Annotated in this window: 54 protein-coding genes, 1 riboswitch and 2 other annotated features (1 of these 57 running past the window's edge); of the genes, 15 read left to right on the top strand and 39 right to left on the bottom strand. The window is 29.3% G+C overall.

Annotated elements, in window-relative coordinates; all coding sequences use genetic code 11:
* The 5 genes from dltA to B2694_RS06375 form a co-directional block, all read right to left on the bottom strand.
* Nucleotides 1-331, bottom strand: the start of a protein-coding gene (gene dltA / locus B2694_RS06395) for a D-alanine--poly(phosphoribitol) ligase subunit DltA (protein WP_346885041.1). The gene continues 1,187 nt to the left of window position 1, outside the view; the window shows 331 of its 1,518 coding nt (coding positions 1-331); the start codon lies at nt 329-331; the stop codon falls past the left edge of the window.
* 44 nt (nt 332-375) lie between these two features.
* Nucleotides 376-1,566, bottom strand: a complete 1,191-nt coding sequence (dltD, locus tag B2694_RS06390; RefSeq protein WP_346885040.1) for a D-alanyl-lipoteichoic acid biosynthesis protein DltD — start codon at nt 1,564-1,566, stop codon at nt 376-378.
* Nucleotides 1,567-1,578: 12 nt separating this feature from the next.
* Nucleotides 1,579-1,722: a hypothetical protein gene (locus tag B2694_RS06385; protein ID WP_346885039.1), complete on the bottom strand. Its 144-nt coding sequence runs from the start codon at nt 1,720-1,722 to the stop codon at nt 1,579-1,581.
* A gap of 228 nt (nt 1,723-1,950) precedes the next feature.
* Nucleotides 1,951-3,504, bottom strand: a complete 1,554-nt coding sequence (locus tag B2694_RS06380) for a cell wall-binding repeat-containing protein (protein WP_346885038.1) — start codon at nt 3,502-3,504, stop codon at nt 1,951-1,953.
* A gap of 145 nt (nt 3,505-3,649) precedes the next feature.
* Nucleotides 3,650-3,976, bottom strand: a complete 327-nt coding sequence (locus tag B2694_RS06375; protein ID WP_346878028.1) for a hypothetical protein — start codon at nt 3,974-3,976, stop codon at nt 3,650-3,652.
* 367 nt (nt 3,977-4,343) lie between these two features.
* On the opposite strand from B2694_RS06375, the gene B2694_RS06370 reads away from it, so the two are divergent.
* Nucleotides 4,344-5,834 (top strand): 4Fe-4S dicluster domain-containing protein, encoded by a 1,491-nt coding sequence (locus B2694_RS06370; protein WP_346885037.1) that lies wholly within the window; start codon nt 4,344-4,346, stop codon nt 5,832-5,834.
* A gap of 67 nt (nt 5,835-5,901) precedes the next feature.
* On the opposite strand, the gene B2694_RS06365 is transcribed toward B2694_RS06370, so the two are convergent.
* Together B2694_RS06365 and ileS are read right to left on the bottom strand one after the other, a co-directional pair.
* Nucleotides 5,902-6,897: a LacI family DNA-binding transcriptional regulator gene (locus tag B2694_RS06365; RefSeq protein WP_346885036.1), complete on the bottom strand. Its 996-nt coding sequence runs from the start codon at nt 6,895-6,897 to the stop codon at nt 5,902-5,904.
* Nucleotides 6,898-7,053: 156 nt separating this feature from the next.
* On the bottom strand, nt 7,054-10,155 hold the full coding sequence (gene ileS / locus B2694_RS06360; RefSeq protein WP_346885035.1) for an isoleucine--tRNA ligase: 3,102 nt from the start codon (nt 10,153-10,155) through the stop codon (nt 7,054-7,056).
* 178 nt (nt 10,156-10,333) lie between these two features.
* Nucleotides 10,334-10,548, bottom strand: a binding site (T-box leader).
* A gap of 246 nt (nt 10,549-10,794) precedes the next feature.
* Here ileS and B2694_RS06355 point away from each other — a divergent pair.
* The 4 genes from B2694_RS06355 to thiT all read left to right on the top strand — a co-directional run bounded on the left by B2694_RS06355 (nt 10,795) and on the right by thiT (nt 14,684).
* Nucleotides 10,795-11,427 carry an MBL fold metallo-hydrolase gene (locus B2694_RS06355; protein ID WP_346885034.1) on the top strand — a complete coding sequence of 211 codons (633 nt, stop codon included), beginning with the start codon at nt 10,795-10,797 and terminating at the stop codon, nt 11,425-11,427.
* Between the two features lie 152 nt (nt 11,428-11,579).
* Entirely contained in the window at nt 11,580-13,295 is a 1,716-nt protein-coding gene (locus B2694_RS06350; RefSeq protein ID WP_346885033.1) for an SH3 domain-containing protein, read from the top strand.
* A gap of 200 nt (nt 13,296-13,495) precedes the next feature.
* On the top strand, nt 13,496-13,696 hold the full coding sequence (locus B2694_RS06345) for a cold-shock protein (RefSeq protein ID WP_343825141.1): 201 nt from the start codon (nt 13,496-13,498) through the stop codon (nt 13,694-13,696).
* A 139-nt stretch (nt 13,697-13,835) separates the two neighbouring features.
* Nucleotides 13,836-13,931: riboswitch (TPP riboswitch) on the top strand.
* 111 nt (nt 13,932-14,042) lie between these two features.
* Entirely contained in the window at nt 14,043-14,684 is a 642-nt protein-coding gene (gene thiT, locus B2694_RS06340; protein ID WP_346885032.1) for an energy-coupled thiamine transporter ThiT, read from the top strand.
* A gap of 79 nt (nt 14,685-14,763) precedes the next feature.
* On the opposite strand, the gene B2694_RS06335 is transcribed toward thiT, so the two are convergent.
* From B2694_RS06335 to B2694_RS06305, 7 genes are all read right to left on the bottom strand, one after another.
* On the bottom strand, nt 14,764-15,570 hold the full coding sequence (locus tag B2694_RS06335; protein ID WP_346846952.1) for a hypothetical protein: 807 nt from the start codon (nt 15,568-15,570) through the stop codon (nt 14,764-14,766).
* Nucleotides 15,571-15,663: 93 nt separating this feature from the next.
* Nucleotides 15,664-16,248, bottom strand: coding sequence for a hypothetical protein (locus tag B2694_RS06330; protein WP_346885031.1), 585 nt, complete (start codon nt 16,246-16,248; stop codon nt 15,664-15,666).
* A gap of 94 nt (nt 16,249-16,342) precedes the next feature.
* On the bottom strand, nt 16,343-17,959 hold the full coding sequence (locus tag B2694_RS06325; protein ID WP_346885030.1) for a hypothetical protein: 1,617 nt from the start codon (nt 17,957-17,959) through the stop codon (nt 16,343-16,345).
* Nucleotides 17,960-18,060: 101 nt separating this feature from the next.
* A complete protein-coding gene (gene rsmA, locus B2694_RS06320) occupies nt 18,061-18,903 on the bottom strand; it encodes a 16S rRNA (adenine(1518)-N(6)/adenine(1519)-N(6))-dimethyltransferase RsmA (protein WP_346885029.1) in 843 nt (280 codons plus the stop codon).
* Between the two features lies 1 nt (nt 18,904).
* The gene (rnmV, locus tag B2694_RS06315; RefSeq protein WP_035130849.1) at nt 18,905-19,447 is read right to left on the bottom strand and encodes a ribonuclease M5; all 543 of its coding nucleotides are present in this window, start codon (nt 19,445-19,447) and stop codon (nt 18,905-18,907) included.
* 265 nt (nt 19,448-19,712) lie between these two features.
* A complete protein-coding gene (locus B2694_RS06310; RefSeq protein ID WP_346846948.1) occupies nt 19,713-20,738 on the bottom strand; it encodes a 3D domain-containing protein in 1,026 nt (341 codons plus the stop codon).
* A 319-nt stretch (nt 20,739-21,057) separates the two neighbouring features.
* The gene (locus B2694_RS06305; RefSeq protein ID WP_346885028.1) at nt 21,058-21,822 is read right to left on the bottom strand and encodes a TatD family hydrolase; all 765 of its coding nucleotides are present in this window, start codon (nt 21,820-21,822) and stop codon (nt 21,058-21,060) included.
* 223 nt (nt 21,823-22,045) lie between these two features.
* On the opposite strand from B2694_RS06305, the gene B2694_RS06300 reads away from it, so the two are divergent.
* Entirely contained in the window at nt 22,046-22,813 is a 768-nt protein-coding gene (locus B2694_RS06300; protein WP_346885027.1) for a histidinol phosphate phosphatase, read from the top strand.
* A gap of 21 nt (nt 22,814-22,834) precedes the next feature.
* On the opposite strand, the gene B2694_RS06295 is transcribed toward B2694_RS06300, so the two are convergent.
* Entirely contained in the window at nt 22,835-23,083 is a 249-nt protein-coding gene (locus B2694_RS06295; RefSeq protein WP_346846945.1) for a TIGR04076 family protein, read from the bottom strand.
* A gap of 31 nt (nt 23,084-23,114) precedes the next feature.
* Complete coding sequence (gene metG, locus B2694_RS06290) at nt 23,115-25,049, bottom strand: methionine--tRNA ligase (protein WP_346885026.1); 1,935 nt, start codon at nt 25,047-25,049, stop codon at nt 23,115-23,117.
* Nucleotides 25,050-25,133: 84 nt separating this feature from the next.
* Nucleotides 25,134-25,382 (bottom strand) — a binding site (T-box leader).
* A 427-nt stretch (nt 25,383-25,809) separates the two neighbouring features.
* On the opposite strand from metG, the gene B2694_RS06285 reads away from it, so the two are divergent.
* A complete protein-coding gene (locus tag B2694_RS06285) occupies nt 25,810-27,195 on the top strand; it encodes an MATE family efflux transporter (protein WP_346885025.1) in 1,386 nt (461 codons plus the stop codon).
* 320 nt (nt 27,196-27,515) lie between these two features.
* Here B2694_RS06285 and B2694_RS06280 read toward each other — a convergent pair whose 3' ends face one another.
* Both B2694_RS06280 and B2694_RS06275 read right to left on the bottom strand, forming a co-directional pair.
* Nucleotides 27,516-28,049, bottom strand: coding sequence for a spore maturation protein (locus B2694_RS06280; RefSeq protein ID WP_346885024.1), 534 nt, complete (start codon nt 28,047-28,049; stop codon nt 27,516-27,518).
* Between the two features lie 14 nt (nt 28,050-28,063).
* The gene (locus B2694_RS06275; RefSeq protein ID WP_035130843.1) at nt 28,064-28,639 is read right to left on the bottom strand and encodes a nucleoside recognition domain-containing protein; all 576 of its coding nucleotides are present in this window, start codon (nt 28,637-28,639) and stop codon (nt 28,064-28,066) included.
* 179 nt (nt 28,640-28,818) lie between these two features.
* Here B2694_RS06275 and B2694_RS06270 point away from each other — a divergent pair, with 179 nt between their 5' ends.
* Entirely contained in the window at nt 28,819-29,022 is a 204-nt protein-coding gene (locus B2694_RS06270; RefSeq protein ID WP_346885023.1) for a hypothetical protein, read from the top strand.
* Between the two features lie 78 nt (nt 29,023-29,100).
* Nucleotides 29,101-29,286, top strand: a complete 186-nt coding sequence (locus B2694_RS06265) for a hypothetical protein (RefSeq protein ID WP_035130839.1) — start codon at nt 29,101-29,103, stop codon at nt 29,284-29,286.
* Nucleotides 29,287-29,384: 98 nt separating this feature from the next.
* On the opposite strand, the gene B2694_RS06260 is transcribed toward B2694_RS06265, so the two are convergent.
* Together B2694_RS06260 and B2694_RS06255 are read right to left on the bottom strand one after the other, a co-directional pair.
* Nucleotides 29,385-30,878, bottom strand: a complete 1,494-nt coding sequence (locus B2694_RS06260) for a leucyl aminopeptidase (RefSeq protein ID WP_346885022.1) — start codon at nt 30,876-30,878, stop codon at nt 29,385-29,387.
* 86 nt (nt 30,879-30,964) lie between these two features.
* Complete coding sequence (locus B2694_RS06255) at nt 30,965-31,840, bottom strand: YitT family protein (RefSeq protein WP_346885021.1); 876 nt, start codon at nt 31,838-31,840, stop codon at nt 30,965-30,967.
* A 200-nt stretch (nt 31,841-32,040) separates the two neighbouring features.
* On the opposite strand from B2694_RS06255, the gene cls reads away from it, so the two are divergent.
* Nucleotides 32,041-33,495: a cardiolipin synthase gene (cls, locus tag B2694_RS06250; RefSeq protein WP_346885020.1), complete on the top strand. Its 1,455-nt coding sequence runs from the start codon at nt 32,041-32,043 to the stop codon at nt 33,493-33,495.
* Nucleotides 33,496-33,593: 98 nt separating this feature from the next.
* On the opposite strand, the gene B2694_RS06245 is transcribed toward cls, so the two are convergent.
* Together B2694_RS06245 and B2694_RS06240 are read right to left on the bottom strand one after the other, a co-directional pair.
* Nucleotides 33,594-35,159 carry a hypothetical protein gene (locus B2694_RS06245; RefSeq protein ID WP_346885019.1) on the bottom strand — a complete coding sequence of 522 codons (1,566 nt, stop codon included), beginning with the start codon at nt 35,157-35,159 and terminating at the stop codon, nt 33,594-33,596.
* A 118-nt stretch (nt 35,160-35,277) separates the two neighbouring features.
* Entirely contained in the window at nt 35,278-36,837 is a 1,560-nt protein-coding gene (locus tag B2694_RS06240; RefSeq protein WP_346885018.1) for a hypothetical protein, read from the bottom strand.
* Between the two features lie 230 nt (nt 36,838-37,067).
* On the opposite strand from B2694_RS06240, the gene B2694_RS06235 reads away from it, so the two are divergent.
* Nucleotides 37,068-37,640 (top strand): hypothetical protein, encoded by a 573-nt coding sequence (locus B2694_RS06235; protein WP_346885017.1) that lies wholly within the window; start codon nt 37,068-37,070, stop codon nt 37,638-37,640.
* Nucleotides 37,641-37,703: 63 nt separating this feature from the next.
* Here the strand turns inward: B2694_RS06235 and B2694_RS06230 are convergent, their stop codons facing one another.
* Complete coding sequence (locus tag B2694_RS06230) at nt 37,704-38,879, bottom strand: N-acetylglucosaminidase (protein WP_346885016.1); 1,176 nt, start codon at nt 38,877-38,879, stop codon at nt 37,704-37,706.
* Between the two features lie 169 nt (nt 38,880-39,048).
* On the opposite strand from B2694_RS06230, the gene rluF reads away from it, so the two are divergent.
* Entirely contained in the window at nt 39,049-39,774 is a 726-nt protein-coding gene (rluF, locus tag B2694_RS06225; RefSeq protein WP_346885015.1) for a 23S rRNA pseudouridine(2604) synthase RluF, read from the top strand.
* 81 nt (nt 39,775-39,855) lie between these two features.
* Here the strand turns inward: rluF and B2694_RS06220 are convergent, their stop codons facing one another.
* Nucleotides 39,856-40,401, bottom strand: coding sequence for a hypothetical protein (locus B2694_RS06220; RefSeq protein WP_346885014.1), 546 nt, complete (start codon nt 40,399-40,401; stop codon nt 39,856-39,858).
* A gap of 576 nt (nt 40,402-40,977) precedes the next feature.
* On the opposite strand from B2694_RS06220, the gene ispF reads away from it, so the two are divergent.
* Entirely contained in the window at nt 40,978-41,451 is a 474-nt protein-coding gene (ispF, locus tag B2694_RS06215) for a 2-C-methyl-D-erythritol 2,4-cyclodiphosphate synthase (RefSeq protein ID WP_346885013.1), read from the top strand.
* 62 nt (nt 41,452-41,513) lie between these two features.
* Here the strand turns inward: ispF and B2694_RS06210 are convergent, their stop codons facing one another.
* From B2694_RS06210 to B2694_RS06155, 12 genes are all read right to left on the bottom strand, one after another.
* Nucleotides 41,514-42,002 (bottom strand): YhcN/YlaJ family sporulation lipoprotein, encoded by a 489-nt coding sequence (locus tag B2694_RS06210; RefSeq protein WP_346885012.1) that lies wholly within the window; start codon nt 42,000-42,002, stop codon nt 41,514-41,516.
* 128 nt (nt 42,003-42,130) lie between these two features.
* Nucleotides 42,131-42,352 (bottom strand): hypothetical protein, encoded by a 222-nt coding sequence (locus B2694_RS06205; RefSeq protein WP_346885011.1) that lies wholly within the window; start codon nt 42,350-42,352, stop codon nt 42,131-42,133.
* A gap of 186 nt (nt 42,353-42,538) precedes the next feature.
* A complete protein-coding gene (gene pyrE / locus B2694_RS06200; protein WP_346885010.1) occupies nt 42,539-43,111 on the bottom strand; it encodes an orotate phosphoribosyltransferase in 573 nt (190 codons plus the stop codon).
* A 12-nt stretch (nt 43,112-43,123) separates the two neighbouring features.
* A complete protein-coding gene (locus B2694_RS06195) occupies nt 43,124-44,020 on the bottom strand; it encodes a dihydroorotate dehydrogenase (RefSeq protein ID WP_346885009.1) in 897 nt (298 codons plus the stop codon).
* A gap of 10 nt (nt 44,021-44,030) precedes the next feature.
* Nucleotides 44,031-44,774 carry a dihydroorotate dehydrogenase electron transfer subunit gene (locus B2694_RS06190; protein WP_346885008.1) on the bottom strand — a complete coding sequence of 248 codons (744 nt, stop codon included), beginning with the start codon at nt 44,772-44,774 and terminating at the stop codon, nt 44,031-44,033.
* Between the two features lie 72 nt (nt 44,775-44,846).
* Complete coding sequence (gene pyrF / locus B2694_RS06185) at nt 44,847-45,722, bottom strand: orotidine-5'-phosphate decarboxylase (RefSeq protein WP_346885007.1); 876 nt, start codon at nt 45,720-45,722, stop codon at nt 44,847-44,849.
* A gap of 19 nt (nt 45,723-45,741) precedes the next feature.
* Complete coding sequence (locus B2694_RS06180) at nt 45,742-46,929, bottom strand: dihydroorotase (protein ID WP_346885006.1); 1,188 nt, start codon at nt 46,927-46,929, stop codon at nt 45,742-45,744.
* 22 nt (nt 46,930-46,951) lie between these two features.
* Nucleotides 46,952-47,386 (bottom strand): aspartate carbamoyltransferase regulatory subunit, encoded by a 435-nt coding sequence (locus tag B2694_RS06175; protein ID WP_150846193.1) that lies wholly within the window; start codon nt 47,384-47,386, stop codon nt 46,952-46,954.
* A gap of 21 nt (nt 47,387-47,407) precedes the next feature.
* On the bottom strand, nt 47,408-48,331 hold the full coding sequence (gene pyrB / locus B2694_RS06170; RefSeq protein WP_346885005.1) for an aspartate carbamoyltransferase: 924 nt from the start codon (nt 48,329-48,331) through the stop codon (nt 47,408-47,410).
* An 878-nt stretch (nt 48,332-49,209) separates the two neighbouring features.
* A complete protein-coding gene (locus tag B2694_RS06165; protein WP_346885004.1) occupies nt 49,210-50,700 on the bottom strand; it encodes a methyl-accepting chemotaxis protein in 1,491 nt (496 codons plus the stop codon).
* A 117-nt stretch (nt 50,701-50,817) separates the two neighbouring features.
* Complete coding sequence (locus B2694_RS06160; RefSeq protein WP_346885003.1) at nt 50,818-51,714, bottom strand: HD domain-containing protein; 897 nt, start codon at nt 51,712-51,714, stop codon at nt 50,818-50,820.
* Nucleotides 51,715-51,793: 79 nt separating this feature from the next.
* Nucleotides 51,794-52,357 (bottom strand): DUF1836 domain-containing protein, encoded by a 564-nt coding sequence (locus B2694_RS06155; protein WP_414632299.1) that lies wholly within the window; start codon nt 52,355-52,357, stop codon nt 51,794-51,796.
* Nucleotides 52,358-53,145: 788 nt separating this feature from the next.
* On the opposite strand from B2694_RS06155, the gene B2694_RS06150 reads away from it, so the two are divergent.
* Nucleotides 53,146-53,391 (top strand): AbrB/MazE/SpoVT family DNA-binding domain-containing protein, encoded by a 246-nt coding sequence (locus B2694_RS06150; protein WP_035130802.1) that lies wholly within the window; start codon nt 53,146-53,148, stop codon nt 53,389-53,391.
* 122 nt (nt 53,392-53,513) lie between these two features.
* Here B2694_RS06150 and B2694_RS06145 read toward each other — a convergent pair whose 3' ends face one another.
* From B2694_RS06145 to B2694_RS06135, 3 genes are all read right to left on the bottom strand, one after another.
* On the bottom strand, nt 53,514-54,641 hold the full coding sequence (locus tag B2694_RS06145) for a C40 family peptidase (protein ID WP_346885001.1): 1,128 nt from the start codon (nt 54,639-54,641) through the stop codon (nt 53,514-53,516).
* A 184-nt stretch (nt 54,642-54,825) separates the two neighbouring features.
* A complete protein-coding gene (rsmI, locus tag B2694_RS06140) occupies nt 54,826-55,668 on the bottom strand; it encodes a 16S rRNA (cytidine(1402)-2'-O)-methyltransferase (protein WP_346885000.1) in 843 nt (280 codons plus the stop codon).
* A 30-nt stretch (nt 55,669-55,698) separates the two neighbouring features.
* Nucleotides 55,699-56,445, bottom strand: a complete 747-nt coding sequence (locus tag B2694_RS06135) for a tRNA1(Val) (adenine(37)-N6)-methyltransferase (RefSeq protein ID WP_346884999.1) — start codon at nt 56,443-56,445, stop codon at nt 55,699-55,701.
* Between the two features lie 546 nt (nt 56,446-56,991).
* Here B2694_RS06135 and B2694_RS06130 point away from each other — a divergent pair.
* A complete protein-coding gene (locus tag B2694_RS06130) occupies nt 56,992-57,651 on the top strand; it encodes a type II toxin-antitoxin system VapC family toxin (RefSeq protein ID WP_346884998.1) in 660 nt (219 codons plus the stop codon).
* Nucleotides 57,652-57,671 lie beyond the last annotated feature (20 nt).

Below are 57,671 nucleotides of genomic sequence, written 5' to 3'. Positions count from 1 at the left end.
TAATGCCTACATTCTCTGTAGTACAATTGATAATTACCTTTGGATTTACTTCTTGTAGAATTTTATTTATCCTATCTTCTGGAAATGTTATATCTATTGGAATATATGCTCGTCCTGATTTTAGAGCTGCTATCATAGCTATTAGAATATCATTTTCCTTATTTCCATATATAACTATAGGTGTTCTATCCTCTTTATATTTATCTAACATATAGTTAGCTAGACTATTGGATTTAGTTTCCAATTCTTCATATGTTAAAATCTGATCTTCCACAATCGCGGCAACTTTATCTTCTTTAGAATACCCTTTTATATTTTTTAAAATATCCATAATTTCCTCCTAATCAGTCTATAAACATAGTAACTTTACTAAATTTATTTATCGCCGAAATATTTGTATATTCCCTCTGTTACGCTTATCCACCCCTTCCATCCTAGATGCATAACATCACTTAAATAATACTTTTCGTATTCATACTCACTTAAATTCAATACATCAAAATTTTTTTCTAATGCTATATTTTCTAGTTTATTATAAAACTCATTTCTTTCCTTTTCTGTTATGCCAGTGTAATCATAATACCATCCATTTACACCTACTAAAATGACATAAGGCCTTATATTTAAGTCATCACACAAACTTAAAAAGAAATTAAAATCATTATATTCTACAGAATTTATAAGATTTATTTTCCCATATATTCCATCCAATTCATTGACTTTTTCTTTTAAGTATTTATCATAGTAACTATCATCTACATAAAATTTATTATTTGTCACAGAATCTCTACCTTGTTTTTCTGCAAGAGCATATTGTTCTTCAAAATCTAAATTATTAATCTTATCTTCATCATTTTCGTTAGGTAATTTCTTAAGTTCTCTAATCAAATCTAAATTATACCTAGTGTCTAATAAATTCTCTTTAAATCTAAAATATGGCAACGACATACAATATAACATTTTATCAATATTATTTTCTTGTAAAAATAGCTGTGCATATAATTTTTCTTCTTTAAATATATCTGAATCTCCAAGTAATTCAGTAACTCTTTTAGCAAGATATCTCTTATTTTCTTTTGAAATCTTAGGATTATTTAAAAATTTATAAAATTGAATATCAGAGAATCCTGATAAAAATTTCTCACTTTCTATCCCACCTTCTTGCATAAACCATTGTAAAGATACTAAAATTGCTAGTTTAGAATCTTTAGGATATTCTTCAATGCTTCCTAATCCTGTAGCATGTTGAAAACTTTGTATGTATGCTACTCCATATGTACTGACATCATAATTAGCTCCACTAAACGGGAATAAATTTCTAGGATTTTGTGGAACCTTACTACTAAGTTCTGATGATCCTAATAACATTAAATCATCATTTTCTATTGATATATCCCTAAATTTAGTTCCATTCTTTTTAATGCTTCCCCCATATGCATGTTTGATTCCTGATAAATCTTTATCATTCTTTAGTTGATCAATTTCACTATTGATTACTAAATTAAATATGGAAATAAATATTGCAGTTAATATTATTGGTATAACTATAATAAATGATTTTTTCATAACTTCCTCCCACTAAAATTGATTGTAAATAAACGGTATTTCCTTAGCTTCTTGAATTACATAAAGTAAATACGCGCTAATTAAGAATAAAGTTAATATAACTATTGTTATAGCCTCATTTTTTTTAAATTTATACTTAATAAAAAATTTCTTCATATTATCTATCACCTAATTTCCTATTTTATATCAAGAATTATATGTAATATGTTTATCTAATTCTTTAAAATAATTTCAAATAATTTTACATACTTAGTATTTTACTACAATATATACAATATAATAAATTAATTGTGTTATTTTATAATTTATTAACAAAAATATTTATTAACTTTATTAATAATGTAAAAATCGGCCTAAGACTAACTATCTTAAGCCAATTCTTAACTATATCCCAGATTCATGAAGATATGACGGTACTTTTGGATTAGATGTTAATCTTATAAATAATTTACTTACCGATTTATAACCTATCCCTTCTCTTATCATATCTTTATTATCTAATTTATACTCACTACATGCATTAAGAACTTTTTTCTTTTCTTCATTATTATCTGCAACACTTTCTATTAATTGATGTCTTGAAATTCCTGAGATTTTATCCTCTCTAGCTAAAAATCTACAATCTTTTATAAGTCCATTTACATACAAACTGTTAACTGTATTTCCTGTAGCTATGTGTTGCAGATGGGTTTCATATTTATAACTATGGGTAATATGTGTTACATTTTTAAATGTATTTTCAAAATACAATACAGTATCTTTTAAAAGTTCGTTATTTATTTTATCTTCTGGTTGATTTAGAAATACTACATTTTCTAATTTTACCCCTAATCTACCTATTGCTGCTTTAAATTCATTGTCTCTTAAATTTACCTTCTGCTCATGTGTAAGACCCTTGTATCTTTCATAATTAAATACGTTAGATCCACTTCCATCTGTAACTAGAACCATATAAACATTGTTACTTCCTACAGACTTTATAGCATCTATTACAGTGCTTCCCCCAAAAATAGTTTCATCATCTTGATGTTGCATATAGAATACCACTTTATCTCCGTATAAATAACTCTTAGCACGACTTATAGCAACATCACTTATATTTCCTAAAACAGTAGCACTGTTAGCACCTGCAATTATACTCTTATCCGAATCATCCGAAACTAAAACTACAGGTTCCTTTAATACTGAAGCTGTTAATGCATCAACTAATACATGGGACTTGCTTAAATTAACATGACTTTTATCGTGGAAAAATTGATTAATAACATTCCTATTAGTATCAAATCTATCTATTCCATCAACTCTAGTAGAAAAACTATTAAAATTAGCGCTCATAACTCCAGTACCACCTATAGAGTAAGCTTGTACATTTTTTCTATACTTGGTTGAATTACCATCTGTTAAGATTACAGGATTTCCTTTCCTTGCTGCTACTGGTGCTATACTCATAGCATCAGCTTCTCCATTAATTCCATTTACATAATATATTTCTTCTATATCATTTATTTCTTCAATTTTATTTGCTATTAAAATAGATGTATCATATCTATCTTTTCCACCAATCCTTATAGCCTTTTTACCCATCTCGGTTATCTTTGACTCTATATTGGAGGAAATTACGCCGTTTCCACCTACAATGTATACAGTACTTGCTTTTTTCAGCCTGTTAAGCGTTACTTCTGGTAGGCTATTGGATTGAGTCAGTAAGATTGGAGAGTTTACTGCACCACTTAAGCCACTAGCAGAAAGTCCATCTGCTAATGAATTTCCATTAACTAAAATAACAGAAGAATATTGCATTTTAGATGCAATAATAGATGCTGTTTCATACCTATCTATACCACAAATATAGTCCATATCTATTCCATATGCACTCATTATATTGAATGTTAATAATATAAATAAACAACCTAATATCTTTGTCCAACATTTTATCATATCAACTTCCTCCAAATATCGATAAATTATCAGTATAATACTATTATTATATCATATATTTACAAGTTACATCATAATTTTCCTATATTGACTTGTTTCATTTAAACAAAGAGCAAAACATAATAAATATATTTTGCTCTTTCCTTTATGCTATTTCTTCATTACTATCTTTATTATTCTCTTCAAATCTGAATTGCCCATAAGCAAATCCTTTAAACATATCAAAAGTTAAATCATTAACTTTCTGATCTTCTTCAATCCAATTAGTAAATAATTTAAATGGTTCTTCACTAAAATATTTTGAATTTACTCTTGGGAATCCTTCTAATAGATTGAATCCTTCTTCCATAGCCCTTTTCACTTCTTCTAGATTATATCTAAAGTAGTATCTATGGTCACTATTTAAAATCTCCCCTATTACAAAACTATTGTTCTCTTCACTTTTCCATATAAGATTAATTTTATTACTCATTATAATCTCCTCCTTCTCTCAGTCTTCTTATAGTTAAAATATTTTCTTCATCATAAAATTTTATTATAATCCTTTTAATACCACGTTAAAATATCTTCTTTATTAATTCTATGTTTTTATTATTATATTTATTTCTATTTTAAATAAAATAAATTTCATGGGTATAAATACTTAATTTTTTAACCAATAATTAAACCTTTATTAGTATATAACTATGTGACCCTAATTTCAAATATATTTATCATCACTATTATATTTTTACCAAATTTTATTTTTCAATGCTTAACCTATTGCATAAAAATTAAATGATGCTATAATTAGTTTTGGTTAAAAAATTAACAATGTTATGAAATTAGGAGGGATTTTAATGTTTACTTTTGATACATCGTTAAAAAAGATTAAGCATGAGGTTCTAAAACAAATTGTCCTTTTATCTATTAATGATAATCTAAATACCAAAGAAATATTCAATATTCATAAATTTATAGTTGATAAAGATACTCCTGCATATAGATGCTGTATTTTCAAAGAGCGTGCCATAGTAAATCAAAGAGCTAAACTGGCTGCTGGATATATGCCTATAGGGGATGAATATAGTGATCTTATTGATATTAAAAATAACGAGCAAATTATGTACGTCATAGAAGCTGCTTGTGATAGATGTCCCATAGATAAATATACCGTTACAGAGGCTTGTAGAGGTTGTATTACTCATAAATGTAAGGAAGTATGTCCTGCTAATGCCATGATGACTGTAGGTGGTAAATCATATATAAATCAGGAATTATGTAAAGAATGTGGACTTTGTAAGAAGATTTGTCCTTATAATGCTATATCCGAAGTTCGTCGTCCTTGTAAAACTTCATGCCCAACTGGAGCTCTCAAGGTAGATGAAATCACTAGACGTGCTATTATTAATGAAGAAGATTGTATTCAATGTGGAGCTTGTATGACAGCTTGTCCTTTTGGTGCTATATCTGATAAAAGTCTTGTAGCTCCTGTATCTAAAAAATTATATCAGAAAAAGCACAACATGATTGCAATTGTTGCACCATCAATTTCTGGTCAAATGGGCAATAATGTTTCAATAGGTCAAATTAAATCTTCATTAAAGGCAATCGGATTTTCTGATGTGTTTGAAGCATCTTGTGGTGCAGATATGGTAACAATGCACGAAGCTAAGGAATTTGTAGAGAGAATGGAAAGTGGACAAAATTATATGACTAATTCTTGTTGTCCAGGCTTCTTTAGCTACATTGAGAAAAAGTTTCCTACTGAGGTTTCTCACATCTCCAATACGGTATCTCCAATGATTGCAATGGGACGTGCCATAAAAAATGAAACTCCTGATGCTAAAATAGTATTTATCGGTCCATGTACAGCTAAGAAAGCTGAAGCTAAAAGACCGGATGTAGCTGGAGTTATTGACTATGTGCTAACCTTTGAAGAGCTTTGTGCTATATTAGATGCTTTCAATACCAATCCTGAAAACTGCAGTGAAGAGACCCTTGAAGATGGCTCAACTTTAGGTAGGGGCTTTGGTATGGCTGGTGGACTTACTGCTGCTATAGAAAATTATGTTAGCACAGAAAATATTAATATAGAATTTAAACCAGTAAAAGTTTCAGGTTCTACAGAAATAAAAAAAGCTTTAAACATGGCAAAAATAAATAAACTACAAGGTAATTTTATTGAAGGAATGATGTGTAATGGTGGATGTATAAATGGTGCTGGAGTCTTTTCAGATCCTATGACCACTAAGGGAACCTTTATTAAAGAAGGTAAAAGTTCATCTATAAAAAATGTATCTGATAATAAGACTAATAAACTTATGGGAAAAGTATCCTTAGATAGATAAACAATAAAAAAAGTGGATTTTAAAATCCACTTTTTTATTGTTTAAATTATTTTATATTTAATTCTATTTATTTCTTACAAGAATCTCTTTCAACTATGTTATATGGTAATCTGTAATAAGTCTCTTCAACTGGAATTTTATTTACAAGCTTTATAAGAAGTCTCATTCCCACAGAGCCCATATCGTATAGGGGACGAGAAACTGTAGTAAGCTTAGGATAAAATACTCCTGATAATGCTATATTATCAAAGCCTATAACATTTATATCTTCTGGTACCCTGATTCCTTTTTCTCTTAAAGCATTTATAACTCCAAGAGCTGATTGATCGCTTCCACATAAAACTGCATCAACCTTATTATCTTTTATAATATGAGTGATTCCTTCAAAGCCGTCCTCATATTTTAAACTTCCAAGATAAACTAGTTTTTCATTGAAACAATTCTCTTCATCCATGGCGTCTTTATAGCCATGATACATCTTTTTATATTCAGTAGCATTTTCTTTAATGTATCCTATATATGCTATGTTTTTATTATTTTTTGAGAATAGATAATTTACAGCATCGTATGCAGCAGTATAACTATCTATACCTACACTAGGAACATCTCCTTCATCATCCATAGCACCTATTGATACTACAGGAGTGCCAACAGATTTTATAGCTGCCTTTATCTCTTTATCTAGACGGTCTCCCATATATATTATACCGTCTACCATCTTCTCTCTTAATATATTAAAACTTTCTTTTTCTCTACTCTTGTCTAGATCAGTATTACATAACATTATATTATAATTATAAATACTTGCTAAGTCCTCTGCCCCTCTTACAATCTCAGGGAAAAGGGAATTTGATATATCTGGTATTATTATACCAATTGTGCTTGACCTTTGAGTCTTTAAGCTTCTTGCTAAAATATTTGGTCTATAATCTAACTTGTCTATTGCATCTAGAACTCTTTGCTTTGTCTCTTGATTGACTACATCTATATCATTTAGTACTCTTGAAACTGTGGCAATAGAAACATTTGCTTCTTTTGCTACATCTTTAATTGACGCTGCCACTATATATCACCTCTCTTATTATTCTGCATATTTTTAATACATATATACCTTATTTATACTATAAAGTAAAGTATAATTATAAAGTTTAGATGGAGCAATCTATTATCATATTAACTCCATCTAAACTACTTAATATTTTAATTTAAGATATTATTACTAAACTCTTTCTACATGTAATAATAATTTTTCACCATTAATTTTAACTTCATTTATAGCCTTATCACTATTATAGGCTACAGTTAATGCTAATGTATCTTTCTTTATTTGATTTTCAAACTTTCTTATTACATTCTCTAAGACTTCATTTCCCGCAAAGTATAAGTTTATCTTGTCTGAAACTTCAAATCCTGTTTCTTTTCTCATGTTTTGTATTTTGCTTAGAACTTCTCTTATGTGACCTTCTTCTCTAAGTTCTTCTGAAATATTTGTATCTAATACTACACCTATTTCACCTTCTCCAGCAAAAGCAAATCCTTCTAAGCCCTGCATTGTTACAAGTAGATTTTCTTTATTTAACTCTATTTCAGTTCCATCTACATTTATTGTAACCACATCACCATTATTTACTCTTTGTGCAAGATCCATTTGATTCATTGAGGCTATACCTTTTCTGATTCCTGGAATCATTTTTCCGTAAGCCTTTCCTAGTACTGGAAGATTAGGTTTTATTTCAAAGTTAACATATTTAGAAAGGTCTGCTCCTAGTTCTACTTGTTTAATATTAAGCTCATCCTTAACTATGTCTCCATAATATTCTGGAAGTGAGTCTACAGATACAAGCATTTTTCCAAGTGGCTGTCTATTTTTAATATTAGCCCCATTTCTTGCACTTCTTCCAAGCTTAACTATCTTATATGCCTTATCCATTTCATCTTCTAATACCGCGTCTACATCAGCTTTAACGTATTCTGGCCATTTACATAGGTGAACACTCTCTTCTGCATCCTTATCAAAAGCAACAACAAGATTTTGATATAACTCTTCTGTTATAAATGGTATAAATGGTGCAGCTATTTTAGAGAATGATACAAGCACTCTATATAAAGTCATGTAAGCACCTATCTTATCCTCCGTAAGCTCTTCACCCCAGAATCTTGCTCTGTTTCTTCTAACATACCAGTTAGATAATTCATCTACAAACTCTTCTAGCTCTTTAGCTCCTTGAGTTATTCTGTAGTTTTCTAAATGCTCATCTATATTTTTAACTAATGTATTCAGTTTAGACATCATCCATTTATCCATTACATTTTCTGATTTAAAATCTTTATAGTCTATTGGATTAAAATTGTCTAATTCTGCATATAGAACATAGAAGGAATACACATTCCATAGAGTTCCTATAAATTTTCTTTGAGCTTCTATAACAGCCTCTTCATAGAATCTTGATGGAAGCCATGGTGCACTACCAGTATAGAAATACCATCTTAAAGCATCTGCTCCTTCATTTTCAAGTACTGTAAATGGACTAAGTACATTTCCTTTATGTTTAGACATCTTAAGTCCATCTTTGTCTAAAACGTGTCCTAGTACTATACAATTTTCAAAAGGATTATTCTCAAACACAGTTGTAGAAATAGCAAGAAGTGTATAGAACCATCCTCTTGTTTGGTCTACAGCTTCAGAAATAAACTGTGCTGGGAAGTTTGCTTCAAATAGTTCTTTATTTTCAAAAGGATAGTGATATTGAGCAAATGGCATTGAACCTGAGTCAAACCAACAGTCTATAACTTCTTCAACCCTTGTCATTTCTTTTTGACAGTGTGGACAAGTAACCTTAACCCTATCAATATATGGCTTATGGAGCTCTATACCATCTGGTACACTTACACCTTTTTCCTTAAGTTCTTCAACACTTCCTATTAGCTCTCTGTGGCCACATTCACATTCCCAAATTGGAAGTGGAGTACCCCAATATCTATTTCTAGAAATTCCCCAGTCAATTACATTCTCAAGGAATTTACCCATTCTACCTGTTTTTACATTGTCAGGCATCCAATTTATTTTATTATTATTTTCAATAAGTTGATCCCTTACTGAAGACATTCTTACAAACCAACTTTCTCTTGGATAATAAAGAAGTGGCGTATCGCATCTCCAGCAATGTGGATATGAGTGTGTAAACTTCTCACTTTTATAAAGAATATTATTTTCTTTTAAATAAGCTAAAATCTTCTCATCTGCTTTTTTTACAAATATTCCAGCCCAAGGAGTTACTGCTGGAACAAAGTTACCTTCCCCATCTACTAGATTAATCATAGGAAGACCATATTTCTTTCCTAATTGATTATCGTCATCTCCATAAGCAGGTGCTATATGAACTATTCCAGTACCATCTGTTAATGTTACAAAGTCTCCATGAACTATATAAAATGCTTTTTCTTCAGGCGCTTCGAACTTAAACATTTGCTCATATTCTTTTCCAAGCAATGTTTCTCCTTTAAATTCAGATACTACTTCATACTCGCCTTGAAGTTTGTTTAAAAGAGTTCTTGAAAGAATTAGATATTCACCTTCATGTAAAACTTCTACATAATCATAAGATTTATTAACAGCAAGAGCAACGTTACTTGGTAATGTCCAAGGAGTTGTTGTCCATACTAATACATATTTGTCTTCATCTTTTAGTTTAAATTTTACATAAGCTGAGCTATCCTTTACATCTTTATATCCCTGTGCTACTTCGTGAGATGATAAGGTAGTTCCACACCTTGGGCAATAAGGCATTACTTTGTGTCCTTTATATAATAAATCCTTATTCCACATTTGCTTTAAAGCCCACCATACTGATTCTATATAATCATTGTGATAAGTTACATATGGATTTTCCATGTCAACCCAGTAACCAAGCCTTTCAGACATTTCTCTCCACATTTCAACGTAAGAGAATACACTATCTTTGCATTGAGTAACAAATTCTTCTACTCCATACTTTTCAATCTCAGGTTTTCCTGAAATTCCAAGTTTCTTTTCAATTTCAAGTTCTACTGGAAGACCATGAGTATCCCATCCAGCTTTTCTTAAAACCTTATAACCTTTCATAACCTTATATCTTGGGATTATATCTTTCATAACTCTTGTTATAACGTGACCTATGTGTGGCTTACCATTAGCTGTTGGTGGACCATCATAGAACGTAAAATATTCACCTTCATCATTTAAGTCGAAGTTCTTTTGTATTACGTCTTTTTCTTCCCAAAGCTTTAACATATCTTTCTCAATGTCCATAAAAGACTTTGAGTTATCAATTTTCTTATACATATATTTTTCCTCCTTACATAGTTTATCTGTACCATTTCTGGTTAATCTCATGGAATCATTTAAATATTGTTAAGTAATTATAAGGTAAAATTAATTTAATAGTATGTACTCTTAATTTTATCCATAGCATTCATTAATTAATCTCATATATCATGGATAAAAATTAAAACTCCGCCCTACTAAGGACGAAGTTACTTCGCTATACCACCTACAGTGTTAATAATTTCGGATACTAACATATCCTATTCCTTAACGCAGAAATACGGAAAAACTTACTAAATTTCAGTTCTCAGCTCCTAGGTGATCTTCCTCTAATTATTCACTATGGGTTTTCACCTACCCCCACTCTCTTTAAGCTACCTTTTAGAGTACTGTCCTAATCTTAGCTTTTATATCTACTATGTTGTAAATTAATTTTACATCTATTATATTATATAAAAATTTTAATGTAAAGGGCTTTATTTCTAATAACATACTAAAATATTATTTAATCTACTACAATTTTCTCTAATCTTATTATTGTAGTCATCTTTTTAAATTAAAATGTTCTTTTTACATACCAAAGCATAAATTAAGCAAAGCTGTTAATAATTAAAATAGACTAAATAGTTAACTTTACTTAATTAGGAGGTACTAACTATGGTAATTACTTGGTTTGGACATTCTTGCTTTCTACTTGAAAATTCTCATGGAGAAAAGATACTTATGGATCCTTTTAATAAATGTTTAGGTGGAACCCCCTATAAAGGTTCTGTAGATATAGTTACCATCAGTCATGACCATTTTGATCATAACTATACGGATTTAATAAACCCTGGTGCAATTATTATAAACACACCTTGCTCATATGAAAGCTCTTCTATTAAAATTCAAGGCTTTCCATCTTATCATGACAATATAAAAGGAGCTAAACGCGGTGATAATATAATTTACTTAATAGAAACGGATAACTTAAAACTATGTCATTTAGGCGATCTTGGACATATGCTAACAGCTGAAGAATTAGATTTATTAGGTACTGTAGATATACTCTTCATCCCAGTCGGGAGTAATTTTACCATTGCTCCTGAAATTGCTGCCACTCTTTGCAATAAAATCCAAAGTAAATTAGTAATTCCAATGCATTATAAAGTTCCACATATAGATTTTCCTGTTCATGGAATAGAAAATTTCATATCTTTTATGAAAAATGCTGTAAACCTAAAATCTCATACATTAACTATAAACCCACCTTTAGAAGGTGTAAATTTAGTTAAAATTTTTGAACTCTAATCTTAAAACTAGATTAGAGTTCTATTCAATTAAAAAAATATAAATGTATTTGATGTTATTTGTTGTTATATATCATTTTTTACCTTATAATTTAAGTAATAATATGAAATATATTCTATGGGAAAATATTATTGAGAAAGGACTGTTAATTAATGAATGATAAAGCATTGAAAGTTTTATGTACACTTGCAACGGGTACAGCCATTGCTACTTCTATGCAAGTTATAGCTATAGCTGATCCAGCTCAAACTTCGAATTCTTCATACAACTCTACAGTGACAGGAACTATAACTGCAGATGTATTAAATATAAGATCAAATCATAATACTAGTAGTAACATTATTGGTAAAATAAATTATAATACTAAAGTATCAATTCTAGAGATAGCAAATGGATGGTATAAAATTAAATATAATAACACTACTGGTTGGATTTCTGGAGAATATGTAAAGCTAGATAGTAATTCTAATACAGTACAAGCATCTAAAACTGGAATTGTTACTGCTACTGCCTTAAATGTTCGTTCTGCAGGTAATACTAGCAGTAGAATTATTGGATCTCTTTCTAAAAATGCCAAAGTGCAAATAATATCTACTAGCAATAGTTGGCATAAAATTAAATATAATAATACTACTGGTTTTGTTAGTGCTGAGTACATTAATACTTCTTCAAGTAATTCAACCTCAGGTAATAGTAATACTAATAATAACAATAGTAACTCTTCTGATAGTACCGTTAAATCTAATGGTATCGTTAATGCAGATGCTCTGAATGTTCGTTCTGGAGCAAGCACTAGTAATAAAATTATTGGTTCCCTTCGTAAAAATGCTACAGTACAAATAATATCTACTAGTAATGGTTGGCACAAAATTAAGTATAATAATGCTATTGGCTTTGTCAGCGCTGAATATATTACCATTTCTTCAAATAATTCTGGTAATAATAACTCAAGTAGTGGAAACAATAATTCCTCTAACAACAATACCGTTATATCTACAGGCATTGTTAAAGCAGATGCTTTAAATGTTCGTTCTGGTGCAAATACTAGCTCTAAGATAGTTGGTACTCTATATAAAAATTCTAAAGTTGAAATACTATCTACTAGTAACGGTTGGTGCAAAATTAAATTTAAAAGTGGTACGGCCTTTGTAAGTTCAGAATTTATATCAAACAATAATAATACTGAAACTACTCCTGGTACCGTTACCCCACCTGAGACAACTCCACCTTCTCACACTGTGGAAGGTAAAGTTGCAATTGTTAATGCTGATGCTTTAAATGTTCGTTCTGGTGCTAGTACTAGTTATAGTATAGTTACTACAGTAAGATATGGTAGTAAGCTACCTATAATTTCTTATACTAATGGTTGGTATAATGTTAAGGTAGGTAATACTAATGGATATATTAGCGGTGACTATGTAACTATAGCTGATGAAAATCAATCATCAAATCCTATTGTAAAGGAGACTCCTCTTATACAAAGTAACTGTACTGGTGAAGATATAGTTTTAAAAGCTGAAGAATACCTTGGAGTACCATACCTTTGGGGTGGATTTACCCCTGTAGGTTTTGACTGTTCTGGACTTGCTCAATATGTGTACAAGCAACTAGGAATCTCCTTAGAAAGATCTACATACTATCAAGTGCATCAAGGTGTTATTGTTGATCGTAAGGATTTAAAACCTGGAGATTTAATCTTCTTTACTACTAATGATGATGATCCTAATGATATATCTCACGTAGGAATCTATAAAGGTAATGATTTATTTATACAAGCTCCTAAACCAGGTGACTGCGTAAGAGTTTCTAACTTAAATTCCGCTTATTATAGTAATAGATATTATATTGCTAAACGTATAATAAAATAGTATAAAAAATTTTAAATTGAGAACACTATAATTAATATCTAAGAAATTAGATATGGTCAAATATTTTGAAAGGAGATTCCGTGCTTATCTTAATAATATTAAGATTCGATACCCTTGAGTACACGACCAACAGGAGTAGCACCGCAAAACTGAGTATGTTGAAAAGGGTGCAACTATTAAAGTTGCTTAACGGAGATTATATGGAAGTAGGAACAGTAAAATGGTTTAATAGTGAAAAAGGGTTTGGCTTTATATCTATGGAAGGTCATGAAGATGTATTTGTACATTTCTCTGCTGTAATGGGAGATGGCTATAAGGTTCTTGATGAAGGACAAAAGGTTCAATTTGAGATAGTTAGTGGGGATAGAGGCCCTCAAGCAGCAAATGTTACAAAAATATAGATATATATTTTAAAGAAATATGTATTATTCATCATTTTAGAGACACGATTTAAATTCGTGGTCTCTATTTTTATTCGGTTTATATAGGGCTCTATTGAACTATAAAACTATGTATGCTATTATGAAAATATAAAATAATATATTGTGCTAGGGGTGCTCCGGCTGAGAAATGATTTTTCATTACCCTTTACCTGACCTAGATAATGCTAGCGTAGGGAAGCGATTAATAAGCTTAAGTTAATGCTTAGTTATTTAGCCGTGTTCTTACGAACATGGCTTTTTTTCAGAGTATAACTTCTGCTTTAACATTAGTCCTTAGCACTACTTAATTTAAGGAGGACTCTTTATGAATATCTTAGAAAATATGAAAAATATTCTAGCTAGTTGGACAACTCTTGCCACCTTACTTGGTGTCCTAATTCTATTATGTGTGTTTATAAAAGTTAAACATATCAAGTTTACTTCTAGGTTAACAACTCATATAGCTTTAGCAGTTGCCATGTCGGTAATTCTTCAATTTTTCAAATTCTTTGAATTTCCTTTAGGTGGAAGTGCAACTCTTGCTAGTATGCTACCTATAATTATAATATCTTTAATTTATGGACCTACTATAGGAATGTTCACTGGCTTTGTGTATGGTATCTTAAACTTCGTTATAGGACCTACATATATTCTTCACCCCATTCAAGTTCTTTTTGACTATACTCTGCCTTTTATGGCAATTGGACTTTCAGGATTTTTTAAGAAAAATAAATATTTAGCTATAATAGTTGCTTTCTTTGCACGATTTACATTCCACTACATAGCAGGAATAATTTTCTGGGGAAGTTATGCTGCTAAATATAACTTAACTCCAGCAGTATATTCACTAGTATATAATGGTACTTATATTCTTATAGATTGTATAATTTGCATAGCTGTATGCTCAGTTATAAATTTAAATAATCTTACAAAAAGATTAGCTCCTTATACTAATAATTCTATATAAGATAATTTAAAAAGGATATAGCATGACGATCATTCAATCATCATGCTATATCCTTTTAATTACTATATTTATTTTACTTTTAGAAATCTTCCGGTTTTTCATCACTTATGCTAAACTTCCATTCTCCACGATCATAAACGTTACTTATATAATAGCTAGTAGAGGAAGCATTTTTAGTCTTTTCAAAGGTAACAATACCTTTGTATTTCTTAGATGTATATCCTTCTGTTTTTATATTCATAACTACATTAAAATCATCTCTGGTAACAGAGGTATCCATGAATGTTACTGATTTAAGTTTATTTACTTTCTTCTTAAATTCCTCAATCTCTGTGGATATTTGAAAACGTGCAGCCATATTATCACTAGATACATTAACTCCAACATTACCTGCATCTTTATTAGCGGATACGTACTTATCTATACAACTTAAAATAGAAGTATAATATACATACTCAAAGTCGATAGGTTTTCTTATATTTGCAAAGTTTTTTATGATATCATTATCAAGCCTCTTAGAAACAATATACTTATTATCATCATTATACAGATTTGCCCCATCCTTTTTGTCAAGTCCAGCTACATAATTAAAGGTCTTAAATTCTGTTGGGCTCTCATATATCTCCAGAGTATAGTCTGGGTCTAAGGTTGACTTTTCTTCAACAACACTTGCACTAGAAAGTATACTATATATATCATTTATTACATCTTTGTCAGTAACAGTAAACTTATAACTTTTATCTCTAGTACTCTGAATTGTAACCTTCATAATGTTCCTTTCTTGCATATAGTTAAAATCACTATTTCCCCTTATACCACAAGCGGAAATTAGTAATGATGATATTATTAATAATATAACTATGAAATTACTCTTTACTCTTCTCACCTTTGCCCTCCACTTGAAAAATTCTTAGAATTTTTCATTCTTTATCATATGTTTTATTATAATAGTTGTTATACATTAAATCAAATAACTCTTTTACTTTTCAAATGAAAAAGTTTTAACTATATTTTCAAATACCACTTGTGTATTCTCTCTAGCTTTTTTATCACTAATTATAAATGTTATTCTAGCCACATAATCATCGTATGGAACATAATATTCATAGGTTCTTTTTACATTTTCTTTACTACTTTTTAAATCATACTTAATATAATCTAATTCTATATTATCTATCTTCACTTTTTCTTTTTTATAGTCTTTTATTCCCATACCCTCTACATCTGCTATGCACTTATCTATTGTTGCTTTAACACCTTCACTGCTACTTATAAGCTCTATAGAACCATAAGTATTAGCATCATCTGAAACAAACTCATTTAAGTATACAATTTTATCATCTTTATTCTCTTTTATTGTAGTTAACCAGCTACTAGGTAACTTATATTTTATTTTACCATCTAGAATATCATATTGCTTAAATTCAACCATACTATTCTGAGTTAATGTAGCTGTTCTTAGACTTTCTTCAAAATATTTTCCAACTCCTAATATAACTATCATAAGCCCTGCTAGTATTATTGCTAATCCTAATTTTCTCATATTATCATCTACTAATTTCATATGTTACCCTCCCTTTATTAATATACTATGTACCTTTTTCAAAAAATAGAATAAACTCCGAATAAAATTCGGAGTTTTAAATTCATATATTATCTTACCTCTTAACTGGTACAACCACAGTATTGCCTTTTATATCATAATACATTAACCAATGACCTGTTTTATCATTATCTTCATCTGGCATGAAAGTTACGAAACCAGTCTTTCCTTCATATGGTTGGTCTGCCAAATCTCTTGTGCCTGGTATTGCATATATAATATATTTTAAATTACCTTCATCATCACATTTATATCCAACCATGAAATTTCCATGTCGTGATATATAAGGATAATAGCAAATCATAGGGTAGAACACCACAGAATATTTATTGTAATCATAAACACAATACATATCCTCTAATTTTTTTACATGAGCTTTGTACCAAAAACAATTTTTAATATTCTCATTACTACCAATCTTTTCTAAGCCATAGATAACTTCTTTAAAAAATTTACCCATAGTTCCCATTGGATAATCCTTATCATTCCATTCACTTTTTTTATGTTTCTCTGGTTTGCAATCTTCATATTTTTTATCCATATCGTCATGATCATATGGTTTTTTCACCTTACAATCATCATATTTATTCTTCTTTTTAGAGTGTTTTTTTCTATAATCTTTTAACCTTTCTATTTCTTTTTCATATTCTTCAAATATTCTATTCTCATCATCAATATAGTCTTCATCATTATTTTCTAATTGTTCATTTATTAGATCATTCTTTACCAAAGGTTCAATTTCTTCAACATCAATAATATCTACTTCATCACTTATATAATTTTCATCGCTCCTTGTATTAGACATTGGAGTAGGGGTGATTCCAGGTATATTGATATTAGGGATAGGAGTAGGAGCGATTCCAGGTATATTAGTATTAGTGGTAGGATTAGAAGTACTTCCTGGTGCACTTATATTTGGCATAGGAATAGAAGTACTTCCTGGTATATTAGGAATAATTCCACCATATGGAGGATTAGTAATGTTTGTATTATCAGTTCCTACATTTTGCGGCATTCCTGTTTGTTGCTGTGTATTATCAGTTCCTGTATTTTGTGATACTCCTGTCTGTTGCTGTGTATTATTGGTGTTGTTTTGCATAGTTCCAGTATTACTTTCTTGCTGCCCTAAATTTGTATTTTGAATTTGAGGCACTACTTTATTCATATTTCCATTATCTGATTTTGGAGTTTCTTTTACTGGTGTAGTTGTACTATTATTTTCTTTTACAGTATTACTATCACTCTTAGCTAGAGGATAGTTCTGCCAGTTTTTAAGCTCTTCCCCTCCAATAAACCCTACCATTACAGGCATAACTTTATCTGCACTTATCTTACCAATAGCTGCTCCTTGTACCTTGTCCATACCTATGTTTGTATTTACTAAATTATTGGCATCAAACTCATTGCTAACATCAGCTTTTCCGCCATCATCTATATTGATTCGACCAAGATTTATTAGTTCATTACCATTGTTTCCTTGAACTATTAAAATCATAAAGTATGGGCCCTTTTGCTTTTTAAGATTTTGAGCATAAAATGAGGCTTTTGCTTTATCATTTCTTACCTCTAACTTAGCGTAGCCTGAAGGTGTTTTATTGGAATCTAGTCCATATCCTTTTTGATCTTCTTGTAATATTATAAAAAATCTATTATAGCTTTTTCTAGACGGCATACTCTCTACCTCCATTTTTATTTATACATTATAATATATGACTATTATGTATAAAAAATGAAGGATATTCTTTATTTATTTTTATAAGAAAAAAGATTCGTCTATTTAAGGCGAATCTCGTATATCTTATTTGCTAAAGTAGCAAACTCTTCTATTGTTAGAGTTTCACCTCTTCTAGTTGGATTAATACTCGCATCTTCAAAAGCCTTTTCTTGCAGTTCCTTAGATAATCCTATAGCCTTCATACTATTCCATAGAGTTTTTCTTCTCATATTAAAAGACTGCCTTATTATATTAAAGAAAAGTTTTTCATCCTTCACTTCAACTCTAGGTTTATCTAATTTATCTAATCTAATAACTATAGAATCTACTTTAGGAGATGGGATAAAACAACTTGGAGGTACATTCCTTATAATTTTTGTATCACAATAATACTTTGCAAGTAGAGTAAATGCTCCATATTCTTTAGTACTTGGTTCTCCATTAATTCGTTCTGCAACTTCCTTTTGAATCATAATAGTTATAGATTTTATATCTAATTTATCATTTAAAAGATTTGCTATTATAGGCGTAGTTACATAATATGGTAAATTAGCTACTACCTTTACACTTTTTTCTTCACCTATTAGTTCTCTATAATTTACCTTTAAAGCATCTTTATTTATTAAACTAAAATTCTCATAACTAGATAACTCTGATTCCAAAATAGGTATTAATCTAGAATCTAACTCTATACTAGTAACTCTTTTAGCCCTTTTAAGTAACTCCTTAGTTAAAGTTCCAACACCTGGACCTATCTCTATTACGTAGTCATTCTCAGTTATATTTGCACCCTCTACAATATCCTCAAGCACTGTGTAATCAGTTAAAAAATTTTGTCCTAAACTTTTAGTAAACTTAAAATTATATTTTTCAACTAGTTCTTTTGTATTTAATTTATCCATACTAAATCTCCTTATCTACCTTCTTCATAGCTTCTACAAACTCATCCTTAGATATACCATAATTATTTAATCTAGTTAATAGCTGATTTGTATTACTATACCCTATTCCTAATTCTCTTCCAATAGCATCTCTTCTTTTTTTAGCATCTTTATCTGCTGTTAATCTAAAATAGTGCATATCTTGTATAGTAAACTCATGTCTAGGCTCTTTTAATTCACACTTTGCTCCATTTAAAGCCTTAATAATAGTTTCTGGTGAAGCATTTTCAACTCCTATATTATCACCTTTTCTTCCTTCACTTTGAGTTATATAAGCATGCTTAATATTAGGGACTCTTTTAGCTATAATTCTTCTTATTTTTTCTCCAGCAAAATCAGGGTCTGTTAAAACTATTACCCCTTGTCTCTTATTAGCCTCTTTTATTCTTTCAATAACTTTACTATTTATACCAAACCCACTAACTGATATTACTTCAGCATCAACAGCTCTTTTTACAGCTGTCACATCATCTCGTCCCTCTACCACTATTACTTCCTTAATCATAAAAGCCTCCGTCCTGCATTATGCTATATAAAATATTATGTAACTTTTATATAAAAATTATCCGATGACTACCTGCTCTAATACCCCCACCTTCTTCAAAGTGGGAGTAAAGAGCAGCTACGTCCCTGGATAACGATTTCTAAGCTTCGAAGAAGCTAAGAACTCTGTTTATCTATTTCTTTGTATTTTAAAATTTCTCAATGTAATTATATCATAGCATATTTAATTTTAGGCATCTTAAATAAAAAAATAGGAGCCTATGCTCCTATTTTAAAATATAAACGTTAACCTGTCTTCTTCCCCAGTTAACAGCTTCATCATAGCTATTAACATACACATCAACCTTATTACCTACTATGGCTCCCCCTGTATCTTCTGCAATGGCAAGTCCATATCCTTCGATATAAAGTTTTGTTCCTAATGGAATTACTCTTGGATCTACAGCTACAGTGCTGTATCCATTTGGATTACGTCTAACAGTTGTACCTGTTGCTGTTATAGTACCTGAATCTCCCCTATCGGAAGTATAGGCAGTTGATACACAAGATATCATACTTGAATATGCAAAGTCTTTTGCATTGCCACCACGTGATGGTCTTACAACAGCTAAGGTTCCTATATCTATTATCTTATTTATAGGATTTTTACTAACAACCTCTTTTACAACTCTTCTATTAACCTCTTTACCATTTTCATACACAACCTCTGTTGTGATAGTTCTCTCACCCATAGAGCCTTTTTGAACTTCTTTTTCTACTCCTTGGTTAAGTTCAGAGTTTTTTCTTGTTTCAGTTTCAAAAGCTATTGGTTGAACTTCTTTTAAAAGCTCCTTCTTTACTCTTGTAACCTCAACAGTCATACCTGCTTGTAGATTTTCATCCATAGACGGAACTATCTTGTCCTCTTGACTTATTTTAATATTCTCAGCTTCTAACATATCTTCTACTGTTTTCTCTGCTGATGCTATTGATAAGTTTTTTCCGTCTACCACTACTTCTACATCTACTGCCTTATTAATATAAATTATGTCACCATCATTAACTTCGCTGTCTAGTTCCACAGAAATTTTATCCTTCTGAGCAACTGTTATGCCGTTGTTCTCTAGTATAGTATTTAAATTTTTTGATAATGTAGTTATTTCTACTTTTTGACCATCAACTACTACTTCAACGGTATTCCTTAACCCCCAAATAGTAACTGCGGCACTTAATAGAATTAATACAACAACGAACACCGTCTTTGGCCAAATTGAAAAATTGCTTTTCAATTTATCTTTGAATTTAATCATCATAAAGATTACCTCCCTCAGACAAGAGTACTTTGCTATTATATATTAGATACCGTAGTTATGTCAAATTTAGCACTCTAATCATTGAATTGACTGAACTTAATGCATACTATGCATAATAAAATAATAATTAAAATAATAGCTTTTCTGTTTTTTAGTTTCAGTCTTTCCGGGGTGATAAGTACAGGTTTATACTATACATATGCAAAAATAAGTTCATTTATTCTTTATATACATTTGACTTAAAAACTAATGAAATTTATATCTATAATTTAATATATCTTAACTACACTTTCAAATTTATATTTCAAATTATACCTCACTAATTTAAATTAAACAAGCTTTTTGTGTTAAATATTGTAATTTTTTCAATTTGTTTTCTGCTTGTACCTTTAATGTTAGCTATTTCTTCTATGATAAACTTTATATAATTTGATTGATTTCTCTTTCCTCTATTTGGTGTTGGTGCCATATATGGACAATCAGTTTCTACCAATAACCTATCTAGGGGTAATTCCTTTACCACTTCTTTTATAACCTTAGAATTTTTAAAAGTAACTACTCCAGTAACCCCTATATAATATCCTAATTTTAAACATTCTTTAGAGAATTCTACACTTCCTGAAAAGCAGTGGACTACACCTATTACATCAGGAAATTCCTTTAATATTTCTAGGGTATCTCCATGGGCATCTCTATCATGAATTATAACAGGCAAATTAAATTCTTTAGCTATAGCCATTTGCTCTCTAAAAACTCTCTTTTGTACTTCTCTTGAAGGGTTTTCTTCCCAATAGTAGTCTAGTCCTATTTCTCCTATTGCAACTATCTTCTTGTCCATAGCTAGGCTACGTATTCTCTCTTTAACTTCATCCCTAAATTCATCAGCATTCTCTGGGTGAATTCCTGCAGCAGCATGAATGAAATCATAGTCTTCAGCTAACTTTACAGACATTTCAAGACCCTTCAAGCTAGAACCACAATTTATTACTCCTATAACCTCTTTATCTTTTATCTCTTTTAAAATAACATCTCTGTCATCATCAAATTGTTCATCATCATAATGAGCATGTGAATCAAATATCATATTATCCCCACTTTCATAAGTTAAATTTTTATCAATTCTATATTTATCATTTAATTTATCATATATGGTAAATTAATCTTTGTCTATATCTAAAATTCACTTATATATATAATCTAGTAAGGTATTTAGATTTTATCCAATATGTGTAAATTTATTCATGATAACAAAAGAGTAAGTTTATACTGTGTTATAATTATATAGTAATATTTAAGGGGGTAATCTTATGATTTTTGATAGCCACGTGCATACTTGTTTTTCTACTGATTCTAACATGAGGCTTACTGATGCTATTAATACAGCAGGTAAACACAACATAGGTTTAGTTATTACAGACCATATGGATTTAAATTATCCTAAGGAGGCTGGATTTCGTTTTAATGTAGATAATTACTTTAAGGAGTACGGAGAATACAGAAGTGATAATCTATTATTAGGTATAGAAGTTGGGATGTCTCTAGATTATAAAGAAGATAATGAAAAGCTTATAAATTCCTATGACTTTGATCAGGTTATAGGTTCTCAGCATACAATAAGCAATATTGATATTGGATACTCGTATATTTATGAAGGCTTATCCTATAGAGAAGTTCTAATTAAGTACTTTCAAGAAATTTGTGACTGTATAAAAACTCATCCTTACATAGATACTTTAGGTCATATAGATTATATATCCAGATATGCACCTGTAAGTGATAGTGAGATTTACTATGATAAATATAATGATTTAATAGATAGTGTTATAAAAACTTGTATTGATACTAATACTGTTATGGAAATAAATACTCGTAGAATAAAAAGCAATATAACCTTTGATAATCTAAAAAAAATCTATAGTAGATATAAAGAATTAGGAGGGAAATATGTAACTATTGGTTCTGATTCCCACAATCCTACCGCTATTAATAACAATTTTAAAGAAGCTCTTTTATTATGCCATCTATGTAATGTTAAGCCAATATATTTTAAAAACAGAAAGCCTGAATTTTTCTAAATACTCAGGCCTTCTATTTTTTTATTCTATAACTTCTCCCTTAACTTTCACCCTTCCTCCATCTGGACATGAAAGCTGAAACATCTTTCTACGTTCATCTCCAAAATCTAAATCTCCTCCATTAAGTAAAGTATATACACTTGGATAAATATTTTGCCACAATTCATGACAAATGGGAGGACAAATATCTTCCACTTCATATATGTCTCCTTTTTTATGATATCCACACCTACACTTACTTTCTAAAACAGTTATTCTTACCTTTCCCATATAATTCCCCCAATGATTTATTTACCTTTTATTATCGTACTATTGAACCTGATTCAATGTCACCTGGATCTACTACACATAATTTTGAATCATCATCTGTAGCTGCAGAAAGAATCATACCTTGAGATATTTCACCTCTTAAAGTTACAGGCTTAAGGTTAGCAACTAAAACTACGTTCTTTCCAATTAAATCTTCTGGCTTGCAGTGCATTGCAATACCTGATATAACTTGACGAATCTCTCCACCCATATCTACCTTAAATTTCAAAAGTTTTTTAGCTTTCTTAACTGGCTCACATTCTAAAACTTTAACTACTCTAAGGTCAATTTTTTCAAAATCATCTATAGTTATCTCTTCTTTTATTGGAGTTATTTCTTTTTTTTGTGCAGCTTTTTTAGCTGCTTCAGCGATTTCTTCAAGTTCTTTTATTTTAGCTTCCACATCTATTCTTGGGAATATTACAGCTCCCTTATTAACATTAGTCCCTGCAACAGTACCATCAAAAGAAGTCAAACTTTCCCATGTAAAATTAGAAATATTTAATTGCTCATTTATTTTGGCACTTGTTGTTGGTAAAAATGCTGAAGTTAAAGAAGATATTATTCTTAAACTTTCACATAAGTTATAAAGAACTGTAGCAAGTCTTCCTTTTAAGTTTTCATCCTTACCTAATATCCAAGGAGTTGTCTCATCGATGTACTTATTGGTTCTTCTAATTAATGTCCATATATGATCTAGTGCATCAGAAACTCTTAAATGCTCTATTTCAGCTTCAACCTTCTTAGGTACTTCTAATGCAACGGAAATTAACTCTTCATCGATAGCCTCCTTAACATCTGGAGCTGGAATTACTCCTCCAAAGTATTTCTCTACCATAGTTACAGTTCTTGAAACTAAATTTCCAAGGTCATTAGCTAAATCTGAATTAGTTTTCTTTATGAATATTTCATTATTGAAAAGTCCGTCAGAACCAAAAGGTATTTCATGTAGTAAGTAATATCTTACAGCATCTACTCCAAAGTGATCTACAAGTATCACTGGATCTACTACATTTCCTTTAGATTTAGACATTTTACCACCATCAACTAAAAGCCATCCATGACCAAATATTTGTTTTGGTAACTCTAATCCTAATGCCATTAACATAATTGGCCAATATATAGTATGGAATCTTAATATATCTTTTCCTATTAAGTGTACATCTGCTGGCCAGAACTTCTTATAAAGCTCCGTGTTTTCTTGGTTATAACCTAATGCAGTTATATAGTTTGAAAGAGCATCTATCCAAACATAAATTACATGACCATTATCAAACTCAACTGGTATTCCCCAATCAAAAGATGTTCTTGATACACATAAATCTTGTAATCCTGGTTTTAAGAAGTTATTTACCATTTCATTTTTTCTTGATTCTGGTTGTATAAAGTCTGGATGAGATTCTATATACTCTAAAAGTCTATCTGCATATTTAGACATTTTGAAGAAATATGCTTCTTCTTTTGCCTTCTCTACTGGTCTACCACAATCTGGGCATTTTCCATCTACTGCTTGAGTCTCTGTCCAGAAAGCTTCACAAGGTGTACAATACCAACCTTCATAAGAGCCTTTATATATATCTCCTTGTTCATATAGCTGATTAAATATTTTTTGTACAGAGCTTTTATGATAATCATCAGTAGTTCTAATAAATTTATCATAACTAATGTCCATAAGCTTCCAAAGATCTTTAATTCCAGATACTATTTCATCTATGTATTCTATTGGTTTAACGCCCTTGTCTTCTGCTATTCTCTGAAGCTTTTGACCATGTTCATCTGTTCCTGTTAAAAACATTACTTCATGACCTGTAAATCTTTTAAATCTTGCTATAGCATCAGCTGCCACAGTTGTATAAGTATTTCCTATATGAAGATTTGCTGATGGATAGTATATTGGTGTAGTAATATAAAATGGTTTCTTTGTCATATTTCTTCCTCCTAAAATTATTGTATTTTTATTATATCTTTTGGCTTTAAGTCTAAAAAAAATCTCTATGCAGAAATATTTCTACATAGAGACGTTATATACGTGTTACCACTCTAATTCATATCTACTTCACAGTAGACACCTCAATAAGTAACTTAGCCTTAGCCTTTATTACTTTGTCCTATAAGGGGGACTTCCCTATTTTCCTTGGTGGCTACACTTCAGAAAATCTGCTCCAAGACCATGTTCCCAAACTTCTTTTTCACTAGCTTTCACCTATTCTAGCTCTCTTTAGAAAATTTCATTTAGTACTCTTCTTTTCTCCGCATTAAATATCAATATTAATTAATATGATAATACTATAATTATTTTATGTCAACGGTAAAATTAATATATTATGTTTATTAATATATTATTAAATAGTAGCAATATAATTATTCATAACTACCCTTTAGATATATGTTTAATCACACCTTCAAAGGGTAGAATAGCCCTGAAATCCGCATGAACACAACAAATAGTTAACTATTTAACTATTTAACTATTTAACTAGCCTTATAGTTTTATATATAACTATTTATATAGGTGTATATTTATATAGTAATTTATTCACTTTTATGAATTTTTATACTTTATTTATTTTTATTTGTATTACATCTATTTTTTTTTGGAAATATGAATTATCATTATATATGTGCCATAATTTTCTTACATTATTATTAGGCAATTAAAAGGGAATTTTTTAAAAGGAGGTAGTTATATGGAATTATTAAAAAAGAACCTTTATTTAAATAAATCTACAGTAAAGGATGTACTTAAACTATCCTTACCAGCTGTAATAGAAATGTTATTATATACAATGATATGGACTGTTGATACTATGCTTATAGGTCAATATGGAGGGGATATTGCTGTCAGTACTGTAGGGATGTCTAGTGAAGTTATTTATACCTTTACTAATATTTTAGTTGCTCAAAGCTTATCTGTTGGAATTACTTCAATTGTAGCAAGAAGATACGGTGCTAGAGAATTAGATAAGGCTAATGAATATGCAACCTTAGGATTTTCTTTAGGATTCCTAGTAAGTATGGCTACTACACTATTTATATTCTTATTTAGTAAAAAATTGTTAGTTCTAGCTGGTGCTGAGCCAAGCATAATAGGATTAGGTACAACTTATATAAATATTGTATGTATTGGCTTGCCCTTTAATATGTTATCTAGTATGTTAAATGCTGTTAATAGATCCTATGGAAATACTAAAACTCCAATGCTTGTTTCTATTGTTATGCTTGTAGTTAACCTTTCCTTAGATGCTATATTAATATTTGGTTTACTAGGTTTCCCAGAACTTGGTGTTAAAGGAGCCGCTATTGCTACAACTATAGCTAATATATCAGGATTTATTTATTCAGCTATATATACCTATAAAAAATCCCTAGTAAAAATTGAATTTAAATACTTAAAGAAATTCAGTGGAGCTAGAATAAAAAATATTACTGCTTTATCTATCCCTGCTGGAATGCAAGAAGCTGCCTATAGCTTAGCTAGACTTTTCACAAGCATGATGATTATGCATCTTGGTACCATCGCCTTTGCTGCTAACCAAATCACTTTAACTTTAGAATCTATTTCTTTTATGCCTGGGTGGGGATTTGCCGTTGCTGCTACAACTCTAGTTGGAAATAAAGTTGGTGAAGGTGACTATAAAAAAGCCAGGGAATATGGCCGTACTGCTATGATTTTAGGGATAGGTGTAATGTGTATATTTACATTATTATTTTTACTTTTCCCAGTACAGCTTATTAAAATGTTTATAGATAGTAGTAATACTGAAGTTATTTCTCTTGGGGCAGCTTGTTTAATGATAGCTGCTGCAGAACAACCTGCCATGGCACTATCAATGGTTGTAGGCGGAATTTTTAAAGGTTATGGTGATACTAAAACTCCATTTGCTATAGCCTTCATAACCTCTTGGTTTATAAGACTTCCACTAGTATTTATATTTATTTATTTACTAGGCACATCAATAACAGTGTTCTGGATTATATGTTTTATTCAATGGTCTGCAGACGGACTTCTACTTTATATATTCTATGTTAAAAAACTAAAACCTATAAATAGTCATATAACAAAGCTAGACTAAAACATTGATAGATATATATTAAAAACTGCCTAATAAAGTATGCTAATGCTCTTTATTAGGCAGTTTCATTTACTATTATTTTCTTAAGTAATCTCTTATATAATTTAATTCCTCTCTAGCGCAAAATTCTTTTTATTGTTGCAACTACAGCTCCTATTATAAAAAATAAGATAAGAAGATAAAAAAAATCCCCCATAAAAACATCCATAACTTTTTCTCCCATCTAGAATCTACTTATATAACACATTTTACAAAATATGTTATATATAAACAAGTTCTATACTTTTAATTAAACTCCTCCCCTGTATTAACAAATTTCTTTATCTCATTAACATTACTGCTAAATTAACTGCTAATAGTACGGCACATAAATCAACTATTAGAGCTACCCATAAACTGTGCCTTACCTTCTTTATACCAACAGCTCCAAAATACACAGTAATAGTATAAAATATAGTTTCTGTACCACCCATTATTATAGATGATAGAAATCCTAAGAAAGAATCTGGTCCATAGCTTTTTACTATATCTGTGAAAACTCCAATTGCTCCACTACCTGACAGTGGTTTTATAAATATTAACGGAACGATTTCTGGAGGTATACCTACCACATTAACAGCGGGCTTTATCAAGTTTATAACATAATCCATAGCCCCCGAAGCCCTAAAGCAATTTACTGCTATAAGCATAGCTAAAAGATAAGGGAAAATCCTTACACATACATTTATACCTTCCTTAGCTCCTTCTACAAAACATTCATATACTTTTACCTTAGCAATAATGCCATATAGTACTACAGCACCTATGATTATTGGAATTATTCCCTTTAAAAAATAATCAAATATATTTTCCACGGCATTTCCCTCCTTTAAAAGTACCTTTGTAAAAACTTACATAAAATAATTCCAAGTATAGATGCAAAGGTTGTAGTACATAGTGCTGGTAGAATTATTGAACCTGGATTTCCAGAATTAAATGCGGCTCTAATAGAAACAACTGTAGTTGGTACAAACTGAATACAGGCTGCATTTAACACTAAAAATAGTACCATATCGTTGCTTGCCACATCTTTATGCCCATTTATTCTATCCATTTCCTCCATAGCTCTTATACCAAAAGGTGTTGCTGCATTAGATAATCCAAACATATTAGCTGTAAGATTCATAACTATAGCTCCTAAAGCCTTATCATCTTTTCCTGCTTCTTTAAAGATTCTTCTAAGTATAGGTTTTAACAATCTGGCTAATTTGTCTGTAAGTCCACTTCTCTCTGCAATTTTCATCACACCACACCAAAGACACATCATTCCTAATAGCTCTATAATAAGCTTAACTGTATCTGATGTAGTTGATACTATGGTTTTAGATAAGAGCTCCCCATCTCCTGTAAGTACACCAAACGCTATACCTATAAATAAAATTCCGAACCATATTACATTTATCATACAAACTCTCCCATATCTTTAATAAATTAATATATATTTATATGTAATATATATGTTCTTCCTTTAAATAATATTTAGGTTTTTATTTTATATAAAATTCTATCCTCTATTTTATCCTGCATAAAAACTGTCATTTTAGGAAAAACTATTAAAAATTATACTAGGAGGTATATTATGTTATGGATTTAAACGAAATAGTAGAAATGAAAAATCAAAACCCTGGAGCTACTGGTTATTATAACAATAGAGAGTTATTCATTAGAAAAGTTTATGATAATTCTGGTCTTGTAGAAGTTGTTGATTTAGTTAACGGAGAAGTATACTCCCTTCATAGTAGCAAAATTGATAAGTCTTATACTAACTCATATAATTCATTTCATTAAATTTATAGTTGAATTTAAATCTTCTCAATGATAACATTTAATGTATAGATTAAATAAAACAACTAAAGGAGATTTTTTATGAATGAAACTAATTTAAAGCAAGCGCAAAAAGAGATTGATGAAGCACTTTCTACTATTGAAAAACTAGAAGAAAATATTAAATTTAATTCTGTATCTGAGGACATGATAAAAGAAAACTTTATTTCTCTTGCTAAGAAAGTTCAAGAAATTGAATCTGTTCTAAAAAATGAAGGTATCTTATAATTAAATATTTACATAATGAAAGAGTATAACTTTGATAAATTAAAAGTTATACTCTTTTATCATTAAAAACCTGTGTTTCCACAGGTTTTTTATGTTTATTAATATTTTTTAGCAATTTCATATAATAATCTTGACCCTACTCCTGTTGCACCCTTTGAGAAATATTCTCTATTTGGTGTCTGTGATGTAAAAGCTGTAGCTGCAATATCAAGGTGTAACCATGGCTTATCTTCTACAAATTCACCAATAAATAATCCTGCTGTAATTGCTCCTGCACCTACAGGGCCAGTTGAGTTAACTAAGTCTGCATTACCAGTTTTTATTTTTTCTTTATATTCATCAAAGGTTGGGAATCTCCAAACTCTTTCATCACAATGTAAAGAAGCTTCCTCTAAAAGTGAGTAGAATTCATCATCATTAGTTACAACTCCTGTAGCGGCACTTCCTATAGCCCCACCTACAGCACCAGTAAGAGTAGCAATATCAACTACCTTAGTTACATTTTCTTTTCTTATTATATAAGTAACAGCATCTACTAAAGTCAATCTGCCTTCAGCATCTGTATTTATAATTTCTATGGTTTTACCATTCATAGTATTAATTATATCTCCAGGTCTATATGCATCTCCTGAAATTAAATTCTCACAAGCAGCCACTACAGCTACAATATTTTTCTTTAATCCTTTTCTTGCTATGGTAGACATGGCACCGATAACAGCACCTGCTCCCCCCATATCACTCTTCATAGTCCACATACTTCCTGCAGTTTTTAGGCAATACCCACCTGCATCAAAAGTTAATCCTTTACCTACAAGACCTAATATATTTTCTTTATTATCAGTATCACCCATGTACCTCATTACAATTAACTTGGGTTCATTTGAAGAACCTTTACCAACGGATAAAAATGATTCCATACCAAAGTTTTTAATTTCTTCTTTATTATATACTTCAACTTGGAATCCATGATCAAGGCCTAACTGCTGAACTTTTTTAGATAATGCCTCTGGATTTAAAATATTAGCAGGCTCATTTACAAGTTCTCTTGAAATTAAATTTCCTTCTGCAAGTAGTCTTCCTTCTTCTACAGCTTCATTTAATTTAGCTAAATCTTGATCCTCATGAAATATAATTCTTACTTCTTCTAATAGTACTTCTTTTTTATCACTTTTATATTTATCAAAATTATAAGTAGTCATTATAATGGATTCAGTAATAGCTTTAACTTTTTCATAATTACAACAACAATCCATAGATTTCACATGCAAATCTAGAGTTTTTATTTTTTGTTTAATTACTTCCTTGATTAACTTAGAAGTATTATTTCTAATATTATCTACTTTACACTTAGCTTTTTCACCAAGACCTACAAGTATAGTTTTTTGTATAGACCCATCTTCTATATTAGTTAGTGTATATAAATCTCCTTTTTTGCCAGCGAACTCTTTACTTTCACTTAAGCAACTAAGGATATTATCTAATTTGTCACATAAAAATCCTTGTTGTAGTTCCATATAACTTTCAAATAAAAATATACCTTTGGAATTGTTATGTGATTGAACATTTTTTAAGTTCTCCACTTTTATATTCATATTAATCACCTATCCTTTCAAAACTGAATATACATCCTATACTTAAATAGTTTCTATACTTATTTTCTAAATCCTTCTATAATGTTCTATTTTTCTTCTTTATATACATCATACTGTGGTTGAGTAAATCCTCTTCCTACTACTTCTCTTACATCATTTATTATTATAAAAGCTTCAGTGTCTACTTCTTTTACAATTCTTTGAAGCTCAATTAATTCTTCTGTAGAGCATACAATATACAATATATCTTTACTTTTTCCAGTATATACACCCTTACCATTTATACTTGTTATTCCTCTATTTAAGTGCTTCATTAATTCTTGTGCTATTTCATCAGACTTTTCTGAGATTATATGTACTTCTTTAGAGTAATTTACACCCTCTACTAAGGTATTTACTACTTTAGAAACTATAAAGATAGATATCAATGCATACATGGCTTTCTCTACGCCAAAAACAAATAAACCTACTACTATTATCATTCCATCTATGCACATCATTATTTGATTTATAGGTATTTTCTTCAAATAATGCTTTATAATTATTGCAAGTAAATCTGTACCTCCTGTTGATGCAGATGATCTTAATACTAATCCAACTCCAGCTCCTACAAAAAGGCCTCCAAATACACTTGATATTAATAAGTCAGATTGAACCGGCGGGATAAAACTAGTATACCAAAGGGCAACAGATACAAAAGCTGCTCCAAATATAGATTTTTTTGCAAAATCCATCCCTTTTATTTTTATTCCTACTATAAATAATGGTATATTTACAATTACATTAGTTAACCATAGTGGAATGCTAAATACATAATCTAATATAATAGCTAAACCTGATACTCCTCCGGTAACTAAATGTTGTGGTGAATAGTATACGTTTATTCCTATAGCCAGTATTGTTATACCAACCATTATCATTAGATAATTTTTAAGTTCACTTTTGTTAAAAAACTCCTTCATTTTGCCCTCCCGTTTATTTTGTGTTATACTATATTATTTATGTTACACTAGTTTTATAGCATAGAATCATACATGTTGCAAACACTAATTTCAATTATACTTTTATTATTATAATAATTATATAGTTTTTAGAGTTTTTTATATGTATTTTTTATATGTTATGCTAAAATTTAATTATTATATTATAATAAGGAGTTTTTATGGATAATTATACTGTTTTATTAAATATTATAAACCTTATTTTTGTTGTAAATATTGCTTTTGCTATAGTTGTAATTATATTTGAAAAGAGAAATACTAGTAATACTTGGACATGGCTTATGATAATGTTGTTTATACCATTTATTGGTTTTATAATGTATTTATTCTTTGGTCAAAATCTTCGTCGCAAAAAGTTCTTTGTTCTAAAAAAGGAAGAAGAATCTGTTCTTATGCAATTCTCTGAAGATCAGAAGCGTCTTCTCAACGACAAAGCTATAGTTAATAATAACTCTCTATTAAAAGAATATCATGATGTAATAAATTTAAATCTATATAGTGATAATTTTATTGTTACTAATAACAATAAAGTAGATATTCTTAATAATGGAAATGAAAAATTTCCTATCATGATAGACTGTATAAAGAATGCCAAAAATTTTATTCATATTCAGTACTATATCTTTAATGATGATAACCTAGGCACTGAAATACTTAATCTATTAGTAGAGAAAGCAAAGGAAGGTATTGAAGTTAAACTACTTTACGATGGTATGGGTTGCATTCATAATAAAAAGCATTTTTTTGATCCACTGGTAAAAGCCGGTGGAGAAGTGTATTGCTTTTTTCCACCTTTTATACCTTATATAAATGTTAGAATAAACTATAGAAATCACAGGAAAATATGTGTTGTAGATGGAGAACATGGTTTTGTTGGAGGTTTAAACGTAGGAGATGAATATTTAGGCCTATCTAAGAAATTTGGCTTTTGGAGAGATACTCATCTTCATCTTCAAGGTGACTCTGTAAATTATCTAGAAGTCAGATTTTTGATGGATTGGCGTTTTGCGAGCAAAAAAGACTTTTTCATGGAAGAAAGGTATTTTCCTAGAAAACCATACATAGATAATACAGCTGTTCAAATAATTTCTAGCGGACCTGATTCTGAGTGGTGTAGTATAAGAAATACTTACCTTAAACTAATAAGCAAAGCTGAAAATTCCATCTATATTGAGACTCCATATTTTATTCCAGATGAAAGTATCTTAACAGCTCTTAAAATAGCATGCCTATCTGGTGTAGATGTTAAAATTATAATACCATGTAAGCCAGATCATCCATTTATTTATTGGGCATCTAAGTCCTATATTTGGGAACTTGTAGAATGTGGTGCTAAATGCTACACCTATGACAATGGATTTATTCATAGCAAAATGGTATCAATAGATGGTAAAATGTGTACTATAGGAACTGCTAATATGGATATACGTAGTTTTAATCTAAATTTTGAAGTTAATGCCATAATATATGGTACAATAACTACTTCTGAGGTTGATAAAGCCTTTGAATCAGATATATTGCAAAGTACTTTACTCACTCCTGAACATTATTCTAATAGATCTCTAATAATTAAATTCAAGGAAGCTATATCTAGACTACTATCTCCTATTCTATAGATCATTTTATTGAGTATAACAAAAGTACTGTGATTATTAAATAAACCGTCATATCTATAACTATTAGAAGTTTAAAATAGATATGACGGTTTAAATTTTTATATTATTAATGGAGCATATATCATCAAAGTTAATAATGCATCAATTAATAAACTTAAAACAAATTTTGATATAAATATTCCCTCAAATTCACTTGTATAAGTACAGTATCCATAACTATATGTTATAACTGCTATTAATATACATAAGACAATACCAACATAAATAGGGGCTATAGCCGGTGGTAACATATATACATATTTAACATAGAACATTTTTATTATGAAAAAGGTCTTTGCACAAGTTGTTATTATAGCTACTATTATATATGCAATCTTCTTTTGCTTATTAGACATCTTATAGTCTAGGAATGTAACTGCTCCACTTAAAACTAACCCTATTGCTATCCATGGGAATCCAACAATTATTATAGATACAAAGCTATTCATCAGTCCCTCAATAGTATAAGTAAGTGCACTTTTCTTCTCTGACTCTCTTGGTAAATTATTTACAGCCTTAAATCCTTCATCTGTTGATGCTATGACAACATCATATAAATCTTCATCTCTAAAACTTAAGTAACTAATATAATCCTCGTTTACATAAGGATTAATGCATACTCCTCTTGTTCTTGTAACTGGCTCAACTTTATTTATCTTACCATCCTTTACAACAAAGGATGCTATTCCTCTTCTTTCCTCTTTCTTCCCATAAGAGTTATCTATTGTAGAAAAGAACTTCCCACCTTCTTCGTCACAGTAAGTTCCTATAGCATTTATTAGTTCATTTGATTCATTAATTCTTGGTTTACTTTCCTTAACCTCACCTCCAGCTATAGGAAACTCGAATAACCTACAAGAGTGAAGTTCACCTTTAACATATTGCTCAAACATTGTATATCCATTTTCTCTATCTGAAGAACAGGACATATTCTTATAAGTAACTCTATTATTCTTAGCTATTTCTTCCACTAATATAGGTTCTGAAACCCTATCTTCATTAAATGTAATTGCTTTAATATATGAGTTGTCTTCCATGTAACATATTAGAAAACCATCTTTATTCTTACTGGCTGAAATCATGTCTGTATTTTTTGCTGGAATAGATATCATTTTATCTTCTACTGTATTTATTATCTCAAGTTTATCTTTGTAAGCAACTACTATATTGTTATTATCTAATTGATAAGTACTATTTATTCCTTTAATATTTTCTCTACTAACCTCATTTAAATCTTTATCTATATATACCTTTAATAAGTATCCCTCACAATCTTCTATGGAGTTAAGCATTAGTATATACCCATCTACACTTTTAGCGAGTAATACATTGTTTATTAATTCTTCATTAACTTCATATTGTTTATTATTCAAAACTTCTCCTACAGTATTGGTTTCAACAATATTAAGATTTTTATTATTATCATATGCTACAAGTATTCTATTCTCTTCTTTCAAAATTACTGGAGCATTTTTCGTTGTTGCAGTTGCTATATTTACTTCCTTACTCCATGTTTTAGATGGTGGTTGTATTTCTAAATTATAGTTATTCTTATAGTTTCCAATAAGTATTAATATACACGTCACAATAATAAGGAAAATTAAAAGCATTTTTTTCTTTTTCATTTATATATCTCCTTAAACTATTTATTATTATTATGCATATGTTTTATATAACTTTAAGAGATTATTTCAATTAATTATAAGAAATAATCTCTTTTTAAATTCTAATTAAACTTTATTATTATATTATAAGAGGTACAAATATCATTAATGTAAACAATGCATCAATTAACATGAATATACTAAACTTACCTAGAAATATGCTCTCAAAATCATCTGTATAGACCATATATCCATATCCATATACAACTAGTCCAATTAAGGAGTTTATCAATATGCCTACAAATGATGGAGCTAAAATAGTAGGTAACATATGTGAATATTGCACATAAAAAGCTTTATTTATAGTACATATTTTCATTACTACAACAATAGTAGCTAGTATGATATACATATACCTTTTCTTTTTATCATCAAATTTGTAATCCATAAAAGATACTGCTCCTGCTATAACTAAACCAGGAACTATCCATCTAAATCCTATTATTATAATATAAGATACACTATACATAAAACCTTCTACTAAATACCCAAGAGATCTCAATCTTTCATCTCTACGAGGTCCATTATTTGCATCCTTAAAACTCTCATTACTAGATGCTATATTAACACTATATAATCCATCCTTCTCAAAACTAAGAAATGCTATATATTCTTCATCATTATATGGATGAATACATAATTCTCTTAGTCTAGTTATCTTCTCTGAACTTGAAATTTCACCATTTTTTATTTCAAAGGAAACTATAGCTTTTTGAAATTCCTTTTTACCAAAAGGCACTCCCATGGTGGCATAAAATCTTGCACCATTTTCTGAATAGGCTCCTTTAGTATTTATAACGTAACTGGATTTATCAACCGCAAGCTTACTAACCTGACCCTCTCCTCCACTTATAGGAAACTCCATTACTTCTGTAGCAAAGTATTCATTTCTATCATATTTCTCAACAAGCAAATATCCATTTTCTGCATCTGAAGACAATGACATTGCTCCATAAGTAATTTTGTCAGTTTTAATCATCTCTTTGATAAGAAATGGCTTTGATACCTTTCGACCTTTAACTGTAAGTCCTTTAAATAATTTCTCCTTTTCTAAGTAACATATTAAAAGTTCATCTTTACTTTTATTAGCAGTAAGCATACTTAAGTTTTCTACTGGCACTTCTATATTTTCATTTGATACTGTGTTTACTAACTTAATTTTATCTTTATAGGCTAAAACTATATTTTTACTATCAATTTGTTCAGTAAATGTAATTCCTTCTTCTATTTCTCTTTTTACCAAATTTAACTCTTCATCTAAAACTAACTTTTCTAAATAATCTATGCTTAATTTATTAGAATTATAAATCAAAGTATATCCTTTATCAGTTTTGGTAAATATTAAATTCTTAAGTAATTCTTCTTCTACAGCATATTCTTTAGTTTTAATTTCTTTTCCATTTAAATCTGTTTCACATACTTTAATCTTTTTAGTGTCCTCATATGCTACTAATAAACGATTTTCTTCTTTTATGATTACTGGTGTATTCTTTCCTAACCCACTTCCAATTTTTACTTCTTTACTCCATTTTTCTGACGGTGGCTGTTTTAATAAATTGTAGTTGTTTAAATAACTACCAATTACAATTATTAAAAATCCCATTATTATACTTAATAATAATATCCTTTTTTTATTCATATTAACTCTCCCCCAAGGTCTTAATAATTCCCCTTTTTTATCTATTAGTATAAATTATACTCTCGGTATACTGAATATTCAAACACTTTTTGCAAATATTAGCTAATATAATATTTTTTTGTAATAAAATATTTTCTTATGATGATGATTACTTTTACTTTTATATTTTAAAATTGTATTGTAAAATATACTTATGTTGTAAATAAATTTAATTAGTGAAAGGTATTTATATGCGAAAATCTGGTAAAGTAATTAATTTTGATGATGATAAAGTTTATATAGTAACAAATAATAAAGAATTTGTTACATTAGAGCGAAATGATAAAGCTCCTATTAAAGGTAATATTTATGATGGTACTGTATATGTAGATAGGTCAAATCTTATAAAAGTATTTATAATACTAATATCTATTTGTACATTAGTATTAAGTTGTATTTATTTTATCTTCTTTTCACCTAGAGCTAATATAATCCTCTCTTTAGATTCCAATATCAAAATAGGTGTAAATAGAAACAGGATAGTTAAAATTACAGATTCTAGCGGGTCTACTTTAGGATTGGAAAGTTTAAGTTCACTAAAAGGAAACGAACTAAATTTAGGCTTAAATCTTTTATTTGACTCAGCATTAAAAGAGGAATTAATCCCGAAGTGTGATGAATATTCACCTGGCAGTATATATATATATATAACTAAGGATAATAAAAGAGAGCCTCTTAATTTTGATAATTTTAAGAAATATGCTAAAAAATATAATTATAAAGTTATAATTAATAGAAATGATAATGATCTTAATATTGACTAATATATTGATTTTATAATTTTAAAACCCTAGTCAATTTATGACTAGGGTTTTATACTATACTTATTATTTATACACTGGTATTTCAAATTGTGGTTTAACATTAGGATGCTTGTCCATTATTAATTTAATATTAGTTACTTGTTTATATGCCCATACAATATCTGTAGCATATTGATGCCATGGACTATTGTAATTATGAACATTCCATCTCATTTCATATATAGTATCTTGAGCTGTTCTAGGGTTCTTTGCATTTTTATCTGAATGTATATAATTTTCAGCAATCCACTTAATACCACCTTTAATAGCAGCTTCTGGTGAAGTCCACCCATTTTTATAGGCTGCTTCTGCTCCAGAACTTACTGGTGAATTATCAAAAGCACAAATTCCAAAAAAATTATAAACCTTAACAATAGTTCCATCTTCTTTTTTATAGTCTACTCCTTTTGCCAATGTAGATGTACCATTTCCAGTCTCTAATATTGCATGTGCCACTGCATAGGCTTGATTTACATCGTTGGTTTTACAAGCATCGTAAAATGCCTGTCCCATATTAGATAATGTGCCTTTACCCACCAATACACTATTTAGCGTACTTACACTTATATCTTGTATAAAGTTTAGTTTCATAAACATATATATACCATTTTTATCATTTTTATATCTACTTGGTTCTAAATACTGTACTATATCTGTTTTTCTTGCATCCCCAGTATATAAAGCCCTAAATATTGGTGGTTTCTTATTATATTGGATATTTGCAAAATTATCTACTGTAGTTCCTACTGAATAAGTAGACATTGTACCTAATGTGGATACGTTATGGTTTGATGTCACTGTAGAAAATTCCTTTACTGCAGGTAATTCAATATATTTTCCTTCACTATCATATAAGCCAGATTTTACAATTATACTATAGGTAGTGCTTGTACTATATCCTCCAGAAGGCGGTGTTATTTTTATAGCCTTGTTAGTTGCATTGTAGCTTAAACCTACCTTTAATTCACCACCATTAGGTGAAAAAACTTTTACATAAGTACTAAGGTTATTTATTAAGTTTGTATGTAGTCTATTACTAAGCTTTATTGTCCAAGTTTTATCTGTTGGTATATTTATTTGATGGTTTAAATCCTGTATATTTACTGCTGCAAATGCACTTCCAGTTAATGCCAATGGCGTCATACACATTATAATTACTATTAAAATACTAGAAATCTTCTTTACTACTTTATTATTCATAGTTCCCCCCATATCCTCTAAAATTTTATTTATATAATATCTGTCATATTGTATAATACTAATAACATTGATATTATGCTATAATTATACAATAAATTTAAAGTGAATGTAAGTAATTATATAATAACTAACATTCATTAAGTCTTATGCTAGGTGGTGATATAACTATATGGATAATAAAAACTTACTTAGACTTAATAAGTACATAAGCGAAAGTGGAATTTGCTCCAGAAGAGAAGCAGATAAGTTTATTGAATCTGATAAAGTATATGTAAATGGTATCTTAGCTACCCTTGGAACAAGAGTTAGTCCTACTGATACTGTAGTAGTTGATGGAAAAACTATTAAACCTAAGTCAAATAAAGTATATATAGCCCTTAATAAACCTGTAGGGATTACTTGCACAACAGAAGCTCATGTTAAGGGAAATATAATTGACTTTGTTAACTATCACGAAAGAATATTCCCTATAGGACGTCTCGATAAACCCTCTGAGGGATTAATATTTTTAACTAATGATGGAGATATGGTAAATAAAATATTACGTGCAGGAAATAATCATGAAAAAGAATATGTAGTTTCTGTTGATAAACCTATTACAAAAGAATTTATTAATTCAATGGAAAATGGAATTCCTATACTTGGTACTGTGACAAAGCAATGCAAAGTTAGAAAAATTGGCAAATGTACTTTTAATATAATTTTAACCCAAGGTCTAAATAGACAAATTAGAAGAATGTGCGAATACTTAGGGTTCAAAGTAACTAGTCTTAAACGTATTAGAATTATGAATGTGTCCTTAAGTAATCTTCCTACGGGGAAATGGCGTTATCTAAGCTCTGAAGAAATGTCCACAATCATTAATCTTACTAAAGATTCAATAGGTACTATTTAAATTGAAACTCAAATATAAGTAAAAAAATAAAAAAGAAGAAGATATTTATTCTATCTCCTTCTTTTTTATTTTTTGCTTTAATTAAAATTCACCTTTAAATAATTCTGCAAACTGTTTATGCGCAATTATGTCACTATTTTCTTTCACTTCTTTAAAAGTTATTTCAAAATCATCAGATACATCTGAATAAACTTCATATATTTTCTCTGCAGTATTATTATCTTCATAAGTAATTACATATGCAACTTGATCTTTTTTGCCGTTTACATTTCTGTAATATTGATATATTTTTGCCTTTGATTTGTCTATTTTTTCATCAGTTAATACTTTATCAAGAGCAGTTTCTGCCTTTTTTACATATGCAGCTTCATCTTCATCAGTAAGTAATTTTAAAGTGTTTGCTTCATTATAATAATATTCTTTGTTAGCAAAACTATTTAATAGTGATTCAAAGCTTTCATAAGTAACCTCTGGTACTTCTGTGCTTTCTTTTTCTTTACTATCTTCAGTAGAAGCTTGCTCAGTAGTTTTAGCTGATGAATCCTCTGAAGTATTAGTTTTTGTTCCACATCCTACTAATGCTAAACCTATTGTTGCTGTTAATACTAATGCAATTATTCTTTTCATTTTAAATCCTCCATATTTCTAAATAAATTTAATACTTAGTAAATGATATACCAAATAGTATATAATATTTTGTATACATTTACATAGCTGATACAAAATATTAAGAGTATTTCTACTCTTTGTAAATCCATATAAAATTATATCATATTTTGTAATATTTTCAATACTAAATTTCTACATATTATTTTATTAACATACATTGTTAATAAAATTTTGTCGATACTACATAGAATAACCTTATATACTGTTAAACCATCAACTTGTCCATGTTATTAACATTATCCACAACTATCCTGTTTATAACTTAGTGAATTCAATGTTAATACATAGATTTTCATCTTATAATTCTATAATTTCTCTTCTAGACTCCATATATACCTTATAAACACGTGAAATTTTATCAACATTATCCACACTAATGTGAATAACATGTTTATAACTTTTTAATTATACATCTTTACTAGGGAAATTAGATGTTACACACTTAAACTTTTTTATCTTTCTAATAGATACTAATGATTAAACTGTGTTAAACTTAAGTTGATATATTATTTATTATTTATTGGAGGTTTATATATGCGAATTGGTTTAGGATATGATGTACATAAGTTAGTTCCTAATAGAGATTTAATTATTGGTGGAGTTAAAATACCACATACACTTGGGCTTTTAGGTCATTCAGATGCTGATGTTCTTATTCATGCAATTATGGATAGTTTACTAGGTGCTGCAGCACTTGGTGATATAGGAAAGCACTTTCCTGATACAGATGCTGAATTTAAAGGCATTTCTAGTATTAAACTTCTTAATGAAGTTAGAGAGTTATTAAGTAAAAATAATTATAAAATAGAAAACATAGATGCAACAATAATTGCACAGCGTCCTAAAATGTCTCCTTATATTACATCCATGAGAGAAAATATTAGTGAAGCATTAAGGATTTCTATAGATCAAATTAATGTAAAGGCTACTACTGAAGAAGGTCTTGGTTTTACTGGTATTGAAGAAGGAATTTCCTCTCAATCTATATGTTTAATAAGTAAAATATAAGATATATAAAAATACAAGTCCAAGGTTATTTAAATTCAACCTTGGACTTTTTAAAATGTTTATTACATATTCTCTATTATCTCTTCTAAGTCTTTCTTAAATTCTTCAAATGGCTTATTCTCCTTAAAAGACTTCAACAATTTGGCTATTGAATCATATACATATTCGTCATCACTTATAGCTATGGTTTTAGCATTAGAATAGATGTCCTTAACTTTTTTTTCAACTTCCATTCGTAGTTCCGGAGATATATTATTGTAGTTATCCTTTAACTTTAATGCAACTAATACAGATTCATGGTTTATATAAGTTACCGAAGATTGTATTTGTGGAATTTCTTCAATGTCTGCCATAATTCTCTCACAGGTGGATATAGCATTTCTAATTTCTACTTCTTTATCTATAGGTTCATCACTCATATCTTCAACAGTAGGACCGGCTCCCACAGTATCACTTTTTTTACTATTACTATTACATCCCATTAGTACCACCGTTACAATAATTAATAATACTACAATAAATAATAATATATCATTTATCTTTCCTTTCATTTTATATCCTCCTATATATAATTATATTAATTTAGTTTCTATAATCTATAGAATTAATAATAAATAACTATATATAGTTTGGCTTATAAGCATAAGTATATTCCTATTGTAAATTATATCTCCACCTTTTACATCGTATCTGAATTCTCAAATATATCTTTCGTAACAACAAATTTCCCATTGTTTTCAACTAAGTCAAATTCACTTATACTTGTTATTCTTTCCTCCCTTTCAACATGAAATACATATCCAACTCTTCCATGTTTCTTAAAGAATACTCTTGATGATTTTATAACTCTAAGAGGATTTTTATTTTTATCATATATAATACTAGGAACATCATTAATCATATTTACATTCTCCTTACACCAGTTGTTAATTAATGATATATAATATTATCCTATTATATAATTTATGACTATAATCATTAGTTATAATATAAAATTTATTTGCACCATATCTTATAAAAAAATTCACCTCCCTATATAAAATCTATAAGTAAGGTGAACTCTATTAAAGCTTGGTTAATTATTCAATTATTTAATGTTTCTGCTACCTGGTTTTACATAAGGTATATCTTTTTTACATAGTGGGCATTCTTCCTTATCAAAGCTTTCTATTTCCAACTTACATGCACTATAAACCGGAAGAGTTAAAGCACAATTTTCAACTCTCCTATCAACTATACAACATACACCTACAACTTCTACACCTAAACCTCTTAGTACTTCTACAACTTCCATAGTAGATTTTCCTGTTGTAACTACGTCTTCTGTAATTAAAACTCTTTGTCCTTGCTTAATTTCAAAGCCTCTTGTTAATGTCATTACACCGTCTTTTCTTTCAGTAAATATCCCTGGCTTTCCTAGTTGTCTTGCTAACTCATAAGCAACTATTATTCCTCCCATAGCAGGACCTACTAACATATCTACATCTAATTCTTTAACCTTGTTTGCAACTACTTCCAATACTTGCGCTGCCTTATCTGGATACTGTAGTAATTTTGCACATTGACAGTATCTATTACTATGTTTACCTGATGATAGCAAGAAATGCCCTTCTAATAATGCCTCACACTGAACTAATGTATCTACAATTTTATTTTCCATAATATTTTCCTCCTATACTATTCCTCTAATTTTACTAATATCTTTAATATTTTCTTTTATTAAAAAGTCTTCTATTCCTTTTATAATTTCTAATGGTGCAAAAGGATTTATAAAATTAGCTGTACCTATTTGAATCCCTGTAGCTCCTGCCATTATAAACTCTATAGCATCTTCCCAATTTGTAATACCGCCAAGACCAACTACTGGAACCTTACATGCCTTACATACTTGATGAACCATTCTTAAAGCCATAGGCTTTACTGCTGGTCCCGAGAATCCTGCATAGATATTATCAAATACAGCCTTTCGTTTTTTGTAGTCTATAGACATTCCTTGAAAAGTATTTATTAATGATAGTGCATCAGCTCCCGCCTCTTCACAACTAAGCGCCATCTCTACTATATTTTCTGCATTAGGAGATAACTTTACCATCAATGGTTTTTTACATACCTTCTTCACTTCTTTTACTGCCTCATAGGCAACCTTTGATTTTATTCCTAGAGCCATACCACCATGTTTTACATTAGGGCATGAAATGTTAAGCTCTATGATATCCACATCAATCTGGTTTAACTTCTCGATTATACTTATATATTCTTCTACTGTAGCTCCACCAACATTAGCTATTATATTAGTGTTATATTCTTTCATCTTTGGAAGTTCATCTTTTATAAAGTTTTCTACTCCTGGGTTTTGAAGTCCTACACTATTAAGCATTCCACCTGTTGTTTCTTTGATTCTTACTCCATCATTACCTTGTCTTGGATTTAATGTTAAGCCCTTACTACAAATTCCTCCAAGTTTTGCTATATCATAAAACTTGCTATACTCTTCACCAAAGCCAAAAGTACCTGATGCTGTCATTATTGGATTCTTGAATTCCTTATTACAAATATTTACCTTAAGCATAATTTCTCCTTTAAAACTCTAAATCTAATCCATTAAATACAGGACCATCTTTACATGTTCTTTTATTTCCACTAACTGTTTTACATGTACAACCAAGACAAGCTCCTACTCCACAAGCCATCTTCTTTTCTTCTGATACATATATCTTTGTATCCACTTCCTTGCACATATTAATTACTCTATACATCATAACCTCTGGCCCACAGCATAAAACTAAGTCATAGTCTTTAGGATTAAATAGTTCCGTTACATATCCTTTATGTCCAACACTACCATCTTCTGTAGACACCTTTACTGATAAATCTAACTCACTTATTTCTTCTAACCCATAAACTTCATCTCTAAAGCCAGCAAATATATGAACTTCCGAATCCTTTATGTTATCTACCAGGTATCTCATTGGAGCAACTCCAATTCCTCCTGATACTACTGCAACCTTGCCTTTTATCTCTTCTACGTCAAAGCCATTTCCTAACGGACCCATAACCTTAACCTCTTGTCCTTGTATAAGATAACTTAATAATTTTGTTCCTTCTCCAACTAGCTGATATAGGAATTCTATAGAATTTGATGTTATATTATGAATACTAATAGGTCTCCATAATATAGGTTCCTTTTCCCAGGCTCTTAGCATATAAAACTGTCCAGATTCTCCTCGAAACTTCCCCTCTATAGATAATTTAAATATTCCTTTAGCAACTTCTTTATTCTCTATTACTTTACAAACTTTGTATTCATAATTATCTTTTTTCATTCTAATCTCCTAATAATTTATTCTAATATAATGCCATACAATAAAGTTGTATGGCATGAACTGTAATTAAATTTATTTTTTTAGATTTCCTATAGCTGTTAGAATTTCATTTTTCATTCTAATTGCCTCTTCTTTTGCATACTTAGCAAAGTTTTCTTCACCATCTAGTTTTCCTTTATATGCAAGCATTATACCCCTTGAAGAGTTAACAACTCCTCCATTTCCATCCTTAAGATAAAGGGCTACATCTTCTGCTTTTCCACCTTGAGCACCATATCCTGGTATTAAAAAGAATGTACTGTCTAAAGAATTTCTTATTTCTATACCTTCATCTACATGGGTACATCCTATAACCCCACCTATAGAACTATACCCACACTTACCTATATAATTTTTACCTAAATTATTTATAGTTTCCCCTACTACATTAAATACTTTTCTACCGCACTTAGTTTCTATATATTGAATATCCTTGCTACCCTTGTTTGAAGTTCTTATCAGTACAAAAACTCCTTTTTCACTATTTTCAATATAAGGTAAGTATGGATCTATACTATCTAATCCCATATATGGACTTAGCGTTATAAAATCAGCTTCAAATTCTCCTGCAAAATGTGCTTTAGCATACATTTCAGCCGTTTTAGCAATATCGCCTCTTTTTATATCTCCTATAGATATTGCTCCCTTTTCCCTTATATACTTTAATGTATTAGAATAAGCTCTTAATCCTTCCAATCCATATGCTTCATAATATGCTATTTGTGGCTTATAGCAAGCTACATGGTCTATAGTTTCATCTATTATAGCTTTATTAAATTCGAAAATTGCATCACCTATGTTTTCAAATTTCTTCATAAAACTTTCTGGTATATATGATATATCTGTATCTAGTCCCACACATACATGTCCTTTTTTTGCAATTATATCGAATAGTCTATCTATAATCATATGATACTCCCTCACTTTTCTATTTTTTATAAACAACTTTACCACCTTTTATGGTAGTTATAACTTCTCCATATATTTTCATACCATTAAATGGAGTATTTTTACCTTTTGATAAAAATTCTTCCTTACGTATCTCATATTCTTTTTCTAAATCTAGTATTACTAAATCTCCATCATAACCTATATCTATTTGACCCTTATTAACTCCTAGTATTTCACTAGGTCTCTTACTCATGATTTCGCTTAGCTTACTTAAATCTATATGACCTGACCTTACAAGCTTTGTATAAGAAACTCCAAAGGCTGTTTCTATTCCTGATATTCCTGGAGCTCCTTTTTTCTTATCCTCTTCAGTATGAGGTGCATGATCTGTAGCAATGCTATCCACATATCCACCTTTTATAGATTGGATTAAATATTCCATATCTTCCTTTTCTCTAAGAGGTGGATTTACTCTATACTCTACATCATTTGTTAAAGCTATATGATGGGGAGATACTTCACAAGTAACTTTATGACCTTTTTCCTTTGCTTTAATGATATATTCCATAGATTCTTTGGTACTTACATGGGAAAAGTGAACTTTACACCCTGCATGTTTTGCTAAAGTTATATTTCTCCAAGTCATAGTATTTTCTGCCAGTCTCATATCTATATCAGATAGATTATGATTCTCACAATGGCACATAACAGTTATATCCTTCTCTTTAGCCTTAATCATAGCATTTAACATAACTTCGCTGTGCATAACATCTTTTCCATCTTCTGATATTACTTTTATATCACCTTTTTTTAGCTTATCTAAATGGCTTATGTCATCTCCACTAAACTCATTAGTTATAGATATAACTTGATTAATATCTATAAGTCCTACTTCCTTACCCCTATTTATAACATAATTAACTGTATCCATAGTGCTACATACTGGATTTGTATTTGCCATAAGGTTTACCATTACATATCCACCTTTAACTGCAGCATGAGAACCTGATTGTATATCTTCCTTATGTGTAAGTCCCGGATCCCTAAAATGCACATGTAAATCTACAAAGCCAGGCATTACTATCTTTCCTGTTGCATCTATAGTTTTACAATCCTTTATGAGATTTCTTCCTAGCTCACAAATTACTCCGTCCTTTATATAGACATCTCCAACAAAGGTTCCACTCCAGTCAACTACTGTACCATTCTTTATGCAAATTTCCATAAGTATTCTCCAATCCTATCTATTAATATAATGAAGTTACCTTTTGTAAATCATCACAGTAATGACATCTATATTCTTTTGTTTCTTCATCTACTAAGTAATGTATATGCTTTATGTTAGGTTCTATAGATGTAACGCATCTAGGGTTCTTACATTTAATAACATTTTCAACCTTTTCAGGAAGTGTAAGCTTAATTTTTTCCTTAATTTCTTCATTTTCTATTATATCTATAGTTATATTTGGATCTATTACTCCTAATATTTCAAAATCAATATCTATTCTAGTTTCTATTTTTATTATATCTTTTTTCCCACACTTATCACTATTAGCATTCATTATAAGAGCTACAGTAAAATCAGCTTTATCTAAGTTTAAGAAGTTAAATATTTTTATTCCTTCTCCAGCTTTTATATGATCTATTACCAATCCGTTTTTTATACTATTTATAGTTAACATATTACTTCCTCCTTATATACCTTAGTAAATTCCTAATAGTTTTAGTATTAATGCCATTCTCACATACATTCCATACTTAGCTTGCTTAAAGTACACAGCTCTATTATCACTATCTACTTCATATGCTATCTCATTTACTCTTGGTAATGGGTGAAGTACTATCATATCTTCTTTCGCAAGATTCATTTTTTCATTATCTAATATATAAGTATCTTTAAGTTTTATATAGTCTTCTTCATTAAAAAATCTTTCTCTTTGTACCCTTGTCATATATAAAATATCTATTTCCTTCATAGCTTCTTCCATAGTTCTAACTTGCTTGAACTCTATGTTTTTCTTTTTAAGGACTTCTTTCTTTATATACTCTGGTATTTCTAATTCTTCAGGTGAAATTAGTACGAACTTGTTGTTTTCATATCTACTTAAAGCTTTTATTAACGAATGTACTGTTCTTCCAAATTTTAAATCTCCACAACAACCTATTGTTAAATTATTTAGTCTTCCCTTTAGAGTTCTTATGGTTAGTAAATCAGTTAAGGTTTGAGTTGGATGTTGGTGTCCACCATCCCCTGCATTTACTACGGGAATATCACTATATTGTGCTGCAACCTGTGGTGCTCCTTCTTTAGGATGTCTCATTACAGCAATGTCTGCATAGCATGCAACAGTTCTTATGGTATCTGCAATACTTTCTCCCTTAGCTACTGAACTAGCATTTGGTTCTGAAAATCCGATTACACTTCCGCCTAATCTATTCATAGCAGCTTCAAAACTAAATCTAGTTCTAGTACTTGGCTCATAAAATAATGTAGTAAGCAAGTACCCATCACAATCATGTATAAATTTCCTTGGATCTTTTATTATTTCATCTGCTAGGTCAAATATTTCGTCTAATTCTTCTAAAGTAAGGTCCATTGGTTCGATTAAATTTCTTCCTTTTAACATATAAAACACTCCTTTTTAGCCTCTCTGGGATAATTTAAAGGTATTAAGATTTACTTATAAAATTCAATAAAAAAAAGCTTTCCTCAACAAGGAAAGCTATAAATATCTGTAAATACAACTTTGTATATGAATATATTATTGTAAATTTTATCATATTACAAATGTATTCATACCAAAATATTATCTTCCCTTGCCGGCATCTCTGTACCGTTTTTAAAAGGATTCTTTATTAAATTTTTACTATTTTTATTTTACTTTAAATAAACTGTAATGTCAATATAGTTTATCATAATACTAAATTTTTTAATTTAGCTTATTTATGTGATTAAATCACATATCTTTCTATATAAATATTGTATTATAAATTATATAAACAGTATAATTTTTACCCTAGTTTATCTTAAGAAGTAAATACCAAGCTTATCAAATATTTATCAGCATAAATGTAAAACCACATGGTATACTAAATAAAAGCAAATTAAAAGGAGGATATTAAAATGAAAATAACTTTTGATAACGAAACTAAAGATGCACTTTTAGAAAATTTAAGCAAACAAGGCAAATCTGTTGTTAGACTAGCTATTGCAGGTTTTGGTTGAGGTGGCCCTAACCTAAGCGTTGTTCTGGATGAACAAAAATCAAATGATAATGTAGAAACTGTTAATGGAATAACTTTTGCAGTTGATAAAGATGAAGAATATATTTTTGAAGATTGTATTGTTTCTTACAAAAAAACATTCTTTGGAAAAACTTTTAGAGTAATATCTAAAGCTATAGGTGAAAGTTCTTGTAGCTAAAATATAAAAAATAATGCACTCTTTAAAATGAAGAGTGCATTATTTTTTTAATATGTTAATCCCAATGACTAAAAACTTTATTTATTTGAAGTACTTACTTATTTCCTCTATTGAACTATTTAACACTGCTGCTATATTTTCTAATTCCTTAGAATTATTTAGATTTTCATGAGATATGGTTGAAGTTTCTTCCGAACTTGCCATGGTTTCTTGGGCTATACCCGATAGATTTGTAATATTATCATGAATTTTTTCACTGCTATCTAAAATTGCAGATACCTTAGAAACCACACCTATCATTTCCTCTTTTACTGTAGATACATTTTTCTGAATAGTTGAAAATGCTTTATTTGTATCTTTAACCAATTGTTGTTGTTCATCATTAGCATGAACTAATTCTTCTACCTCTAAAACTGATACATTAGTATCTTCTTCTAGAGACTTCAGTATATTTCCTATCTCTAGTGAGTTATTTTTACTCTCAGCTGCTAATTTCTTTATTTCATCTGCTACCACTGCAAATCCTTTTCCACTTTCACCAACCCTAGCTGCTTCAATTGCGGCATTTAGTGCTAGAAGATTAGTTTGCTCTGAAATAGATGATATAACATTAGTTATTTCCGCAATATTAGATGATTTTTCAGCTAGTTCCTTCATAATGTCACTAACCTTTTTATTTTTGCTCATAATATATTCACTTTTCTTAGATAATTCATGAACAATTTTTATTCCATTGTCTATTACCTCATCAGCTTCCTCAGAGGATTGTTTAACAACAGTAGTTACCTCTTCAGTCTCTGTTATTTCATGCTTTATATTATTTACTAAATTAGTCTGACTCTCAATTTCTTTGCTAGTATTAGTTGCCCCTATTGCTATTTCATCTATAGATGAATTTACAATTTCTGTACTTTGACCTATTAAAGAAACAATTCCTCTAAGCTCATTAGATTTTTCTTTAACTACAGTATATACATTGGATAAATCTATTAACATCTTTTGTTGTATCTTACTATTTTCATTTAATTCTTCTACATTTTTATTTATATCTTTATTCATTTTAGAAATAAATTGCGTAACTATTACAAGCGTTGGCAAAAACATTATAGTAGTACCTAAAATCCCACTTAACTCAGCGCTATTTCCTAACTTTACCTGCATATATGCATATATTAGTATAGATATTAAATTTATTCCACCAACAGTAGTTATTAATTTTAAATCCAAGTATAAAACTAAACTTAGTATAAATGGAAATCCAGCTGCAAAAGCAGATGCACAGGATGATGTGAGTAATATATATGTATCTACTAATAAAAATCCTGTAGCCAAAACCCATCTCATTATGTTATTTGATGAGTTTTTCATATATAAGAATATGGCTATACCATAGGCTATACCTGCTACTAATATATTATATATTGCAAATCCAGTCCTTCTATCTCCCCTATAAACTTGTAGAACTGAACCTGCTACTGTAACAAACATAATGCTCAAAAATACAATTAACATTAATTTATTTACTTTAGTAACATAATTGTTATAGTTATCTTTATGTTCATTTTTCCCCATAATAATCCCCCCATATTTTTACTTGATTGAATTATCGTACCATTGTATATACATCTTAATATATATTTTGAAAATAAAACCATAAAACAAACTACCTAAGTAATTCGCTTTATGGTTTTATATAAATAATTTAGTTTCTATCTTTTTTTCATAATCCGACCATGTATCATGTATTGTTTTATCTTTTACCTTTGATACCTTATTCATAGTAGCATCAAGATAATCTGCATAATGCACTATAAAAGCCTCTTCTGTATTTGGTCCTTTAGGAGATCCATACTCCGGTTTTCCATGATGTTGAACAATGCATCCTTTAATTCGATTTTTAAAGTCCTCACTATAAAATCCAGGATTATTTTTAAATGCTTCTTCTATCATAGTTATACCTATAACTATATGACCTTCCATTTCACCTCTAATGGTTGTTTTAAACCTTCCAATTGACGAATATTCATATATCTTTCCAATATCATGAAGTTTTGCTGCTAATATAGCAATTTCCTTATATCTACAATTATACCTATATGAAAGTTTCTTTGCCCAATAGGTTACATTAAGAGTGTGTTCTGCAAGCCCACCTATATATGTATGGTGTTCTACCCCTCCAATTCCTTGAGAAAAAATATTTATAAAACTCTTATTACCAAAAAAATATTTATCTAAAGACATAACCTCTTCACATTTAAATTGTTGAGTTGTCATTTCTTCTAATTCATCTAATATAAATTTTACATCTCTTTTTACACAGTTCATAAAATCATTTAAATTATAACTAGATTTTGATAAATCTAGCTTCACTATACTATTATCTTTTATACTAACATTTACTACATCACCTATATTTAATACTTTATTGTAATTATTTTTAACTTTAAGCCTTAATTCGCCTGTAATATCTCCTAGGGTATACATTATCTCATCTTTATATATTTTTTTATCTTTAACCATAAGTAACAATTCTACTAAATCCTTATTAGTACTATTAGCTACTTGAATCAAATATATTGATTTCATAACCTCATCTCCTTATAAAGCCATCTATTATGTATCTTTTCATAAGAAGATATTTTTATTCTTTGATCCATATAATATTTTACTTATATTTATCTCCAAATTCTTCAACTAACGTAGTAACTAGTTTTTTTATATTACTTGCATGAGCTACTAAAATCATAACTAATAAGAATATTAATATTCTTTCTTTATCTTCATTATTAAACTCATACTTTTCCAAGTGTCTTCTAATTATTTCTTCTAAATCCTTCTCTTCTCCACTAAAAAATAATTCTATATTCTTTTGCTGTAAATCACTAAATAATTTAAAGGTATCTTCCCATGAAAGAATATCATCCTCTCTATTATTTATATCATTAAAAGCTAATCTAAATACACTTTTTATTTCATCTGTTGTCAAAATCGGCCTCATATATCCTAATAAAACCAATTGAGCTAAATGCAGTTTAGTATATCCTCTTTTTTTACCATCTTCCGGTTTAGAAATAACTTCGCTCTTTATATAATTTTGAAGTATGCTATTAGTAAATTTATCGTGCTTAAACTTATCGTTAAGATAATCTTTAACTTGTGATAAGAATAAATCATACTGTGGTAATTCATCATACTGTATTATACTTTTTTCAGTATTCTCACCTATCATCTCCGAAAATTTAGATACCACCTCTTGAAAAATATTCCCATTTTCTCTTTCTCTATCATTCATTTTCATCCCTCACTTTAATAACCTTTTTAATATTTAACTTATTCTCGCCTTAATACTAGTTAAATATATCATAATGTAAATTTTTGTACACTACTTCATATTAATTATAAAAGATAATGTGTATATTTACAAATATCTTATAAAATAAAAGTCGAATTATTTATTCATAGATTATGAAATTAATATAAATTATTCATTCAAATATAAACACATATCAATATTATTAACAATAATCACATTTTACTAACATATTATTATAAATAATATCAACATCAGCTGTTGATTAATATATACATGATAATTCCTATAATTCCATTAACTTTAGAAGTTTTTATATATTATCCACATTATCCACAGATGGGTTGTGCATAATATTTTTTATTTTCTGTCTAGAACACTGAATAATATGACTGCACCTCCTTCAAATTTTGATATTTTTTGTAGAATCAATTCACAAACTAAATAAAATAGTATTAAAAATAAGCATCTTTATGTTAAAATATTAAATTATAAGTTAAATTATTCATCTTTTCCTTATTATGTGATTAATACTACTATAATAGATTATATATTAATGGCATATAATGTAATAAATATATTTTTTTTATCATTTTTTATTGACTTATGATTTTTCTTGTATTATAGTTATTATATGGTATTAAATATAATATCTGCTAACTAAATTTTATTTGATTACATAATCAAAAATATAGGAGGAATTTATTATGAAATCAACTGGTGTTGTAAGAAAAGTAGACGAGTTAGGGAGAATAGTTATCCCAGTAGAATTGAGAAGGACTTTAGATATTGACGTTAAGGATGCTCTTGAAATATACGTAGATGGTGAGCAAGTTATATTAAAGAAATATGAACCTGCATGCATCTTCTGTGGAGATGCTCGTGATGTGGTTAACTATAAATCTAAAAACATCTGTCAAAAATGTCTAAATGAATTAAAGAATCAACAATAAATAATAAAAACGTTACTTNNAAGTAACGTTTTTATTATTTATATCGTATATACTATATAAATCTATTTACCCAACCTAAAATAAAAGACCAGCAATTAAATTACTGATCTTATCTTAAGAAATTAATATCTTCTTGCACCTATATAATCGTGTCTACTCATAGGCGATATCTTTACAACCTCATTATCTTGAGGAGCATGAAGGTAAGAATTATTACCTACATATATACCAACATGGTATGCATATCCACCTGAACCAAAGAATACCAAATCTCCTGGTTGAGGATTAGATACTGGTGTTCCTGCATTCATTTGATCCTGAGCTACTCTAGGAAGACTTATTCCATTGGCAGCATATACATATCTAGTTAAGCCTGAACAATCAAAAGTATTAGGACCATTTCCACCCCATTGGTATGGAACTCCTAAAAATTTATATGCATAGCCAACTATAGAGCTTCCTGAAGCATTTGGAGGTGCTATCACATTTGAATCACCACTGCCTCCTCTACTCGGTCTATTAGAGCTACTAGTATTACCATTACTAACATACTGCGTTATTTGTCTCTTAGTCTCTTCTAATTGAGCTTCATTTTCCTTCACAGCTGCGTCAAATAAGTCTCTATTAGCTTCCGCTTTAGCTAAAGCCTTTTTATGTTCTGCTCTTTTTTCTTCTAATTGAGCTAATTTTTTATTGTTTTCTTCTTGTAATGCATCTAGCTTTACTTTTTCATCTTGAACTACTTTTTTCTCTTTTTCAATAGTTTCTATTTTTTCATTTAAACTACTAACAATTTCTTTATCAGAGCCTATCATTATATTTATGTTATTTAATCTACACATGAAATCTGATATACTCTTTGAGTTTAAAAGCGCCTCAACATAACTATCCATACCATTAATGTACATCGCTCTCATTCTCTCACTAAACATTTCATTTTGTTCTTTTATATCACTTTCAGTAGCTTGTACCTTCTTGTTGCTCTCTTCAATTTTGCCTTCTGCTTCAAGAATTTCAGCATTCAACTCTTCTATACCTATAGATATATCTTCCATCTGAGAATTTACTGACTGTATTGAAGCTTCTATCTCATCGACTTGCTCTTGAGCACTTTTATAGTTGTTTTTATTTTCTTCCAACTTTTGCTCATATGTTGATCTATCACTGTTTGGATCTGCAAATGCACTAGTTCCAACACAAGAAATAGACAATGCTAAAGCAAGTACTAATGATATACTCTTCTTATTCAAAAAAATTCCCTCCCCCTCATTTATAAATCTCACTTACCATTATAACACTATAATGATTGTTATCTCAAGTAATTTAGAAAAAAAATGAGACAACCATCTATTTTTTAATAGATATACAGTAAATATATTCAATATAAATTATCATATTCCTTCTAATTTTAAAAACTTTTCAAAATGCTTTTGCTTATATATGAATTCCAAACTTATATACCTCTGATTTGTGTAGGTTTCTTTCCTTTGCAACTTTTTTTATTGCTTCTTTTTTATTTAATCCTTTATTTATATAATCTTTTATATGATCCTCAATACTCATATCTACCCACTTAGACTTCATTTCTTCCATAATCTCAGTCTCACTTTTTCCTTCTAACACTAGTACATATTCACCCTTTGGTTTATTTTCTTTATAATGGTCTATACACTCTTCTAATGTTCCCCTTAATATAGTTTCATGCAGCTTTGTAAGCTCCTTGCATATTGCAATATTTCTATTACCTAAGTTATCTTTTAAGAAATTTAAAGTGGATTCTAATCTGTGCGGCGCCTCATAGAATATTAAAGTTTCTTGCCTATCTGCTAACCCCTCTATAACCTCTTTTCTATCCTTATTTTCTCTAGATAAAAATCCTACAAATAAAAATTTATCTGTATTTAGTCCAGAATAAACTAGCGCAGTAGTAATTGCTGTTGCTCCAGGATACACTTCAAATTCTATATTTTCTTCAATACATCTTTTCACTATAATAGCACCTGGATCTGAAATTCCTGGAGTTCCTGCATCGCTTATTATAGCTATATTTTTGCCTTCTATTAATCTATTTATTATATCCTCACTTTTCCCATTCTCATTATGTTTATGATAACTTATCAATGTTTTTCTTATGTTAAAATGATTTAAAAGCTTTAAACTCTGTCTTGTATCTTCACATGCAATTATATCTACACTTTTTAAAGTTTCAAGGGCCCTAAGAGTTATATCTTTTAGATTTCCTATTGGAGTAGGTATTAAATATAATTTACCACTCACTTTTACTCACCTCTTCTATTCTTTATCTTATTAATCTAACCATTGTGAATTATACATTGCTTTAATTTCCTCTGAATAAGAATCATCCTCCATATGTACATATAATGGATCTTCTATTTTTAAGAATGCTCCCCCATCCCTTTGTCCTTCTACTAATAATATATTAGGTGCCTTTCCTGGTTTAGGATGAATAAATCTTATTCTCTTTGGTTCTATTTTATACTTTCTCATAAGAGTAAATATATCTACTATTCTATCTGGTCTATGTACCATAAAAAATTTACCATTATCCTTTAATAACGTCCTAGCTGCGATTATAACATCTTCTAATGTGCAGCATACCTCATGTCTAGCAATGGCATTCTTATCACTCTCATTGAGTATTCCAGAGCTATACAACTTATACGGTGGATTTACAGTAACTATATCTACTCTACCTAATGATTTTAAAAGTTCCTTATCCTTTAAATCCCCTTCTATGAACTTAATCTCATCACTAAAATTATTATACATAGCAGTTCTATTTGCCATTTCAGCAAATTCTCCTTGTATCTCTACACCCTTTATTACTCCACATTGGCTCTTCCCTTTAATTATAAATGGAATTATTCCTGTTCCACTACACAAGTCAATAACAGTTGCATTTTTTTTTACCTTAGCAAAATTGGCTAAAAGTACTGCATCAACTCCAAATCTAAATCCCTCTTTTTTTTGTATGATATGAATACCCTTTAATTGTAAGTCATCTAACGTTTCATCTATGTTTATTAAACTCATAATATAAAATTCCTTTCTAATACCCAAATTACACATATCCTATTATATAATAAGTTGCTATGTTTTTCATCTTATCCATAATATCTATAAAATAACTACTAATTATCCAAAAATTTATTCTTAAAATTACAAAATCCCCTTGAGTAGTTATAAATATTTAACTAGCAAGGGGAAATCTTTTTATTTTTACATACTATAATATAGGGGGATGCAATATGTTTTTTCTAGTATTTTATAAATAATATATACTAAATAAAACATATTGCATTTAGGGTTTATATTTATGATTTAATTTGTCATTTATCCGATGACTACCAGCTCTAATACGCCCATCTTCTTCAATGTGGGAGTAAAAAGCTGCTACGTCCCTGGATAACGATTTCTAGAGCTTCGAAGAAGCTAAGAACTCTGTTAATATTATTACCAGTATCAATAGGAATATACAATTATATTTAACTTATTACTTAAGTAGCAGTAATAACTAATGGTTTAATTTAATATAATACAATAATCATTCAGTATAATCAATTAAGAAAGGTTTGCATTATGGAAATATTATTTTACCCATTTTCATCAATAAATTTTCAATCAAGTACTTCTATATTGTTAGATGCATCATTTTTGTTAAGTTTAGTTTATGATGATGATATAAGACATACTGAATGTATAGAAGTATTCAGAATATTACTCAATAACCATTGCAAACTTTTAGTTACAAATATAATTTCTGCTGAAGTTTTAAATCAAATTATGTATAAAATATTTATGATAGATATACGTCACAAAATTGATAAAGAAAGTGCCTTTAATTCTCAAACAAATATAAAACAAATTATATCATCCTTTAGTAAATATGACAGAAAAATTATAAAGGATAAAAGAATAGATAAGCTAAGAGAAATTCCCTATAAAAAGTATTTTGATAACCTATCTAAAAACAGTTCTAAAAGAGATCTGCTAAGTATTTATTATAAGACTGCTGTAACCATGCACAATCAACTTGAAAACACCGTTAAATACGAATATGTTGAAATAAATAAGCTCTGTATGAGTAAGACTAAAGAAATAATGATTAAAAACCTATTGTCTATAAATGATGCTACACATATAGCTACTTGTATATGTCATAATATACATTATTTATTAACTCTAGATAGTGACTTTGTTTATGCCAATTGTGATTCTGTTAAAATATTAAAAATATAGGGGCTTTCGCAAAATAGATA

Source organism: Clostridium sp. UBA4395 (genome assembly GCF_002390995.1).
Taxonomy (GTDB): Bacteria; Bacillota; Clostridia; order Clostridiales; family Clostridiaceae; genus Clostridium_J; species Clostridium_J sulfidigenes.
Note: the sequence above shows the minus strand (reverse complement) of the source record. Positions and strands in the feature narration are given on the sequence as shown.

What these genes read in the sequence shown, in the direction of transcription:
- B2694_RS06155 (WP_414632299.1), bottom strand. Translation starts at nt 52,357, where the DNA reads ATGATAGGTGAGAATACTGAAAAAAGTATAATACAGTATGATGAATTA.
- rluF (WP_346885015.1), top strand. Translation starts at nt 39,049, where the DNA reads ATGGATAATAAAAACTTACTTAGACTTAATAAGTACATAAGCGAAAGT.
- B2694_RS06130 (WP_346884998.1), top strand. Translation starts at nt 56,992, where the DNA reads ATGGAAATATTATTTTACCCATTTTCATCAATAAATTTTCAATCAAGT.
- B2694_RS06255 (WP_346885021.1), bottom strand. Translation starts at nt 31,840, where the DNA reads ATGAAGGAGTTTTTTAACAAAAGTGAACTTAAAAATTATCTAATGATA.
- rsmA (WP_346885029.1), bottom strand. Translation starts at nt 18,903, where the DNA reads ATGGATAAATTAAATACAAAAGAACTAGTTGAAAAATATAATTTTAAG.
- thiT (WP_346885032.1), top strand. Translation starts at nt 14,043, where the DNA reads ATGAATATCTTAGAAAATATGAAAAATATTCTAGCTAGTTGGACAACT.
- pyrE (WP_346885010.1), bottom strand. Translation starts at nt 43,111, where the DNA reads ATGGAAAATAAAATTGTAGATACATTAGTTCAGTGTGAGGCATTATTA.
- B2694_RS06350 (WP_346885033.1), top strand. Translation starts at nt 11,580, where the DNA reads ATGAATGATAAAGCATTGAAAGTTTTATGTACACTTGCAACGGGTACA.
- ileS (WP_346885035.1), bottom strand. Translation starts at nt 10,155, where the DNA reads ATGTATAAGAAAATTGATAACTCAAAGTCTTTTATGGACATTGAGAAA.
- cls (WP_346885020.1), top strand. Translation starts at nt 32,041, where the DNA reads ATGGATAATTATACTGTTTTATTAAATATTATAAACCTTATTTTTGTT.
- B2694_RS06195 (WP_346885009.1), bottom strand. Translation starts at nt 44,020, where the DNA reads ATGCTTAAGGTAAATATTTGTAATAAGGAATTCAAGAATCCAATAATG.
- B2694_RS06210 (WP_346885012.1), bottom strand. Translation starts at nt 42,002, where the DNA reads ATGAAAGGAAAGATAAATGATATATTATTATTTATTGTAGTATTATTA.
- B2694_RS06205 (WP_346885011.1), bottom strand. Translation starts at nt 42,352, where the DNA reads ATGATTAATGATGTTCCTAGTATTATATATGATAAAAATAAAAATCCT.
- B2694_RS06325 (WP_346885030.1), bottom strand. Translation starts at nt 17,959, where the DNA reads ATGCCGTCTAGAAAAAGCTATAATAGATTTTTTATAATATTACAAGAA.
- ispF (WP_346885013.1), top strand. Translation starts at nt 40,978, where the DNA reads ATGCGAATTGGTTTAGGATATGATGTACATAAGTTAGTTCCTAATAGA.
- metG (WP_346885026.1), bottom strand. Translation starts at nt 25,049, where the DNA reads ATGACAAAGAAACCATTTTATATTACTACACCAATATACTATCCATCA.
- B2694_RS06190 (WP_346885008.1), bottom strand. Translation starts at nt 44,774, where the DNA reads ATGAAAAAAGATAATTATGAATACAAAGTTTGTAAAGTAATAGAGAAT.
- dltD (WP_346885040.1), bottom strand. Translation starts at nt 1,566, where the DNA reads ATGAAAAAATCATTTATTATAGTTATACCAATAATATTAACTGCAATA.
- B2694_RS06375 (WP_346878028.1), bottom strand. Translation starts at nt 3,976, where the DNA reads ATGAGTAATAAAATTAATCTTATATGGAAAAGTGAAGAGAACAATAGT.
- B2694_RS06305 (WP_346885028.1), bottom strand. Translation starts at nt 21,822, where the DNA reads ATGATATTTGATTCACATGCTCATTATGATGATGAACAATTTGATGAT.
- B2694_RS06275 (WP_035130843.1), bottom strand. Translation starts at nt 28,639, where the DNA reads ATGATAAATGTAATATGGTTCGGAATTTTATTTATAGGTATAGCGTTT.
- B2694_RS06265 (WP_035130839.1), top strand. Translation starts at nt 29,101, where the DNA reads ATGAATGAAACTAATTTAAAGCAAGCGCAAAAAGAGATTGATGAAGCA.
- B2694_RS06240 (WP_346885018.1), bottom strand. Translation starts at nt 36,837, where the DNA reads ATGAATAAAAAAAGGATATTATTATTAAGTATAATAATGGGATTTTTA.
- B2694_RS06295 (WP_346846945.1), bottom strand. Translation starts at nt 23,083, where the DNA reads ATGGGAAAGGTAAGAATAACTGTTTTAGAAAGTAAGTGTAGGTGTGGA.
- B2694_RS06245 (WP_346885019.1), bottom strand. Translation starts at nt 35,159, where the DNA reads ATGAAAAAGAAAAAAATGCTTTTAATTTTCCTTATTATTGTGACGTGT.
- B2694_RS06270 (WP_346885023.1), top strand. Translation starts at nt 28,819, where the DNA reads ATGGATTTAAACGAAATAGTAGAAATGAAAAATCAAAACCCTGGAGCT.
- B2694_RS06235 (WP_346885017.1), top strand. Translation starts at nt 37,068, where the DNA reads ATGCGAAAATCTGGTAAAGTAATTAATTTTGATGATGATAAAGTTTAT.
- B2694_RS06150 (WP_035130802.1), top strand. Translation starts at nt 53,146, where the DNA reads ATGAAATCAACTGGTGTTGTAAGAAAAGTAGACGAGTTAGGGAGAATA.
- pyrF (WP_346885007.1), bottom strand. Translation starts at nt 45,722, where the DNA reads ATGATTATAGATAGACTATTCGATATAATTGCAAAAAAAGGACATGTA.
- B2694_RS06230 (WP_346885016.1), bottom strand. Translation starts at nt 38,879, where the DNA reads ATGAATAATAAAGTAGTAAAGAAGATTTCTAGTATTTTAATAGTAATT.
- B2694_RS06310 (WP_346846948.1), bottom strand. Translation starts at nt 20,738, where the DNA reads ATGATGATTAAATTCAAAGATAAATTGAAAAGCAATTTTTCAATTTGG.
- B2694_RS06160 (WP_346885003.1), bottom strand. Translation starts at nt 51,714, where the DNA reads ATGAAATCAATATATTTGATTCAAGTAGCTAATAGTACTAATAAGGAT.
- B2694_RS06345 (WP_343825141.1), top strand. Translation starts at nt 13,496, where the DNA reads ATGGAAGTAGGAACAGTAAAATGGTTTAATAGTGAAAAAGGGTTTGGC.
- B2694_RS06285 (WP_346885025.1), top strand. Translation starts at nt 25,810, where the DNA reads ATGGAATTATTAAAAAAGAACCTTTATTTAAATAAATCTACAGTAAAG.
- B2694_RS06370 (WP_346885037.1), top strand. Translation starts at nt 4,344, where the DNA reads ATGTTTACTTTTGATACATCGTTAAAAAAGATTAAGCATGAGGTTCTA.
- B2694_RS06380 (WP_346885038.1), bottom strand. Translation starts at nt 3,504, where the DNA reads ATGATAAAATGTTGGACAAAGATATTAGGTTGTTTATTTATATTATTA.
- B2694_RS06175 (WP_150846193.1), bottom strand. Translation starts at nt 47,386, where the DNA reads ATGTTAACTATAAATAGTATAAAAAACGGATTGGTAATAGATCATATA.
- B2694_RS06260 (WP_346885022.1), bottom strand. Translation starts at nt 30,878, where the DNA reads ATGAATATAAAAGTGGAGAACTTAAAAAATGTTCAATCACATAACAAT.
- pyrB (WP_346885005.1), bottom strand. Translation starts at nt 48,331, where the DNA reads ATGTTAAAAGGAAGAAATTTAATCGAACCAATGGACCTTACTTTAGAA.
- B2694_RS06330 (WP_346885031.1), bottom strand. Translation starts at nt 16,248, where the DNA reads ATGAAATTAGTAGATGATAATATGAGAAAATTAGGATTAGCAATAATA.
- B2694_RS06300 (WP_346885027.1), top strand. Translation starts at nt 22,046, where the DNA reads ATGATTTTTGATAGCCACGTGCATACTTGTTTTTCTACTGATTCTAAC.
- B2694_RS06135 (WP_346884999.1), bottom strand. Translation starts at nt 56,445, where the DNA reads ATGAGTTTAATAAACATAGATGAAACGTTAGATGACTTACAATTAAAG.
- B2694_RS06385 (WP_346885039.1), bottom strand. Translation starts at nt 1,722, where the DNA reads ATGAAGAAATTTTTTATTAAGTATAAATTTAAAAAAAATGAGGCTATA.
- B2694_RS06355 (WP_346885034.1), top strand. Translation starts at nt 10,795, where the DNA reads ATGGTAATTACTTGGTTTGGACATTCTTGCTTTCTACTTGAAAATTCT.
- rnmV (WP_035130849.1), bottom strand. Translation starts at nt 19,447, where the DNA reads ATGATTAAGGAAGTAATAGTGGTAGAGGGACGAGATGATGTGACAGCT.
- B2694_RS06165 (WP_346885004.1), bottom strand. Translation starts at nt 50,700, where the DNA reads ATGGGGAAAAATGAACATAAAGATAACTATAACAATTATGTTACTAAA.
- B2694_RS06220 (WP_346885014.1), bottom strand. Translation starts at nt 40,401, where the DNA reads ATGAAAAGAATAATTGCATTAGTATTAACAGCAACAATAGGTTTAGCA.
- B2694_RS06180 (WP_346885006.1), bottom strand. Translation starts at nt 46,929, where the DNA reads ATGGAAATTTGCATAAAGAATGGTACAGTAGTTGACTGGAGTGGAACC.